Raw genomic sequence first — 55,440 nt, forward strand, 5'->3', positions numbered from 1 at the left:
AGACGTTGTCCGGGCTGCAGGCGGTGATGCCGCAGGGGTTGTTGTGGCCGAGGAAGAATTCGCCGGCGTCGAGGCCGGGCGGCTTGCGGATGGAGATGCGCCAGCAGCCCTGCCCGGTCGGCTGGGCGGGGCCCATGTGCGGGAAGGCGAGTTCGCGCACGGTCGAATAGACGCTGTCGGCCCCCGCCACGAGGTCGTAGCGGCCGTTCGTGCCATCGGAAAACGTCACGTCGACACCGCTCGCGTCGCTTGCGAGATGGTTGACCGTCAGGCCCAGACGGACGGGAATCTCCAGTTCGCGTACCCGTGCCTGCATGATCCGGTGGAGCACGGGGCGCATGATCCCGCCGGTTGCGGGCAGGCCTTCCTCGATCACCGGTTCGTCGAGATCGTGCAGGTGGGTTCCGTCATGGCGGAACAGCCGCGTCCGGTTGGTGATGGCGCCTGCCTTCTTGATCTGCTCTAGCAGGCCGAGCCGCCGATAGGCGCGCAAGGTCGGCCCGGTTATCGTGATGCCGGCGCCATAGACCCGCCATTCCGGATCGAGGTCGATCAGGTCCACCCGAACGCCCCGTTCCGCAAGGCTGATGGCCGTGGCCATGCCGCCGATTCCCCCGCCCACGACAAGTGCCGTGGCGATGCTGCTGATGCTCTCCCGTGTCATGCCACGAGAGGTAGCGAGGCCGCGTCGTCACACAAATCCGAACTGTGGATGCCTGCCCATCGATACAATCGGTGTGACCAACGCCGGCCGCTTGGCTAGCCCCGACGGCAAGAACAAACACATCGGGAGGAGCGCCATGCGCAATCGACTTTTCCATTCCTCGAGTCTGGCCGTGATGATGCTCGCCGTCTTCGGCGGCGCCATGCCCGCGCTCGCGCAGGAAGCTGCACCGGCGCAGGACAGTTCCGGCCTTGGCGACATCATCGTCACCGCCCAGCGCCGCGCCGAAACGCTCCAGGATGCGGGCATCGCCATCGATGCCGTGGGCGGAGATCGATTGCTGCAGCAGGGCATCACCCAGGCGGACGCGCTGAACAAGGCGGTGCCTGCGCTTACGGTGACCAACGGCGGCGGTTCGAACACCTCGATCTTCCTGCGCGGCGTCGGCAACATCACCAATTCGAGCTACAACGATCCGGCCGTCACGCCCAGTTATGACGGCGTTGTGCTGGGCCGCGCGGCGGGGGCGTTCGGTTCGGCATTCTACGACCTTGCCCGCGTGGAGGTGCTGAAGGGGCCGCAGGGCATCCTCTATGGCCGCAATGCCACCGGCGGTGCGGTGAACATCATACCCAACCGGCCCGAACTCGGCCGCAGTTCCGGCGGCTTCACCCTGACGGTGGGTAATTACGACGCCGTCGGCGCCGAGGGTTTCGCCAATCTCGCGCTGGGTGAAAATGCCGCGCTGCGCGTGGCGGCGACGCATCAGTACCATGACGGCTACAACCGCGACGGCAGCGACGATCTCGATCGCAGCGGCCTGCGCGCGCAATTCCTGTTCGAACCGACGGACCGGTTCAGCATCCGTCTTGGCGGCGATTACACGCATGTGGGCGGGGTGGGCGCGGGATCGAGCTACATCGGTTCGTTCACGCCGGGGGCGACCGGATTCACCTTCACGCCTGCCGGGTTCGACAGTTCGGAAGGGCTGAACACCGATGCCGCCAATGCCTACCGGCAGACCCAGCTCGGCGCTCCGGGCTTCGGGTTCCTCACGGCGATGAACCGCCAGCAGATGAACGACGCGACCTATTGGGGGCTCAACGCCGAAGTCACGCTGGACACCGGCATCGGAACGCTCACCGTCCTGCCTGCGTACCGCAACACCAAGGCCGAGAGCTTCTTCTACGGTCCCGCATTCAACACCGCCTACACGAATGAGAAGGACCGCCAGTTCAGCCTCGAAACGCGGCTGGCGGGCACGGTCGGCATGTTCGATTACGTGGTTGGCGGCTTCTTCTTCGACGAGAAGATCCGCAATACCGGAGAATACAACCAGGAATTCGTGCTGCCGATCCAGCACTACACGCACAAGACCCGGAGCCTGGCGGGCTTCGGCCAGCTTACCGCCAACCTGACCGACAGTTTCCGCCTGATCGGCGGTCTGCGCTATACGCGCGATCACAAGTCGATCGACGGGATCATCAACAACTTCATCGCCTTCTGCGGCGGCATCCCGGCGGTGACGCCGCCCGATTCCTTCGGGCAGGGTTGCGCGGTGCCGGGCAATATCCCGAACTTCCCGAATTTCACCTCTACCGGCGATACCGTGAACTGGCTGATCGCGAACGGTTATATCGCGCCGGGCAGCACGGATGCGGCGAGCGATCAGGTCTATCCGCTGCTCAGCGGCGCGGGCCTGATCCTCAAGACCTACTATCCGGTGGTCGATTCCGGCAACTTCAGCCGCGTGACGTGGAAGGTCGGAGCCGAGTTCGACCTGGCGAAGGATTCGCTGCTCTATGGTTCGGTCGAAACCGGCTACCGCGCGGGCGGCTTCCAGCTTTCCGAAGGCAATCCGACCTACAACCCGGAATTCATCACCGCCTATACCATCGGTTCGAAGAACCGTTTCCTCAACGACCACGTCCAGCTCAACGTCGAAGCCTTCTACTGGAAGTACAAGGACCAGCAGATCAACTACTTCACGGTCTCGCCGGATTCCGTGCTGATCAACACCATCGACAATGCCGGGCGCGCCGACATCAAGGGCTTCGACGTGGACCTGATGGTCAAGCCGATGCGCAACACCACGCTTTCGGCCAAGGTCCAGTATCTCGATACCGAATACAAGGAGCTGACGCTTACCACCGCCTCGCCGCGCAACAACATCAACTGTCCTTCTTCCGCCACCGGGGATTACCTGAGCGACGGGGTAACGCCGATCCTGGCGTTCAACTGTTCGGGCCGCCCGCTGCTGTTCTCGCCCAAGTGGACGGTCAACCTCGGCGCCGAACAGGTCGTGCCGCTGGGCGACGATTACGAACTGGTCGGCAGCGTCAACACTTCGTGGCGGTCCTCGCAATACGGCGCATTCGAGTATCTCGATTTCGAGAAGATCCGCGGTTACTGGCTGACCGACGCCAACCTGACGCTGCGCCTGTCGGACGGCGGGCTTTCGATCGGCGCCTTCGTCCAGAACATCGAGAACAAGCGCCGCGTCGCCACGCCGCAGTCCTCGCCCATCGGCTTCGCGGTGGCGCGCTACACCGCTCCGCGCACTTATGGCCTGCGCCTTTCGGGAACGTTCTGAGGCCGGGATGCTGCGCGGGGCCTGTGCTTGCCGTTACTCAAGGAGAATGCAGTGAAAGTCGTCGTCACCGGGGCAGGCGGGTTCGTGGGCCGGGAACTTGCCCGCCGCCTGCTGGAGGCCGGGCACGAGGTCTCCGGAATAGACAGCCACGCCGGCGGCATCCCGCCGGGCGTCCGGCCGGTGGAAGGCGACCTTGGCGATGCCGGGGTCCGCGCCGAAGCGCTGGGGCGGGGCTGCGACGCGCTCGTCCATCTGGCAACGGTGCCGGGCGGCGCGGCCGAGGCGGACCCGGGCGCCTCCCGCCGGATCAATATCGACGCGATGTACGACCTGCTGCAGGAAGCGGCGGCGCTCTCGCCGGGGTTGCGGGTGGTCTATGCCAGTTCCATCGCGGTGCTGGGCGATCCGCTGCCTGCCCATGTGGACGATGCCACGCCCTTGTCGCCGAAGATGATCTATGGCGGGCACAAGGCGATGATGGAACATGCGGCGGCCATGTTCTCCAACCGCGGCCTGATCGATGCGGTAACAGTGCGCCTGCCCGGCATCCTCGCGCGGCCCAAGGGGCCGTCAGGCATGAAATCGGCATTCATGTCCAACCTGTTCCATGCGCTGAAGGCGGGTGAGGCCTTCGTTTGCCCGGTCTCGGCCCAGGGCACGATCTGGGCGCAGTCGGTCGCGCGTTGTGCGGACAATTTCGTCCACGCCCTGACGCTGGACAGCGCGCTGCTGCCGCCGACCCGCGCCGTGACCCTGCCGGCGCTGCGCCTGACGATGGGCGCGCTTGCCGAAGAAGCGGCGCGCCAGTGCGGGGTTTCGCCCGATCTCGTGACTTACGCACCCGATGCGGCGCTGGAGGCGGCCTTCGCCGCGCAGCCAAGGCTGGCGACGCCGGCAGCGGAACATGCGGGTTTTGCGCATGATGGCGATCCTGCTAGACTGGTCGCCAGTGCCCTCGCGACTTTGGAATAACCACAAGCGAAGAGGGTGCGGGAGATGGCGATGCGTTTTGGAAGACTTGACCTCAACCTGCTGGTCGCGCTCGACGCGCTGCTGACCGAGAAGAGCGTATCGCTTGCTGCGGACCGGCTCTGCCTCTCGCAGTCGGCGACGTCCAGCGCGCTGGGCCGCCTGCGCGAATACTTCGCCGACGACCTGCTGGTGGTCAAGGGGCGAAACATGATCCTCACCACCCGTGCCGAGGAACTGATCGAACCGGTCCGCGCCGTGCTGGAGCAGATCCGCACCACCATTTCGGTGGCCCCGGCCTTCGATCCCTCCACCGCCGACCGGCAGGTGCGGATCATGGCCTCGGACTATTCCACGCAGGTCCTGTTGACCGAGGCGCTGGCGGAACTGGAACGCGATGCGCCGCAGATGCGCTTCGAGATCCAGCCGATGAACGATTTCCCGATCGAGGCGCTGGAACGCGGCTACATCGACTTGCTGCTGACGATCGATTACGCGATCTCGGCCGATCACCCCAGCCTGATCCTGTTCGAGGACGACTATGTCGTGGTCGGCTGGGACGGCAATCCGGCGATGCAGGGGGCGATGACGAAGGAGACCTATTTCGAGCTGGGCCATGTCACCGCCCGCTTCGGCAAGGCTCGCGTCCCCGCTTTCGACGACTGGTTCGTGCGCCGCCAGAAGCAGCAGCGGCGGGTAGAGGTGGTGGCGCCGACGTTCCTGTCGCTCCCCGGCCTCGTGGTGAACACCAACCGCATCGCCACGATGCACCGCCGCCTCGCCGAACAGGTGGTGCAGAACATGCCGCTCATCATGCGCGAGATCCCGTTCGACTTTCCGCCGATCCGCGAGGCGCTGCAATGGCACCTCTCGAACAGCAACGACCGCGCGCTGCGCTGGATCGTCGAGCGGCTGCAACTGATCGCGACGCGCAAGGTGGAGGAGCCGGGCAACGTGGTTCCGCTCACCGGCCCCCGGATCGACCGGGACGCGCTGGAAGTCGAGTACCGGATGAACCACCCGCAGCCGCCCCGCTAGGCGGCGTCCACGCCGCCTAAGGGGCGCCCGGCCCGGTTCAGCCGGTGAGGGCGCCCTCTGCCTCGGGTGCTTCGGCGGCGACATCGGCACGGCGCGGTTCCAGCACGATATGGCCGAGCGCGGTGTTGCTGACCGGAACGTGGTAGTGCCGGTGCAGCACGCCGGTGCCCCGGCCGAGCGCGCCGCGCATGATGAGCCACATGACCATCTCGATCCCCTCGCTGCCGGTCTCGCGCAAGTATTCGATGTGGGGGACATGCCGCAGGTGCTGGCTTTCGCCCACCAGCCCGTCGAGGAACATGTTGTCCCATTCGCGGTTGATGAGCCCCGCGCGCGGCCCCTGAAGCTGATGGCTCATGCCGCCGGTGCCCCAGACCTGCACGTCGAGATCCTCCGGGAAGCTCGCCACGGCGCGCGCGATCGCCTCGCCCAGCGCCCAGCAGCGGTTGCCCGAGGGCGGCGGATAAGTGACGACGTTGACCGCCAGCGGGATGACCTTGCAGGGCCACTTGTCCACTGCGCCGAACATCATCGTCAGCGGTACGGTGAGGCCGTGGTCCACGTCCATCTCGTTGATGATGGTCATGTCGAATTCGTCGAGGATCAGGCTCTGGGCGATGTGCCAGGCAAGGTCCGGGTGCCCTTCCACCACCGGCACCGGCCGCGGGCCGAAGCCTTCGTCGGCCGGCTGGTAGCTTTCGCCGCAGCCGATCGCGAACGTCGGGATCACCTTCATGTCGAAGGCGGAGGCATGATCGTTGTAGACCAGGATCACCACATCGGGCCGGGCCTCCTCGCGCATCCAGCGGCGCGTCCAGTCGAAGCCGTCGAAGGCGGGCTTGAAGATCGCATCGGCGGTGCGGCCGTGATCGTGCGCGAAGCCGAGCACGGGAATATGGCTGCAACCGATGCCGGCAGTAATGCGGGCCATCATGTGTTCTCCCTGATCGAGCGGACGCCGAGCGGCGAACGGCCGCCCGCCAGCATCATCGCCTGGTAATCCTCCACGCTCATCCCGGTCATCGTGCTGACTGCCTGGACGAAGCTCAGCCCGTCGGTCGAGAAGACCTTGGCGAGGAAATAAACGTTGCCGCCAAGGTCCAGCAGGCGGTTGTAGTCACGGTCGAGCACGCCCTGTTTCTGGGCCTCGGTCATCGGCCATTCGTCCAGATAGGCGCGCTCGTCTGCCTTGAAGCGTTCCCGGTTTCCCGGCTTCATCAGGCTCATCGCGAACTGGTTGAGATGATAGCCCCGCCGCGCGCGGCTGGCGGTGAAGACCCGGGTGCCGGGAATGTCGTCGAACTGCGCCAGATAGGCGTTGACGTCGGTAATCGCGGGCATGGTTTCCTCTCCTGCGTTCATGGGGCGCGGCGCACGGTCACTTCCACCCCGGCGAGACCGCGCGTGAGGGCGAAGGGCTTGTCGATGCTCACCCGCGCCTCGCGCACCGGCGCCCAGGCCAGGCACTGCTCGCCCAGACGGCGGGCGAACGTCTCGATCAGCGGAATGTGCACTTCGGCCAGCGTTTCGGCGGCGGCGGCGATGCGGCGATAGTCCACCGTCTCGCCGATGCCGTCCACCGCGCCGGCGTCCAGCGCGAGTTCGACGGTGATGACCAGCGGCTGGCGGCGGCCGACCTCGTCGGGATTGATGCCCACGTCCGCCAGCAGCGGCAGATCGCGCACGCGCACGGTGGTGAGCACTGCCGTTTCGGTGGTGGCGGTTCGGGCGGAAACACGGTCGATCGTGGCAATGTCATCCATGGAGTGTGTCCCTTGCGGCCTTGACGGTATTGGCGAGCAGGCAGGCGATGGTCATCGGCCCGACCCCGCCCGGCACCGGGGTGACGGCGCGGGCGTGTTCCAGTTCGTGGGTGGCGCAGTCCCCGACGATGCGGGTCTGGCCGTCGTGATCGGTGACGCGGGTAATGCCCACGTCGATCACCACCGCGCCCTCCTTCACCCAGTATCCGCGCACGAGGTGCGGGGCTCCGGCTGCAGCGACGATGATGTCCGCCTTGCGTGCCACATCGGGCAGGTTGCGCGTCTCGATATGGGTGACGGTGACGGTCGCCTCGCGTTCGAGCAGCAGCATGGCCACGGGTTTGCCGACAATGTTGGACTTGCCGATCACCACCGCTTCCAGCCCGCGATAGTCGTCTATCAGGCCGTCCAGCAGCTTCATGATCCCCAGCGGCGTACAGGGCACCAGCCCCCCGGTGCCGCTGGACAGGCGGCCGACGTTGACCGGGTGGAAGCCGTCCACATCCTTGCCCGGCGCAACCCGGTCCAGCACCAGCGAAGCGTCGATCCCGCGCGGCAGGGGAAGCTGGATCAGCACGCCGTGCACGGCCGGGTCGGCGTTGAGGCGGTCGATCAGGGCCAGCAGTTCCGCCTGCCCGGTCTCGGCGGGCAGGCGGTGCTCCAGCGAGCGGATCCCGGCGCGGGCACACTGGGCCACCTTGCGGCCGACATAGACCTCGCTGGCCGGATCGCTGCCGACCAGCACCACCGCAAGGGCAGGCGCCACGCCCCGTGCCTTGAGCTGTTCGACCGCCTGCGCCGTTTCGTGCAGCATGGCCTGCGCTATGGCGCGGCCGTCGATGCGCTCGGCCATCGGCTATCCCCGGAACACGACGGTGCGCGCGCCGTTGGCGAAGACGCGGTCGTCGAGGTGGAGCCGCACCGCTTCGGCCAGCACGCGGCGCTCGATATCGCGGCCCTTGCGCACCAGTTCCTCCGGCATGTCGGCGTGGGTCACGGTTTCCACGTCCTGATGGATGATCGGCCCTTCGTCGAGATCGGCGGTGACGTAGTGCGCGGTGGCCCCGATCATCTTCACGCCGCGGTCGAAAGCCTGGTGATAGGGCTTGGCGCCCTTGAAGCCGGGCAGGAACGAGTGGTGGATATTGATGCAGCGGCCGGACAGGAACGCGGCCAGATCGTCCGACAGGATCTGCATGTAGCGCGCAAGCACGATCAGTTCGGCGCCGGTCTCGTCCACCACCTGCTTGATGCGGGCTTCCTGCTCGGCCTTGGTGTTTTTGGTGATCGGGAAGTGATGGTAGGGCAGCCCGTTGATGAGCGAGGTGTGCAGCAGTTCGCGGGGATGGTTGGAAACGATGCCGACCACCTCCATGCTCAGTTCGCCGATGCGGTTGCGGTAGAGCAGGTCGCCCAGGCAATGGTCCCATTTCGAAACCAGCAGCAGCACCTTCTTCGGCGCGGCCTTGTCCCGCAGCGACCAGGTCATGCGGGCCTCGGCGGCGATCGGTGCGAATTCGGCCCGCAGGTCTTCGAGCGAGCGCCCGGCCCCGCGCTGGAATTCCACGCGCATGAAGAAGCCGCCGGAAAGCTGGTCGTGGAATTGCTGGGCATCGACGATATTGCAGCCGCGCGTCGCCAGGAATACCGCGACCTGGGCCACCAGCCCGGCCTTGTCTTCGCATTGCAGGCGCAGCGTGCAGATTTCGGAGGCATCCCCGCTTACGGGGCCGCGAAGCACTTCGGACAGGGTATCGGCCAGTAGGTCGGACACGGGGCAGGCTCCTCTCTCGTTCTTGTTTCGCCCGTTCCCGCTCAGTGGCGCCGGGCGTATTCGTTGATCCAGTCGACGGTCTTCTCCATGCCGCCGAAGGGATAGAAGTGCAGGCGGACCTTGCCGTGGGCCGGTGCCAGTCCGCGCTCCAGCGCATCGACGAGCTTGTCCGGTCCGGCCGATCCGATCAGTCTGGTGATCGAGATGCCGTATTTGGTCAGCACCGAAGCCGAGGCGCCCACGCCGCAGCGCGCGGCGAAGCGCATCAGTGTCTTGATCCCGGCGGGACCGGGCACGCCGAGCCGCACGGGCGCGTCAATGCCGCGCGCGCGCAGCCGGGTGAGCCAGTCGAGCACGGGCGCTGCATCGAAGGCGAACTGGGTGACGATGAGGGGCGCCATGCCGCGCGATTCGATTTCCGCGCATTTGCCGGAAAGCACCTGCCAGCACTCCTCCTCGGTCATGTTGGGATGCCCCTCCGGGTGCCCGCCGATGCCGATGGCGGTGATGCCGTTGCGTTCGAAAGCGCCGGTGGCGATCAGGGCGGAACTGTCGGTGAAGGGGCCTTCCGGCTCTGACGGGTCTCCGGCGATCACGAAGCAGCGTTTGACGCCGGCTTCCCGCGTCACCGCGGCCAGATAGCGTTCGAATTCCTCGGCCGAAGCGATCCGGCGGGCGGAGAAATGCGGCATCGGCTCGAAACCAAGTTCGCGCACCAGCCGCGCGGCGGCAATGCGGGATTCGAATTCCTCACCGGGCAGGAACGTCACCGCGATCGGCGTTTCGGGCGCAATCGCGGCGGCAGCCCCGCGCAGGGCCTCCACGTCCTTGGCGGTCATCTCCAGCGAGTACCCGTCGACCATGTTGAGTGCCGGCCGGGCCCAGTTGGGATGAATGATCGGGGTGGTCATTTTCGTTCTCCCCACTTCCTCTCGTTGGATTCGCTCTAGCGTGCCCAGATCGTTTCGTATAGATGAAAATTCATGGATGCGAATTCATTCTCCGAATCCGAAATGACGCCGCTGGTGATCCTGCCGGGGCTGCTCTGCGATGGCCGCATGTTCGGCGGCCAGCTTTCCGCCTTTCCTGCCAGCATGACCGTGAACGGATTCTACGGCGGGGCAGACAGCATCGAGGCGATGGCGGATTACGCCCTTGCCCGCATGCCCGGCCGCTGCGCGCTGCTGGGCCATTCGATGGGCGCGCGGGTTGCGCTGGAGGTTTCCCGCAAGGCGCCCGAGCGGGTCACGCGACTGGCGCTTGCGGATACGGGAATCCACCCGGTGCGGCCCGGCGAAAAGGAGAAGCGATACGCCCTTCGCGACCTTGGACGGCGGGAAGGCTTCGGGGCGCTCGTCGATGCGTGGCTGCCGCCGATGATCGGCCCTTCGCGGCGCGGTGATATCGGTTTCTATGCGTCTCTGCGTGCGATGTGCATGGGTTCTGGTCAGGTTGTGTTCGAGGCGCAGATCGAGGCGCTGCTCCATCGGCCTGAGGTGGGAGCCGTTCTGGCGGCCCTGGAATGCCCGGTTTCGCTGATGGTCGGGGACAGCGACGCGTGGTCCCCGGTCGATCAGCACCGCGAGATCGCCGAGGCACTCGGCGGTGCTCCGCTGACGATCGTGGCCGATGCCGGACACATGGCCCCGGCGGAACGGCCCGATGCCTTCAACGCCGCACTGCGCGGATGGCTGGCTCTCCAGCCGGCGTTAACAATTCAAAACAAAGCATAAACTACCTGAAAGGCATGATGGAATGACCGAAAAATCGCTCCAGCAACTGATCGACGAAAAGGGAGACATCGTCGATTTCCTGCGCAACCAGCAGACCGGACCCAACGTCTATCCCGGCGTTCCGGGTGAATACTCGAACTGGCGCGACGAACAACGGGCCTGGGCCGAAACGGCGATCCTGTTCAACCAGAGCTTCCACATGGTCGACCTCTTGGTCACCGGCCCACAGGCCTTTGAAATGCTGTCCTATCTGGCCCCGAACAGCTTCAAGGGCTTCGTGCCCAACCGCGCCAAGCAGTTCGCGCCGGTGACCCCGGAAGGCTACGTAATCGGCGACGTTATCCTGTTCTATCTCGCCGAAGATACCTTCGAACTGGTGGGCCGCGCACCCACGATCGAGTGGGTGGAATTCCACGCCGCCTCCGGCAAATGGGACGTGAAGGTCGAACGGGATGACCGCACCGCCGCCCGTCCGCTCGATCAGCAGGGCTACCGCCGCAACTACCGTTTCCAGCTTCAGGGGCCTAACGCCATGAAGGTGCTGGAACGCGCGATGGGGATCACGCCCCCCGATCTCAAGTTCTTCCACATGGCGCCGATCACGATCGCCGGCGCCGAAGTGCGCGCCTTGCGTCACGGCATGGCGGGCCAGCCCGGTTACGAGCTGTTCGGTCCGTGGAAAGACTATGACACCGTCCGGAATGCCCTGCTGGAAGCGGGCAAGGATTTCGGCCTGCTCCCCTCGGGCGGGCGGACCTACAGTTCCAACACGCTGGAATCAGGCTGGATTCCCTCGCCGCTGCCCGCCATCTACAGCGGGGAATCGCTGCGCGAATATCGGGAATGGCTCTCGGCGAGATCCTATGAAGGGATGACCTCGATCGGCGGCAGCTTCGTGTCCGACAATATCGAGGACTACTACCTCAACCCCTGGGAACTGGGTTACGGCATCATGGTCAAGTTCGACCATGACTTCATCGGCCGCGAAGCACTGGAGAAGATGAAGGACGCGCCCAAGCGCCGCAAGGTGACGCTGGCCCTCAACAACGAGGATGTGATGCGCGTCCAGAGCTCGATGCTGACCAAGGGCGGCGACCGTGCCAAGTACATGGACTATCCGAGCGCGGTCTACGCCATGCATCCCTATGACGCGGTGCTGGTAGACGGCAAGCAGGTCGGCCTTTCGACCTGGATCGGCTACACCCAGAACGAGGGGCGTTTCCTCTCGCTGGCGATGGTGGACGAATCCGTGGCGGAGCCGGGCACCGAAGTCGTCCTGCTCTGGGGCGAACCCGATGGCGGAACGCGCAAACCCACGGTGGAACGCCACGTCCAGACCGAAATCCGTGCGACGGTAGCATCCGTGCCCTATTCGGAAGTGGCCCGGGATTCCTATGCCGAAGGCTGGCGCACCAAGGCTGTTGCCTGATCCGGGATTCCGCGAAAAGTCGAAGGGCCGCCGGGAAACCGGCGGCCCTTTTCGCTTCAGCGGCTGAAACCGGAAACGATCGCCTCCAGCAGCGCGCAGGCTGCCGCCTCCACCCGGGCATCGTAGCGAACGGTGGGGATGGCAACCGAGAGGGAGCCGACCGGCTCCCCGTCCAGCATCAGGATCTTCCCGATGCCGCAGATGCCAGGGGTATATTCCTCGCGGGTGATGGCGATGCCGGATTCGCGCGCCTGGTCCAGCTCGCGGCGAAGCGCGCTTTCGTCCACCACGGTGCTTTCGGTGTAGCGCTCGCGCGGGGCCTCCTCGAAAAAGCGATCCAGCGCGGCGGGGCCGAGGGCGGCGAGCATGGCCTTCCCCGAGGCCAGGCAGTGCATCGGCGTGCGGGTTCCGACGCCGATCGAGTAGCGCAGGGTGTGCTCGGCGGTTTCGGTGATGACCGCTTCCATCTGCCAGTCGCGCTGGACGAAGTAGGACGAAGTCTCGTTGGAGCGCACGCGCAGGGAACGGACCAGTGGCCGCACCCTTTCGATAAGCGGCAGGCGCTGCGGCGCGGCGCGCAGCCGATCCAGCCCGGCGCCCGGCTGATAGAGGCGCCCAGATCGCGAGAGGTAATCGCGTTCGACCAGGGTGGCGAGGAGGTAGGACAGGCTGCTGACGGGAATGGCGAGGGCCTGCGCGATATCCTGCGCGACGACGCCTTCGGAATGCGCGACGACATATTCGATGATGTCCAGCGTACGCATGGCGGACTTCACCGTCGATGCCGTGCCGCCGCTTCCCGATGTTGCCCCTGTCGCCATAATTCCCTCAGAACGTGAGCAATCCGCGTCGTTCCGCGAATCGCCAGCCTTCTTCCGTGCGCACGAACCTGTCTAGGAACGAGCCGACTTTCGGCGGACCGTCACCGGTGAAGAGCAGCATTGCGCTCTCGCCCAGCGCCGTGTTTCCGTCAACCACCGTGATTTCGACGTTCGAGCAGACATGGCGGGTGGTGCGCGCCGGGCGGGCGCGGAATGCGGCGAGTATGGCCTCGCGCCCGGCGGCCCAGTCGTTGGGCGCGGTGGGACGGGCCATGCGGCCATCGGGTGCATAGAGCGCGGCTACGGCTTCCCAGTCGGCGGCATCGTTGCGATTGGCATAGCGGGCGATCAGGCGCGCGCAATCGTGCTCGATGGCGCGAATGGCGCCGGGCGAAAGCGCATGGCTCACAGGCGCGCTTCCGCGAGATCGGCACCTGCGCGCAGGGCGCGCAGCTTCTTCCAGGTCACGCCGGGGTCGATCTTGCCGTAACCTGCAAAAGTGCCAAAGCCGCAGTCCGTGCTCGCGATCACGCGGTCCTTGCCCAGGAAAGCGGCAAAGCGCTCTATCCTCTGGGCGATCAGTTCCGGATGCTCGACATAGTTGGAGCAGGTATCGATCAGGCCTGGCGCGAGGATCTTGGTGTCGGGCAGCCGGGCATCGCGCCATACCGTCCATTCGTGTTCATGCCGGGGGTTCGCGGCTTCGAACAGCACGGTGGCAGGGCGGGCCGCGATCACCGTGTCGATCACCTTGCCCAGCGCGATATCGTGGTCGTGCGGGCCTTCGTAATTGCCCCAGCAGACGTGCATGCGCATCCGCTCCGGCGCGATGTTCGCAGTGGCCGCGTTGAGCGCTTCGACATTGGCGGCGGCGGTGCGCAGGAAGGTCGCCTCATCCTGATCCTGATAACCGGTATGGCGCGACATCGCGAGGTCGGGGCAATCGAGTTGGAGATCGAACCCGGCGGCGACGATTGCCTCGTACTCGGGGCGCATCGCATCGACGAGGTCGGCAAGATAGGCCTCGTGGCTGGGGTAATGCCGATTGACCTGAAAAGCGGTGATGAGGCCCGGCGAGGCCGCGTTGAGAAAACCGCGCGCACCGTTCCCGTGGAGGTCCAGTGCGTGACGGAACCGGCGGATATCCGCGTGCAACGGCTTGAGTGTCCGCAGCCGCACCGGACCGATGCAGGAGGCGCGGGTGAATTCCTGACTGCCCATCATCGCCGAGAGCTTGCGCGCGAGATCGGGGTGTTCGGCAAGGTCGGCGGCGGCCCTGCGCTCGATATGACCGCCGAACCCTTCGAGGCGCTCGATCATGTAGGTGGAATAGCCCACCTTGCCCAGTTCGCCGTCGCTGAGGATGGAAACGCCGCTGTCGACCTGGCGGCGCACCGCATCGTTCACGGCAGCCTGCACGAGCCGGTCGAATTCGGCTGCATCGTAAGGCTCACCCTTGTCGCGGGAAAGTAGCAGGGGCGTCAACTCGTCACCGCGGGGCAGGCTTCCTACGTGTGTTGTCTCGATGGTCATGCGGCACATCCTCCCATGCGGCAAAGCGTGGCATGATTTCATGAATGTGTATAGATTCGCATTCGTGAAATTAAGATATGTGCTAACCCCGGCTTCCGGGGGCCTGAAGGCAAGGAGATGGAACGATCATGACGACTGGAGCCCGCGCGGCGATCTGCCGCGGCAACACCGCGCCTTTCACGATCGAGGATGTGGAACTGGACGCGTTGCGGGATGACGAACTGCGCGTGCGTGTCGTCGCTTGCGGGGTGTGCCATACTGACATGGCCGTGCGCGACGCACAGCTCCCCGTGCCGCTGCCGGTGGTGCTGGGGCACGAGGGGGCAGGCGTGGTCGAAGCGGTAGGCAGCGGGGTGACGGTGGCCAGACCGGGCGACCGTGTCATCATGAGCTTCAACAGCTGCGGCCATTGCCCGAGCTGTGCCATCGATGCGCCGACCTACTGCTACGAATTCTTTCCTTACAACTGGTCCGGCGCCCGCCCGGATGGCAGCGCCACCGTGTTTCTGGGCGGAGAGCGGATGAATGCCAATTTCTTCGGCCAGTCCGCCTTCGCGACCCACGCCATCGCGCATGAACGCAACGTGGTGAAAGTGCCGGAGACGATGGACGGCGTGGGGCTGGACGTACTTGCACCGCTTGGCTGCGGGCTGATGACCGGCGCAGGGGCGGTGCTGCGAGCGATGAAGGTTCGTGCAGGACTGCCGATTGCGGTCTGGGGTGCCGGTACGGTCGGCATGGCCGCGATCATGGCGGCGAAGATCGCCGGGGCCGATCCGATCATCGCCGTGGACCTTCATGACCAGCGCCTTGGCATGGCCCGCGAGCTTGGGGCCACCCACGTCATCAATGGTCGGGATGACGTGGCCGCGCGCATTCGCGAACTTTGTCCGAGCGGGCTGGGCTATGCTTTCGATACGACGGGCGTGAACAGGCTGATCCAGCTGGCATTTTCATTGCTTGCGCCGAAAGGTGTGGTCGGTGTCGTCGGCGCTTCGGACCCGGCGGACGAGGTGGTGTTCAATGAGGCCGCGTTGATGGGCGGAGGTCGCACCGTGATGGGGATACTCGGCGGCGACAGCGATCTCACCGGTTTCCTGCCGGAACTGATGGAATACTATCGGGAAGGTCGCTTCCCGTTCGACAGGCTCATCGGCCATTTCGATTTCGAGCAGATCAACGAAGCAATCGAGGCCAGCGAGAGCGGCCGCGTGATCAAGCCGGTGCTGCGGATTTCGCCGGAGTAGTCCGGCAAGGGAGGGGCGGCTGCAGCGGGCGCCCCTCCCGCCGGTTCAGGCCTGTTCGAGTTCCAGCGGAACGGCGCTTACGATGTGCGCCTGCGTATATTCCATGAGCCCGGCCAGCCCGTGCTCCGTGCCGAGCCCGGACTGCTTGGCGCCCCGGAATGGAATGTTCGGGTCGATCGCAAGGTGCTGGTTTACCCAGACGGTGCCGGCGTCGATCCGGCGCGCCACGTCCATCGCGCGAAGCTGGTCCGCGCCCCAGACGGTGCCGCCCAGGCCATAGGGGGAATCGTTGGCGCGGGCGATCACGTCCTCGATATCGTCGTACTTCAGTACCGGCAGCACCGGGCCGAACTGCTCTTCGCGCACCAGCGGTGCATCGTCGTCGAGATCGGCGATCACCGTGGGAGGGATGAAGAAGCCCTTCCGGTCCGGCACGTCGCCGCCCGCAACGACCCGGCCGCGCTGCTTGGCATCCTCGATCAGGTCGCGCACTTTCTCGAACTGCATCCGGTTCTGGATCGGTCCGATGGTAGAGCCTTGCTTGGCGCCGTCGTCGAGCACGGCCTGATCGGCGAGCTTGGCGATTTCGTCGCAGAATTCCTCGTACATTGCGCTGGGCACATAGGCGCGCTTGATGGCGACGCAGATCTGGCCGGCGTTGGCCATGGCGCCTGCATAGACTTTCTGTGCGGCGATCCGGGCCGGCACGTCGTCCAGCACGATGGCAGCGTCGTTGCCGCCCAGTTCCAGCGTCACGCGCTTCACGTTTTGCGCCGCGGAGGCCATGACTTTCTTCCCGGTCGCGGTCGATCCGGTGAAGGCCACCTTGGCGATGTCGGGATGTGCGGTGATCAGCGGGCCGAGCTCATTCTGGTCGCAGATCACGTTGAATACGCCGGCAGGCAGGATGTCCGCCGCGAGTTCGGCCAGCAGAAGCGTGGTGAGCGGCGTTGTCGGCGCCGGTTTGGAAACCATCGTGTTCCCCATGACAAGGCAGGGGCCAAGCTTGTTCGCCAGCAGGATCACCGGGAAATTCCACGGCGTGATCGAGGCGCAGACCCCCAGCGGCGTGCGATGCTCCACCACGGTACTGCCGTTTTCATTGCGAAGGGTCTGTTCGGGAAGGCGCATCGCCGCAAAGGCGCGCAGCGTGTAGATGCTTCCGCCGATCTCGTAAGTGGCCTGATCCAGCGGCTTGCCCTGTTCCGCCGTGAGCAGGCGGGCAAAGTCCTCGATGCGGGCCTCCATCGCGTCTGCCAGGCGGTTGATATAGCCGGCGCGTTCATCGGCGGAGAGAGCGGACCATCCCGGAAGCGCAGCCTTGGCGGCGGATACGGCCCGGTTCAGGATAGCCTCGTCAGCGCGCGGGCACTGGGCGAAGACGTCCTCGGTAGCCGGATTGACGACGTCGAATGTGGAAACGCCGTCGATCAGTTCACCGTTGACCAGCAGCTTGAAATCGGTTTTCACGATCACTCTCCTTGGTTGGCATCGTCCCGGCCGGGGCTTCTTGTCCCTCGCTGGCGGAGTCGATGCGCGCCTTGCAATGGCACGCATGAGTTTGTACGCTTGGGATACATAGAAAACAAGGCATCGAGCCAGCGGCTGAGGAGAGGTCATGAACGAGGGGGAAGAGCTTTCCGGGCAGATCGGATTCCAGATCCAGATGCTGCAATCCGTCGCTCACGAATCCGCAAGGCAGGCGCTTGAACCGCTGGATATCACGCCGGCGCGCGCCTCGGCCCTGCTGCTGGTCCGCGCCAATCCGGGATGCACCCAGACCGCGCTGGGAGAGGCGCTTAACGTGAACCGGTCGAGCGCGATGAAGATTGTCGATATCCTGGAAGGTCGAGGGGCCGTGCGCCGCGCGCCCAGCGCCGATCCGCGTGCACATTCCCTTGAACTGACAGAAGTAGGCCGAACTCTCGCGACCGAGATCGACCTTGTGTTCGAAAGGCATGAGCGGAAATTCTTCGGACCGCTCAGTGTCGCCGAGCGGAACATGCTGCTGTCGCTGCTGCAGCGCCTGCGCCAACAGGAACGGGTAGCCTGACGAACCACGCGACTTGCGCATATTGTATGCCTGAGATACAAACCGCGCAAGTCCGGCGATGACCGGATCGAGGATCGTCAGGCCGGGAGATCAAGGATGTCTGCGCAAGGTACCGCTGTGCTCGAACCGCTCGAACGGGCGGCCATGGAACGGCTTCTCAATCCACGCAGCGTTGCCATCGTCGGTGCGTCCGACCGGCCCGGAGCGCTGGGTGCTTCCGTTCTGAAGAACCTCGTCGACAGGGGGTTCTCGGGGGAGATCCACCTCGTCAATCCCAAGCGGGAGGAAATAGGCGGAAGGCGCTGCGTGCCGGATGTCGCCGCGTTGCCGGAAGACGTGGACGTGGCTGTTCTGGCAATCCCCCAGGCTGCCGTCCTCGATGCCGTGCGCGAACTGGCGCAGCGGCGATGTGGAGCAGCCGTGATCTTTTCGGCGGGGTTTGCCGAAGGCGGGCCTGAAGGACTTGCCCGGCAGGAGGAACTGGCTCGGATCGCCCGCGATTCAGGGATGGTGATCGAGGGGCCGAACTGTCTCGGCCTCGTCAATTTCGATGCCAATGTCGCGCTGACTTTCGTAGAATTGCCGGAGGCACGGGCGAGAGGGGACCGCAAGGTCGGCATCGTTTCGCAGTCTGGCGCCATGGCCGCGGTGCTCGCCACGACCATGATCGCCCGGGAGGTGCCGCTTTCCTGCTACATCTCTACCGGCAACGAAGCGGCGAGCGGGGTAGAGGACTACGTCGCGCATCTCGCCGAAGATCCGGCCATCGGCGTTATCGCCATGATCGTCGAGCAATTCCGCAAACCTGCCGCGTTTCTGGCGGCGGCGCGGGCAGCGCGGGAGCGGGGCAAGCTTGTCGTGCTTCTTCATCCGGGCTCCAGCGAAGCCGGGCGGGAAAGCGCGGCGACGCACACTGGCGCGATGGCGGGCGATCATGCGGTGATGCGGACCCTGGTCGAGCATGCGGGCGTGATCCTGGTCGATGGGCTGGAAGTGCTTGGAGACGTGACCGAGATTGCGATTCGCTGTCCGTCGCTACCTTCGGGAAGCGTGGGCATCGTTTCTGAATCCGGCGCCTTGAAAGCGATGATGCTGGATGGCGCCGAGGCGCTCGGACTGGAACTGCCCAAGCTTACCGATGCCGACAGCGCCGCTTTGCGCGAGGCTTTGCCTTCCTTCGTGCCGGTGAGCAATCCGCTCGACATTACGGCGCAGGGCCTGGTCGATCCCACGCTTTACAACCGGACGATTGCCGCCCTGGGCGAGGAGCGGCGGATCGAAACCATCCTCGTTCCGTTGATCCAGACCGACACGCATACCTCGCACGTCAAATTCTCCGCAGTGGCGAAAGCAATTGCGGAGCTCGGCGGGCGCAAGCCGCTGATCGTTGCCGGTGTGGATGAAGGCGGCGGTGTTCTGGGCGACGATGTGGCTGCCATTCGGGCGCTTGGCTCACCCTATTTCCCTACGCCCGAGCGCGCGCTCAAAGCGCTGGCCTGCCTGGCGTGGTATGGTGCGCGCTCTTCGGGCCTGACTGAAAGGACGGCGATTTCGATCGCCGCGCCGGCGGCGGGCGAAACCATTCCCGAATATCGTGCGAAGCAATTGCTGGCACCGCACGGCTTGACCTTTTCGAGAGGCGCGCTGGCAGGTTCCCTTGAAGCCGCGCAGGAGATTGCCGCCGGCATCGGATATCCGGTCGTTCTCAAGGCGCAGGCCGCAGCGCTCAGCCACAAGAGCGATGCGGGCGGCGTTGCGATCGGGATCGCCGATGCGGGGGCACTGGCTGCCGCATGGGGCAAGATGGAGGCCGACGTGCAGGCAGCGCGGCCGGGTCTTGTCCTTGATGGCATCCTGGTAGAGGCCATGGCGCCGCGCGGTGTAGAAATGATTGTCGGTGCTCGCCGCGATCCGGACTGGGGCGCCGTGATCCTCGTTGGGTTCGGCGGCGTTGCTGCCGAATTGCTTCATGACGCCGTGCTGCTGCCGCCTGACCTTTCGCGCGCCGAGATCAAGACCCGGATTCTTTCCCTGCGGATGGCGCCGTTGCTCCAGGGCTTTCGCGGCGCGCCCATAGCCGATGTCGATGCGCTGGCGGGTATGGTGGAAACGCTTGCCGTGTTGGTTCGCGGTACGCCCGGGATCGGGGAACTCGATCTCAATCCCGTTCTGGTTCTGCCGGAAGGAAAGGGTGTGATCGCGCTGGATGCGTTGATCTCCGGCTGAGATGAAGTTCTTCCATTGAACAAGAGGGGCGCCGCAAAATGGCAATGTCCCTCTTGTTCAAGTTTCAGGCATTTTCGCCGGTCCTCGACTTGTCATAGGCGGCCAAGGCCGGGCTTGTAGCTCTTTCCGTCGATAAACTGGCGGATGCCTTCCTTGGGGCCTTGGCTGGTATCGTGAAAACTGCAGGCCGCCTGCATGTGCAGAAGGTAATCTTCCGCTTCATCGTAAGTGAGAGTGCCCACACGGCGCACCGCGTCCTTGGCGAACTTGAGCGCCGCCGGGTTCTTGCCGAGCAACATCTTCGCCACTTCCGCGCATATCGCCAGGTCGCAGCCGAAAAGCGGGAAGAAGCCACCGCCGAAGCTCCATCCGTTGACCATGGGGATCGTCGGCTTCTGGTACCAGCGCCGACGCCGGAACCAGCGTAGCTTTCGCGCTGCGACTTGCGCACGCTGCGAAGGCCGTCCGCTTCGGTTTCGCGGAAGTATTCCTTGAGGTCCATCCCGGTGGACCGGGAACTGCCCTCCCTCCTCGCGGTGAGCCATTTTGCCTCAAACCTCGACGGTGCCGTTTATGAGTTTACGACCTAGGTGGCGCTGGATTCTTCCTCCGGCCGCAAGCGGCCGAGCAAGGCAACGATCACGATCATCGCAGTGAATCCCGTTGCCAGCACCAAGGTCAGCGGAAGCAGGGAAACGGGAGGCCACAACGTGACAGCGGCGCTCGCAAGGGCTGTTACCGCGAGCTGGATGGTGCCGAGCAGCCCGGCTGCGGCACCGATGCCGCTCCGCACGGAATCGAGGGCGCTGGTCGCCGCCGGGGTCAGGATCAGACCGGCAACCATGAACAGCAATATCGAATAAGCCTGAAACAGCGGTAGCGGGATGCCGTCGGATCCGGTGATGGCCACCAGTGTCGTTGCGCTAAGTGCGATGGCGCCAGCGCTTCCGGCCAGGCGAACGGCGCCGAACCGCTTGAGCAAGTGCGGCGCGGCTTGTGTCGCGATGATCGACATGCAGGCATTGAGTGCGAGCAGAATGCTGAACCACGTGGGATCGAGTTCGTAGATCCCTGAATAGATGAACGGCGCGGCGGTCACGAAGGCAAAGGGGATCGTGGTCGCGAGCCCTGCGACGATGGCCCAGCCGACGAAGCGCGGGGTCCGCAGCAGGCGGGCATGGACATGGGGCAGGGCGCGCCAGTCCGTCGTGCGCAGGGCCGGCGGCAAGGTTTCGGGGAGGAAGAGCATGACGCAGCCTGCGGCAATCATGCCGGCGGCGGCAAGCACGCCGAACAGTCCTCGCCATGAAACGAGATGGAGCAATGTGCTGCCCAGCAATGGAGCGAGCATCGGCGAAATACCGATGATAAGGAACGTGAAGGCCATCAGCCGGGCGGCATGGTGTCCGCGATGGAGGTCGCGAATGATGGCGCGCGCGCTGGACGTACCGGCGCAGGCTCCCATGCCCTGAAGAAAGCGCAACAGGACCAGTTGTTCGAGCGTGGCGGCGAAGGCGCAGGCGACCGAGGCGGCGATGAAGATACAGAGCCCGCCCATCAGCGGCGCGCGCCGTCCGAACCGATCGCCGAGCGAGCCGATCGGTATCTGCGCCACTGCCAGGCCGAGGAAGAATGCCGAGAGCGTTCGCTGCACCCCGGAATCGCTTGCGCTGAGGGCGCCTGCCATTGCGGGCATGGCGGGAAGATAGAGGTCTATCGCAAAAGGGCCGAGCGCGGAGAGGAAGCCGAGGGCAATCCCGAAACCCAGACTTGGCCCTCGCGCTTCTTCATGCGCGGATGTCGCGGAAGTTGAGTTCATGCGCGGGAACCGCGCGGTTCAAGACCGATGGCGTGACTCATAGTAACGAGTGTTATTATGAGTCACGCCATCAGGCAAGTCCGTCCACGAAGCCTAGGCTTCAGCGTCGTCGGGCTTCGTGCGTTCGAGGAACAGCGAGCGGCCTTCTTCGTCCGTGGCTTCAAGCGTATCGATCAAGGTGGTGAGAATATGATCGAACATGGCGACTTCGTGCGGGTGAAGCGCCGATAGCAGGTAGTCCGCCACTCTTTCGGTCTGCGGGCGCATGATCCGGTAGAGACGTTCGCCCTCCGGGGTAAGGGTCAGCCGTTTGCGGCGCCGGTTTTCCTCGTCGCGAACGACGAGAACGCGGCCGTGGCGCTCCAGCGCCGAAACCGCGCGGGATACGCTCATCGCATTGACGCCTGTCATTTCCGCCAGTTCATGGCTCGCCGATTGGGGGAACCGGCCGATCAGCATCAGCAGGCGAAACTCGTTCAGGCTGATCTTGTACTGGTGTTCCAGATTGACCGAGAACGGCGCCATGAGCCGGTTCGAGAGCTTGAGAAGCCGGTGGAGGGTTTCCGAACGCGTGCTCACCGGCATCGCCGCCGTAGCTTCGGACTCGTTGTCGATCTCGTTCGATTGTCTGGTTTCGCGCATTGACGGGATTTAGCGCAAGGGGTGCGATATCTGTCAAGATAATCACGTTTGTTACTGGGGAAGAGGGCGCCTACAGCCTCGCCGTTCGCCTCCTTGAAACGGTCTTTGCCCGGCAATCGGCTGACCGCGCGACAATTGCCGTGTTCGTGGCACGTGACGGGCATCAGGGAATCAGCGCGCATTGCACCCTCGTGAAATGGCCTTGTTCGACATGGTAATGGATGAACTGCCGCAGTTCCTGGACTTCGCCGGCACGGATCGGGAAGAACTGGAGCAACCCGTTCGCCTTCAGCGTTTCGGCATCGAGATCCCGGTGCGCCGCGATGCGGATCACGCCTTCGAGGGCGACGAGGTCTTCGCTCGCGGCAAAGCGCTCTATCGTAAGGGTCTCATCGACATAGCCGTGCAGGAAACCGTAGAAGCGCTTGAACGCCTCGCGCGATGAAAGTTCGACTCCGAAGAAGGCGAGCCGGGCACCGGGCGCGTAGAAATCATAGACTGCATCGTAATCCCTCGCGTTGAAGGCGGCCGCATATCTCTCGTAGTCGTCGCGGGTCATTGATCTCTCCACAAATGCGGACATCGTCTCGCATCTGCTTGCACAAGTAAATAACGATCGTTACGATGTGGCGTGGCGCGCGCTGAAGCGGGCGGATAACGGGGGAGTGGGCATGGCGGAGGCTGCGGCATGAACGTCAGATCGGCCGGGGAGGAAGCGAACCTGCGTCATGTCGCGGCCCTGTTCGACGAAGTGCTCAACGCGCTTGACGCCGATGCCGTCGATCGCTTCATCGCCCTTGACTATATCCAGCACAATCAGGGCGCTGGGCAGGGGCGCGAACCGCTGAAGGCGCTGCTGCGCGATATTCGCGCCCGGACACCCGCAGCCGTACACGATGTGAAGCGCATGTTCGCAGATGGGGATCACGTGATCGTCCACTATCACGTCCGGCGCTGGCCGGAGGATCGCGGATGGGCCGTGATCGACATCTTCCGCCTCGCGGGCGGGATGATAGTCGAACATTGGGACGTCGTTCAGGACGTGCCCGAAACGAGCCCCAATCCGATCGGACCTTTTTGACGATGGAGAGAGCGATGCGGTTCGCGGGCAGCAGGGTTGTCGTACTGGGTGGCAACAGCGGCATCGGCCTGGCCTGCGCCCAAGCTTTCGCAAGGGAGGGCGGCGCGGTTCGCCTCACCGGCCGGGACCGGGCAACGATAGAGGCCGCCGCCTCCGGAATCCCGGGCGCGCGTGGCAGCAGCGTCGATATTTCCGATCTGGCGGCGATGGAGCGGTTTTACGAGGAAATCGCCGCGGCAGACGAGAGGATCGACGTGCTTGTCGTCAACGCGGGCGTGGGCGGCTTCGCGCTCATCGAAGAACTCTCGCACGAGTATTGGGATCAGGTCCATGCGATCAACTTGCGCGGTTGCGTCTTCGCCATGCAGAAGGCGGTGCGGCTGATGGGCGATGGCGGGGCGATCGTCGTCACCGGGTCGATCGGCGGCCATGCCTTCGTGCCCGGCAATGTCGCATATGGAGCGGCGAAGGCCGGCTTGGCGCTCGCCATGCGTCAATTTGCCGGGGAGTATGTTTCGCGCGGCATTCGCGTCAACATGGTCAGCCCGGGGCCGGTGGAAACCCCGCTGCTTCACCGCAATCCCGGCATGAGCGCAGCGGCGGTGGACGTCCTGCGCGAGCAGATGATCGCGGCCGTGCCGATGAAGCGAATGGGCCGGCCCGAGGAAGTGGCCGCCGCTGTCCTCTTCCTGGCTTCCCGGGAAGCGAGTTTCATCACTGCCGCCAATCTCTTCGTGGATGGCGGCGCCCTGGAAATCGGATGAAGGAAGAGTCCAAGATGAGTGAAGGCCCCTTTTCCACCATCGACAACCCGCGCCTCGAATTCGCGATGGAAGTGCGCCTCACGTTCCCGCGCGTGCAGATGATCGCCAATACGCCGATGGGCGGAAACCGAAGCGCTGTCTACGTCGACGGCGGAACGTTCGAAGGACCGCTCCTGAAGGGCAAGGCGGTGCCGGGATCGGGCGGTGACTATGCCTATTTCAGGCCCGATGACGTGGCCGTATTCGATGCGCGCTACATGTTGGAGGAAGATGACGGCACCTTGATCCTTCTCAACAACCGCGGATTCCTGTGGGGCCGCAAGCCCGGCACGATGCAACGGCTGAGGGACTGGGCCTTCGAGGGCGGGCAGCCGGTCGAACAGCAGGAATACTATCTTCGCGGCAACCCTTCGTTCGAATGCCCGATCGGCAAGCACGACTGGCTGACCAGGCATGTGTTCATCGGCGTGGGCGAGCGCCGGGCCGACGGCAATCTTCTGCGCTACTATGCGCTGACCTGAAGGTCCTTTCGCGGTTCAGCGTGCGGCGCGTTCGGTCGATGTAAGGAGCTCGGCTCCAAGCCGATGGTAGCGCTCGCCGCGAGCAGCGCCCCGGCTTTTCAAAGCCGCGACGGCATCCCGTCGAGCAGGATCGTTTTGGTTTCGAGGAATGAGTGGAGGCCTTCGGCACCACCTTCGCGGCCAATGCCTGACTGCTTGAAGCCGCCGAACGGCAGTCCGAATTCCAGCCTCATGCCGTTCTGACCGAACCCGCCCGCGCGGATCCTGCGGCCGATCCGATAAGCAGCATCCACATCGCCGGTGAGAACCGAGCCATTGAGGCCGAAGCTGCTGTCATTGGCCAATTGAATGGCGTGTTCCTCGTCTTCGGCGGGGATCAGGCACAGCACCGGTCCAAAGATTTCCTCCTGCGCGATCCGGCTGGTGTTATCTACATTGGCGAAAAGCGTGGGTTCGAAGAAATAGCCCTTGTTCATCGACGTGGGGCGCTGTCCGCCCGTGACGAGATCCGCGCCTTCGCGGCCGAGTTCGACATAGCTTTCGACGCGTTCGAGCTGGCGTTTCATCGCAAGCGGGCCGAGCTGTGTATCGGGCGCATCGCTGCCGCCGATCTTCACGCCCTGCATGACACGGGCGATGGCCTCCGCCAATTCGTCATGGCGGTGGCGGGGAACGATGGCGCGGCTGAGCATGGCGCAGACCTGCCCGCTCATCACCGTGATCGTGTTGCCCAGGATTGCGGCGGCGGCCTCTATGGGAAAATCGTCGCGCACGATGGCGGCCGATTTTCCGCCCAGTTCCAGCGTGCAGCGAGCGACACGACCCGCACAGACTTCGCCGATGCGCCTGCCTGCAACGGTCGAACCGGTGAAGCTCACTTTGTCGACGCCGGGATTGTTCACGAGATGGTCCGATGCTTCCCGGTCGCCGCAGACCAGATTTATCACGCCGGCCGGAATGCCGGCGGCTTCGGCGGCTTCGGCCATGATATAGGCCTCAAGCGGCGTTTCGGGGGAGGGCTTCATTACCACCGTGCATCCGGCAACGAGCGCGTAGGCGACCTTGCTTGAAAGGGTGCCGTATGGCGCGTTCCACGGCGCGATGGCCACGGCCACGCCAACCGGTTCCTGCGCCACGATCGCGGTATCGACCTGCAGGCTGGGGCGCCGCGTGACGAACTCGAAACTTTCACCAAGCGAGGCGATGAACCTGAGGGTTGCCGTCGCGCCGCCGTGCATGATTGGGGCGAAGCTGGAAAGTCCGCCGACTTGCGCCGTCCATGCGCGGCAGAGTTCGGGTTCGCGCTTCGCCAGTTCGTCGGCCCAGCGGGCGACCATCCGGCCGCGCTCGGCCGGGGAAAGCTGCGGCCAGGGGCCGTTGTCGAACGCATCGCGCGCCGCGGCTACGGCGCGGTCCATGTCGGCCGCTACCGCCTCGGCCACCACGGCGACGACGTCCTCGCTGTTCGGCGAGACGATCTCGATCTGTCCCCCGGTGGAAGGCTCGACCCAGGAGCCGCCGATATAGAGCTTGTCGGGATGCCGCAGTTGCACGCCTTCGGGTGTCATTCTTCCGATCCTCTTCCGTGGCGCGCATCGTTTCGCATGGCGCCGTTTGATCTGATTAGACGTTAACGGATGTTATCGTGTCAATCCCGGACGGTGCAAGGCTCGCGCCGAAATCCCGCCTGCCGCGCCAGGCTGTGATCGCGGGTAGGTAATAGGCCCGGTACGGCCAGAGCAGGACGGCGTTGAACACCACGGTCAGGGTGCCGAAGATTGCCTCGATCGCGCCCCATTCCAGCGCGAAGTTCCAGTAGGCGATCACCGCCGTCAGCGGCACGGCTGCCACGGCGACCAGCGGCATCATCCGGTCCGCCAGAACGAGAACGGCGATAGCGATCTCGATCACCTTGATCCAGGCAAAGAGCCCGCTGTGGATCAGGGCCAGCGTGAACTCCTGCCCCAGCGGCGTATTGCCGAGCGGTTGCAGGTCAAACGGCGTGAAGTATTCGGCGCCGGAAAACAGATACCAGAGTCCGAAGATCCAGCGGCTTGCATGGTAGATTATCCGCATCACCCGGCCTCGACGTCAGAACGTGCGGCGCAGCGAGAGAAACCACTCGCGCGGGCGGCCGACGGCGCCGGAATTGACCCCGTAGTTCGAGACGTTCTCGCTCTTTCCGGTGTAGTAGAACCTGTCGAACAGGTTGGTGATACCGGTGGCGAGCTGCCAGCCCCTGTCCGGAGATTCGTAAGTCAGCCTCAGATTGAACAGGCTGCGGGCCGCCACCAGGTTGTAGGCATTGTTGACCGAGTTGAAGTAGAACGAAGACTGGTAGTTCCAGTCGAGCCTTGGCGTCAGCGAGCCGATCCCGAGGGCCGCCTCGTACTGGATGCCCGCGCTGGCCTGCCACGAAGGGTTGAACGGCGCCTTGAAGTCCTTCTCGACCAGCGTGGTGGCATCGACGCGGGTGTACCGGAAATGGAGGTAGCCTACCGAACCGTCGATGGTCAGTCCGTTCACCGGCTGGGCGAAAAGTTCGGCTTCCACGCCCCAGACCCTGGCATCTCCCGCATTGGCCGGTTGCGAGCAGGTGGTGCTGACGCTTTCCGGACAGACGAAGCGGTTGATCTGGATGTCTTTGTAGTCATTGTAGAATGCGGTTCCGTTGAAGCGGATACGGCGGCCGAGGAGGTCAGACTTGAAGCCGGCTTCATAGGCGGTAAGGGTTTCTGGCTTGAAGGAGACGATCTGGTCCGGCGTATAGGGGCGCGGATTGATGCCGCCGCCCTTGTAGCCGGTCGCGACCTGCGCATAGGCCATCAGCGCCGGGCTGAAGCGGTAGTTCACGCCGAGGCGGTAATCGACCCGGCTCCCCTTGAACGAACCGACCTTGCCGTCGAGGCCGACCAGCAGGAAGTTCTCTGTCAGGAACGCGCCGCTTGGAAGCGACCCGTCGATGTTGCTGCGGTGGAATTCGTATGTCTTCCTGTCATCGGTGTAGCGAATGCCGCCGATCACGTTGAGATCGGGTGTCAGGTGGAACTCGCTATGCGCGAAGGCGGATATGCTGCGGTTGGTGACCGGGTCGTTTTCCAGGAAATTGAACAGGACGCTGGGGATCAGCACGCGGCCCGAGATCCGGTCGTCGGCATCGTAGTAGTACCCGCCGACAGTGAAATCGACGAGTGAGCCGACGCGGCCCGACAGGCGCAGTTCCTGCGTGAACTGGCGGTGCTCGTAGTCGAACTCCTGCACGAGGATCGATAGCGGCGACCCGTCGAGGTCGATGCCGGTCTGGCCGGTGGCCTTGCGGTATGCGGTGATCGACTTGAGGCTGAGATCGTCGGAAAGCTGCCAGTCGAGAGTTCCGGCGATACCCCAGCTCCTGGCGGAACTGTCGGGGCTGGTGTCGAAGCTGCCGGGCTCTACCTGGTAACTGGTGCCGAATGCGGTGGTGTAGTTGCCGCCTGCAGCGTAATTGGCATAACTCGAATAGGAATGGGCGCCGGTCAGGAACCGGCTGTCGAACGGGATACCGCCGGCCGGATCGTCGGCCACGTAACTGCGCACCCCCGGATTGTTTGCATAAAGCAGCTTGGTGGCCACCTGTTCGGACTTGTTGAGGGCATAGTCTCCCACCAGGTTCACTTCGATCGGCGAACCTTCCGGCGCGTAGCGCAGGGCGAGCCGAGTGCCCTGCACGTCGATCCCGCCTTCGGTGCCGGTCTTGCAATTGCCGCCCGAACTGGTTGCCGGGATTCCGGAATTCGGAAAGACGCAGCCATAGTCGAGCAGGTCCAGATATCCGTCGGTGTGCCGCGATACGCCGGAGATACGCGCATAGAAGCCGTCGGCGATGGTGAAGCCGGCGCTGCCGCGAAGGTCTATGCGCCCGAAGCTGCCGGTCGTGGCTTCCACGAAACCGCCGCCCTGTTCATCCGGCTTGCGGCTGAACAGCTTGACCGAGCCGCCGATCGAATTCTTGCCCGAGAGGGTGCCTTGCGGGCCGCGCAGCACTTCCACTCGGTCCAGATCGTTGAGGTCCAGGATCGCGCCGAAAGTCGTGCCGTAATAGACATCGTCGATATAGATGCCGACGCCGGGCTCCAGCGCGAAACTGGAATCGCTTTGGCCGATGCCCCGGATGAAAGCCTGAACCGCGCTGCCGTTTAGCCCGGTTGCCGCTGAAAGGTTGACGTTGGGTGCAACCGCCGTGAGGTCGGTGACGCTTGCCACGTTCTTGGCGGCGAGTTCTGCCCCGGTCGTTGCCGTGATCGCGATCGGGGTGTCCTGAAGACGCTGCGCGCGGAACTGGGCGGTGACGATGATCTCGGGCGTTGATACTACGGCCGCCTCGCTGCCGGCCGGCCCTGTCCTTGCCGTCTGTGCGTGGGCGAGGGGCGGGGTCGCAGCGGTGGCGACCAGGCCTGCGGCAAGTGCGGCCCAGGTCGTCCCGCACCTGTAAGAACCGGTACTGGCGCGTGGCATAGTTCCATTCTCCCCTCTCGCCCTCGGGATGGACGCCAGACTGCGGCGCGCCGCGTCCCCTTGGCCGCAGCCCGGCTTCTCCCGATCGGGCTTTGTTTTCGTTGTCGGCCGCTTTGGTGGGCCGTTCAGATGCGGCAGATTCGCCGGTATCGAGCGGTGCTGCCAGTCAAAATAGTAACGATCGTTATGAACATGTCAACTCGGTTTGCCTTGGGCCAGTTGCTCGGCCGAAACCCAGGCGCCATGGACCTGAGCCCGCATCGGCACCGGCATGGGGACGCGGGCAACCGGGCCTTTCGCGATGTCTGCGCCATCGACGATCCAGAGTTCGGAGGCGAAGCTGTCCGGCCCGGTCCGGCTGTCCACCACGGTCAGCAGCCAGCCGTCCTTGCCCGGCGCGCTCGCAGGAACGTGCACCGGTTCGTTTATCGCCATTTCGGGGCCGAGCGGCATCGCATCGACCCTGCCGTTGCCGGGCTCTATCCGCAGCATCATGTTGAAGGCGGCGCCGACCGGCCCGCCCGGCAGCGGCGGCCCGCCTTGCGGATTGACGGTCAGGTACCAGGCCGAGCGATAGGGGCGTCCCTGATCGGCATCCCGCAAGCGGGGCATGTCTCCGGGAGGGCCGATCACGCGGGATTCGAACGTGTCTCCGGGCTTTGTCAGGTCGAAGGTCCAGCGGGTGAGTCCGCCCTGGATTTCGTGCTGGGCGCGGTGCACGCCGCCCGCCTCGCGCATGAAGGCGAAGGCATTGGTGTCGGTCAGGCAGATGTCGAGATGGACCAGATCGCCATCGTCGAAAGCGTTCACGAGGTGGAATGCGGAAACGCCCCTGGGGCCCTTGAACCAGCGCATTTCGTCCACCTTGCCGTAGCGCGGCATGATGGCGACCCAGCTTTCCAGATCCTGCCGGTGCGCCCAGTGCGGGCCTCCGGCCCTGAGGCGATCGAGGTCGGCCGTGGTCGGGAAGATCGGGAACACCGCATGGCGCTCGGTTATGGCGAAGTCGTGGATGGTGGAGCAGTAGGGCTGCTGGAACCACTGTTCGGAAACGAGTTTGCCGTCCCGATCGGCGATGCAATAGGCGACATCGGTGCTGCACAGGCCGCCGGCTTCGTAGCCGAAGAAGAACAGTTCGCCGGTTTCGGGATCGAGGCGGGGGTGCGCGGTGAAGGTTTCGGACTTCAGCGCGCCGTAATAGTCCCAGCGTCCACGGGTTTCGAGGGTTTCGGGATCGATCTCGTAAGCGAGGCCGTCCTCCTTGGTCATGAACAGACGGCCCGCGTGCCAGACCGGCGTGGTATTGGCGACGGTGCGGTCGATACCGGCTGCCTCGGGCGTATCGGTGAAGGGATTGCGGTACTGGCCGAAGATCGCACGGCGCGCGGCCTTTTCGGCCTTGTAGCGGGCAGTTTCGACATAGCGTATCGCATAATCGACCTTGCCGTCCCGGATGGTGAATTTCCCGATCATGCCGTCGCCCGAAAGCGCGATGTCATCGCCGAACAACGGCGCATGGGCGGGGTCCGGCACGGCGCGGAAGAAGGCGCCATCGATGTCAGCGGGAATTTCGCCGATCACGTCGAGATTGCGGGCCGACCACTCGATGCCGATGGGCTTGTTGAGCCCGGTGAAATGAATGGTATCCGGGAATTGGGCCATGGTTCGATCCTCTCCGGTTGTCAGGTCTTCGGTCATGCGCTGCGTTTCAGCGCGGCGAGGATATGGTCCGCGCCCTTGTCCCCCACCATGATCGCGGTGGCATTGGTGTTGCCCGCCGGCAGCGTCGGAAATACCGAGGCATCGGCCACCCAGAGCCCGTCCACGCCGCGCACCGCCAGATCCGGGTCGACAACGGCCATCGCATCGCCGGCCGCGCCGATCCGGGCTGTGCCCACGGGGTGATAGAGCGGGATAGAGGCGAGCTTTACATAGTCCCGCAGCGCCTCGGCACTATCGAGCGCGGCTCCGGGCCGGACCTCGCCGGTGATGGATCCGGCTATTGGCGATGCGGCCATGATCCGGCGTGCGATGCCGATGCCTTCCACGATCTGGTCGATGTCGTCCTCGCTGCCGAGTTGGCGATGTTCTATCGCCGGAGGGGCAAGCGGATCGTTGGACCGCAGGGATATGCGCCCGCGATGCGAGGGCCGCATGAGGCCGACAAGGGTCGAGACGGCGGCATCCTTGCGCAGCATCAGCCGTCCGCTTTCGTCGAAATCGAAGGCGAAGGCGGCAAAGGAGATTTGCAGGTTCGGCGCGGGCAGGCCTTCCCGGCTGCGGACGAACGCCTGTGCATGGCCGATCGGGGTGGTGAGCGCGCCCCGGCGTGCCAGCACATAGCGGAGCACCTGCCAGGCGCCACGCAGGCCCTGCGCATCGGTGTTGAGCGTGCGTGCCGAGACCGTGTTGACGAGGTGCGTGCCGACATGGTCCTGCAAGTTGCGGCCCACGCCCGGCAGGTCCTGCTTCACCGGCAGGCCCATGTCGCGCAAATGCTCCTGCGGGCCGAGGCCGGAAAGCATGAGCAGGCGCGGCGTGTTCATCGATCCCGCGCTGAGCACCACGCCGCCGCGCGCGTGGAGGGTGAAGTCCTGGCCGTCCCGCCGGATTTTCACGCCGACCGCACGGCCGTTTTCCACCAGCACGCGCAGGACCTGGCACCGGGTTTCCACGCGAAGCCTGCCGCCGTGATTTCGCCCTTCGAGATAGCCGCGCGCGGCCGAGCAGCGCTGGCCGCCACGCTGCGACACCTGTACGCGGTCCACGCCTTCGGCATCTTCGCCGTTAAGGTCGCGCGAACGCGGGATGCCGGCTTCCCCTGCCGCCTCGATCCACCGTTCGGTGATTGGATAGCGCGCCCGCACTTCGCTGACGCCGATCGGCCCGCCAGTGCCGCGCCATGCATCGGCACCGCGTTCGTTGTCCTCCAGCCTGCGGAAATAGGGCAGGACGCTGGCATAGTCCCAGCCGCGAGCGCCGCATTCGGCCCAGTGGTCGTAATCCCAGCGGTGCCCGCGTATGAACATCATGCCGTTCAGCGCGCTGCCGCCGCCGAGCATCTTTCCCGCCGGCCACACGTCCACGCGCCCGCCCAGCGAAGGGTCCGGCTCCACCTTGTAGCACCAGTCGAAATCGGGGTTCTGCACCAGCGAACTGGTAAGCGCGGGCACGCGCGACTTGAGGATGCGGTCGCTGCCGCCCGCTTCCACGAGCACGGTACGAATGCCGGCTTCGGCAAGCCGCCCGGCCATCGCCGCCCCGGCAGAACCGCCGCCCACGACGATGATGTCTGTCTCGTCCATCGCGCGGTTCCTCAATAGTTGGACAGGACGGTGAGGCTGGGCGCATCGAGCGGCTTGCCTTCCGCCCTGAGGTTCAGTTCGCGGCTGCGGACCTTGCCCTGTTCGTCGATCAGGTAGGCGTGGATGGCCTTGGCATCCTCCTTCGAGATCACGTCGTCCCAGCGGGGCATCCCGGCCGGAACGAACAGCCCTTCGAGCACGATACGGTCGAAGGCCGCGTGCGTTTCAGGCGCCATCCGGCGCAAGTCCGGCACGGGCGCGCGGAGCTGGTTGGAATGGCACATCGAACAGTTTCCGAAGAACACCGCCTGCCCGCGAGCGATCACTGCCGGGGTCACGCCGGGCGCCTGGGGTGGCGGCGGCGGAGCCACTTCCAGGGCCGGCAGCGGATCGGGTCTGGTCACCGCGCCGCCGTCCAGCCTGAACACCAGCAGCCGGTTCGCGTTTCCATACCTGTAGGCGGCCGAATAGCGCGGCACATAGCTCCAGCCCCCGCCGCCGAAGCCGGTCGCCACGGCAACATACTGCACGCCCTTGACCCGGTAGGTCATCGGTGCGGCCATGATCGAGCTGCCGGTGTCGATGGACTTGAGCACTTTGCCGCTGTCTGCATCCCGGGCCACGAACCGCCCACCTATGGAGCCGTGGAAGACCAGCCCGGTGGTGGTCGCCAACATGCCGGGGCGGTCCTGCCAACCTTCGGTGTCCACGGTCCAGCGGGCCTTCCCGGTCAGCGGATCGATGGCGCGGATCTGCGCGCTGTAGGGCTGCTTCTCCACCCACTTCCACTCGGGAAGGGCGCGAACCTGATCCTGCATCGGCTTGGGGAGCGTGGGCAGCAATGCCTTGAGATCGGCGGTGAACAGCAGCGCGGTTTCGACGTTGAGCGCTTTGGGCCGCCGTGCGTCGCCCTTGTCCAGCGGCGGTGTCGCGAACATCAGGTTGCCCATGTCCAGCACCGAGGCGAAGTAGAGCCCGCGCCCGGGATCGTAAGCGGCAGGATACCAGTTGCGCGCGCCCGGAGAGGCGGGGAAGACGATCTTCGGACCCTGCCAGTAGGCGGAGCCTTCCGGCGTCTTGTCAGGCCGGCCGGTCTTGAGGTCGTAGCCCTTGGCCCAGCTCGTGCGGACCAGGGCGTTGACGGCGAGCGGCTTGCCGGTTTCCCGGTCGATCACGAAGAGGAAGCCGTTCTTCGGCGAATGGATCACGACCGGGCGCCGCCTGCCGTCGATGTCCAGATCGGTGAACAGCATCGGCTGGGTGGCAGTGAAGTCCCAGGCGTCGCCCGGTGTCTCCTGATAGTGCCATTTCACCCGTCCGGTCTTGCGGTCGAGCGCGACGAGCGAGGACAAGTAGAGGTTGTCGCCCCCGCCGGGGGACCGCCGCATGATGTTGTAGGGGCCGCCGTTGCCCACGCCGATGATGACAGTGTCGAACCGCGCATCATAGTTGATGGCATCCCACACGGAGCCGCCGCCGCCGATGTCCCAGCGGCTGTCCGGCGACCATGTCTTTGCGGCCTTGTCCAGCGCGGCATTCTCCTGTGGGCCGAGCCGGGGATCGTGGGGCACGGTGAAGAAGCGCCAGGCCTGTTTGCCGGTTGCGAGATCATAGGCGGTAACGTAGCCGCGCACGTCGTACTCGGCACCGGCATTGCCGATGATCACGAGGTTGCCCGCCACTTCCGGCGCGCCGGTAATGGTATAGCCGCGCGAGCGGTCGGTGATCGTGTCGACTTTCCATGCGACTTTGCCGGTCTTCGCGTCGAGCGCGTAGAGCCAGCCGTCCAGCGTGCCGACCATGACCTTGCCGCCGGCCACCGCGACACCGCGATTGGCCTGGTCGCAGCAGGCGGACCGGTTGGCCTGCATGTCCACCTCGGGTTCGAACGACCAGAGCGGCGTTCCGTTCGCCGCGTCCAGTGCATAGACGCGGCCCAGGTTGCCGCTGGTGTACATGATCCCGTCGATCACCACCGGCGTCGCTTCCTGCACGCGGTTGGTGCCGAGATCGTGGGACCACGCCAGGCCCAGGCGCGAGACGTTGCCCTTGTCGATCTCGGTAAGGGCGGAGAAGTGCGTGGCCTCGGCATTGCCCTTGGGGGAAGGCCAGTCGTCCCCCGTGCCGGCGGCGGGTTTGGCGCCGGAACAGGCTGCGAGCAGCGTGGCGGGAACCAGTACAAGTGAAAGGCGGATCATTGCGGCCATGCTCCCCGGTGCTGCAGCATCACGTCGCGGAGCGAGCGGGGCGGACGGCCTGAGAGACGCTCGACGTGATCGGTGCAGCGCGCGAAGAACCCTTCACGGATCGCGGTGCCGAACGTCACCATGTCGTCGCTGGACCATGGGATCGGGCCATCGGGAACGATATCGGAGGCATGGCGCGGCACGCCCAGGGAATCGAAGTAGGCGAACATCGCCTCGTCATCGACGTGCTCGACTGTGATGGGCTTGCCGGCGATCCCGCTTGCCATCGCGAGCGCTTCGGGGATGGAGAGCAGCTCGGGACCGGTGAGGGTATAGGCGCGGTTCCCGTGCCCGTCCTGCGTCAGCACGCCGACGGCGGATGCCACGCAATCGTCCCGGCTCACGAAGCCGACCTTTCCATCGGCACAGTTGTCCGGCTTGTGGCCGGCCGCGAGCGCTGGAATGACCATGGCGAGGGCGATGGCCTCGGAATACTGGCTGTCTCGCAGATGGGTCCACTGCGCGCCGGACGCCTCGACGATCTCTTCCGTGGCACGGTGATCGTGCCGGACGATGGCGGGATTGCCGGGCGCGTCGGCAGAAATCAGCGAGGTGTAGACGATGTGACGCACCCCGGCCTGAACTGCCGCGTCCACCGCATGGCGATGCTGGCCCACGCGCGTGCCGACGCGCGCGGTGCTGATGAGCAGCATCCTTTCGCCGTCCGCCATGGCATGGGGCAGGGAGGTGGGATCGTCGAAGTCCGCCGCGCGGACCTGCGCACCTGCCTCGGCAAGGGACTTGAGCTTCTCCGGCGTCCTGGTCAGGAATATGAGGTCTTCCGGCGCGCAGCGTTCGAGCAGCAGCCCGGCCGCGGCCTTGCCGAAGGCGCCCGAAGCGCCGGTAACGATGATCTTGCCCACGTGTCCCTCTCGCTCGCGCCCCGATTCCCGTGAGGTCGCTTGCGAACAATAGTAACGAGTGTTACGGTGTGGTCAAGGCACACAAATCAGGGAGAGAATGACATTGCCGCTGCTGCCGATTGAAGACCGACTGGCGCTTCAGGACCTGATCGCCGATTATAGCTGGGCGCTCGACACAGGCGACGTCGAGGCGCTGGTTTCCTGCTTCACGCCGGATGCCCGGATGGTGGAGGAGGTCTTCGAGGACCCCGATATCTGGGAAGGGCACGAAGGCATTCGCGGGATTGCGGAGCATTACCGCAACGCGCCGGGGTTTCCGGGGCGGCAGCATCACGTCACCCAGATCCAGTACCGCCCCCAGGACGACGGCTCCGTGAAGATGCGCGCCTTTGCCTTCGTGACCGAGTGCGAAGGCGAGCCGCCCTATGTCCTGCGCTTCACCGGCTGGTATGACGATCATGCGGTGCGCTGCGAGGACGGGCGCTGGCGCTTTCATCGGCGCACGGTGCGGCTGTGGGATGGGGAAGTGCTGCGCAACTTCCCGGGGCGCGGCGAATGGGTCGCCCGCAAGCGGCCGGAATCCCTTGTTATCAGGCCGTTGGCCGCAAAACCCAGCTGAAGGCGGGCTCCGGGCGGGGTACAGGCCGGAGCGGCGATGGCCCTGACGCTGTGCCCAGCGCCAGCTCCGCGAAGGCTTCGGGCCAGCAGGGACCGGCGGCGCGGGCGAGCGAGGCCAGCGTTTCTGCCGCCACGGAACAGCGCGTTCTTGGCCGGCGAGCTTCCCGGTGCTGGATCGAGGCCAGTTCCTCGTATCCCGCCTCGCCTGCCACTTCGGCAAACAGCATGTGGTCCGCATGGCGGGTCAGGCCGAATACGCGGGCGGGGCGCCGGGCCAGCAACTGGCGGACGAGGCGCACCCGTTCGCCATGCAGCGCCACCGAATGGGTGCCCAGCGCTGCCGCATGGGCGGCGAAGCGGCGGCCGCTCGCCATCGTGTCGTCGTGAACCAGCAGCACGGCGCCTCCTGCGGGCCGTCCCGCCAGCACGGTGCCGAGCACCGCCAGCGGCGCTGCCGCGGCTGCACCGCCGATCAGGCGGCGGCGGGTAATCCCGGCCGTCACTGCGCTTTCCCCCCATTTGCATCACCCTTGGCGAGGTAGCCTGCGATCAGCCCCATCTGCTCGTCGCTCACTTCGCCGCGCGGGATCGCCGGCATGTTGCCGATGCCGATGCGCGCGGCCTGCACCACGAAATCTGCGCTGAGATCCTTGCGCTTTTCCAGAGCCGGTTCGTCCACCCGCCGCGCGAGCAGCCCGGTGCCCATGCCGACCGGGCCGTGGCACATCGCGCATTTCTCGATGAAGAGCCGCTCGCCCGGGCCGGCATCCGGCCGCGATGCCAGCGTTACCGGCGGGGGCATGGGCGGCGGTCCCTTGACGGCAGGCCCGGCGGAGGCGCCGTCCTTCGTGCCGCCGCAACCGGCGAGCAGGGAGAGCGCGAGCAGGGGGGGCAGTGCCTTCCTCATGCCGCTGCCTCCGCCGCTTTCGCGGGCCGGATGCCGCTCTTGCCCGGCGCGATGATGCCCATGGGATCGAGCGCCGTCTTCACGCGCTCGTTCAGCCGCAGCAGCGCGTGGTCGTTGAAATCGTAGGTTCCGGCAACAAGGTCCATATAGTCCAGATGCGTGCGATATTCGCCGTAACCCTGCGCTCTCGCGTCGGCGATGAGCTGGCGCAGGAAGGGATCGACCTTGCGCATCATCGCCTCGTCGTCCTTGTTCAGGAGCACGGCGTTGACGTTGATGAGGTGGCGTTCTCCGAAGGCGAAGCTGGCCTGATAGTCCATGCCGTGTTCGCGGTAGCGCGCGTAAGTCCGCTTGAACTGCGCCATGGCGGCGCTGCCCGATTGTGGCAGCACCGGGGAGAAGCCTAGATGCCCGCCCCGGCCGCCGTGCCAGTTGGCGTTCTGCATCGGGAAAGTGACCGGCGTGCCCGTCCAGCCCGAGGCTTCCAGCGGTGCCCCGCGCTTCCATTCGGCAGGCCGCAGGCTCATCGGCCTGAGGCGCTGCATCTCCTGCTCCAGCACGGCATAGGCGGCCTTGTTCACGCTTTCGCGGCCATAGAGCCGTAGGCTCACGCCCCACCAGCCGACCTTGTACTTGTCGCGGATCGCCTGGATCACGCTGTCGCTGATCGCGCCGGGGTCCTTCGTCCACTGGTCGCGCGTGGTCAGTACGGCGGCGGCGCGCAGCCAGTTGCCGATGGTGGGCGATTGCTGGAGCAGCCCCTCGCGCCGCAGCGGGGCGATCGCGTCGATCAGCGGGCCTAGGTCTTCCGGGCGGTCGAACTCCACGTCCATGCCCATCAGCGATTCCGGCTCCGGCATCAGCCAGAGCCCCATCTTGGTGACGACGCCGAAGTTGGACTGGACGAAGAGCTGGTCCCAGGCCGGGCCGAAGCCGTAGCGATAGAGCTGCCATGTCGGCGAACCGTCCATCGCGCCCATGCCGGTGCGCAGCAGGGTGCCGTCCGCCAGCACCACTTCCATGCCGCAGATCTTGCTCGTGTTCTCGCCATATGGCGTATAGCCGACCCCGCGGTCGAGCGCGTTGCCGACCACCGAACCCCACGAATTTCCGGGCGTGGACAGCCAGTGCTTCATGCCGCGCGCCTGAAGGAAATCGTAGAGATCGTAGAAGCCTACGCCCGGTTCCAGCAGGACGGTTCCGTTGGCCTCGTCGTATTCGATCCTCTTCATGCGGGAGAGATCGAGGATCACCGACCCGGCAAGCACCGGCGCGCTGCCGCCATAGCCCAGGTTCTTGCCCCGGCTGATCGGCCAGAGCGGGATGCGGTGCTCGCGGGCGATCCGCATCACCGCCTGTATCTCCTCGACCGTGGCGGGGGCTACCGCACCTGCAGGATGGTGCAAGGCGTCGTCTACCGCGAACTTGTCCTGATAGGCCGCGATGTCGGTTTCATCGAAGTAGACGTGAGCGGCACCTAGAGCGGACTGAAAGGCACCTAGCGCCTGCCTGGCACGCGCGGGATCGAGCGCGGGAAGGGGCAGGCTCATGGCAGCCTCGCCCACCGCGAAACACTGTCGCGAACCCCGCAGCCACCCTTCCCGTAGCCGCCGTTCATACGGGCACGCGGCGCGCGCACGCTCTCTTCGCCCTTCGAATCCATCTCGCTCCACCGCCCTTTGCAGGCTTGTAATTCATAACGATCGTTATCGTTTCAGATGGAGTCGCGCTTGTCAACGCAGGGATGGAATGCCATTCGCGCAGGGCTCCGTGTCCAGGCGGCATGGACAGGTTTCAGAAGGTTGCCTTTTCAGTCGCTCGATCGAAAGCCGCACTTACGGACACGCCAACGTTCCAGGCATTATTGCTGCCTCGCGCTGGTCATGGCATGTCGTCATGATGATCGAGCGCTATGAACCTCCCTCGGAATTTCTGAAATCGGTCATAGCTGAGCAAGTGCCGCTGGCCGATGGACCGTTTGCTGCTGCGAACCTTGAGAGGCTCATAGAACTCACTCGTGACCCTGATCGCGCAAATCGCGATTGGGCCGTCTTGCTTCTAAGCCAAGAGGGCAGAGGCACATCCGCCGTGCGAGATGCGTTATTTCGTGCCGCATCAGACCCGGACGATTGCGTCAGAGGCGAAGCGATATTGGGGCTTGCCGGTCTTGATCCCATTACCGCGCTCCCATTCTTACAAGCGGAACTCAGAAGGGAATCAATTACGATCCCTGCGCTGGCAGCAGCCAGCATTTGTGCGGACCCTTCATTGATCCCTGATCTGAAAGTATGGGCGGAGCCTTCCGACCAGCCTTACGCAGACAAGCTGGCTGCGGAAGCGCTGGCAGCCTGTGAGCGGGCCGTTCGCTAGCCCGCAATTTTGGTCATTCCGGTCGTGTGCTGGCCTTCCCGAACCGGAACGACCGGATTTCACGATTTTAATCTGAAACTTGCCGTTCGGCGAACGCCCCACAGCGGACTTTCGCGCCTCAGTTTCAGAACTTACAAATCTGACGTCTTCATCAGACCGTTAATCGTCTTCCTCGACCCAAAAAGCAAAAGCTACGGTCTTGCCGAAACCGATAATGCCTCCGTCCTCCAGAACATCAATCGGAGGTAACGGCTCTTCATTTCCTTGGAAGATCAGTCGATGCCTAGATCGATCCCAACCGCTACCTAAACGCACCAACTCATAATGTTTGAAGCGACGTGTTTGCTGCCAAGTTCCTTTGCTGAAAAACTGAGCATCTGGCCCCAATGATGCAAGGGCCTCAGTAACTTCTTCCAAGAGTCCGTTTGGTATCGGACATTCGCCGTGAAGAAGTGATTGGGTTGCAAAAAGCGTCAGCCAAATCGGAGCATCCTCGATGGAAACAGCATGGAAATCCGCTTCTCGACCGCTCGCATCTAATCCGACGTTCGATATAATCGCAGCGATCAACGAATCGTTTTCCAGAGGCTTGGTCCCGACCCACACGCGGCATAATCCCCCCATCGACCGCTCCGCTAAACGTTCTAAAGCGGCTTTGAGCCGGGGTATCGAGCTGTCCTCCATGTCCAGTCACAAGCATTGCAACAAGCAACCTGTCAATGTCCGCGTGAGCCCGACATGCGCCCGTAAGCTGTCATTCTGCATTCCACCCATTCCTGACATAAAGGCCATCTTCCGCAGTTCCTGATAGCTGCCGGTCGGTCGCCACGGGATGTGTCTCGCCGCCTAGCCGTGAATGCGCTCCAGCAGGCTGATCAGGGTCTCGACTTCGGCTTCGGAGAACCGCCGCTTCAGCCAGGCCTCGTGCGCGCGCACGGCCTGGCGGGCCTGCTCCAGCATCTCGGCACCGGCGGGCTGGAGGTGCAGCGCCAGCTTGCGCCGGTCCCCCGGAATGGGTTCGCGCCGCAGCAGGTCGCGCGCGGCGAGGCGGTTGATGATCTCCGTCGTCGTCGCCCGGTCCATCTGGAGGTGCTGCGAGAGATCGGTCTGCGAAAGACCCGGCCAGTCAGCCACCAGCCAGAGCACCGAGACCTGCTTCTGGGTCAGGCCGAGTTCGGAAAAGGTTTCGGTGAAGTGCCGATAGACCGCGCCATGCGCCAGCCGGATATGGAATCCCAGGACCGAATCGAGGTCGCCACGACCCACTTCGGCAACCGCGATCGCGGCGTCTGCGCTGTCTCTGTTCTTGCCCACGGGCGCGATGCTAGCCGCGTTCCCGGTCCGCGCCAAGCGGATTGCGGGCGGAAGTCTGTCTCCTCGCGATATTGTTCGTGGCACGAACATTTCGCTTGTCCGCACCTGCCCCCAGCGTTACTTTTCATGGACGCACGCGGCAGCGCCGTGGCGGGACAATGGGAGATTCGTGATGGCCGGCAACCTTGAACAGGTTCTGCAAAAGGCAGGAAATACCGTGGAAATGCTGCGGAATTCGCAGCTTGGCGCCTATGTCTATCCGGTCGTGGCGCCGGAATTCTCGAACTGGCGCTCGGAACAATGGGCCTGGCAGCACGGCGCCGTCCTGTTCGACCAGTCGCACCACATGGTGAACCTCTACATTCGCGGCAAGGACGCGATGAAGCTACTGTCCGATACGATGATCAACTCGTCCAAGGGGTGGGAGGTCAACAAGGCGAAGCAGTACGTGCCCACCACGCCCTATGGCCACGTCATCGGTGACGGCATCATCTTCTGGCAGGCGCCGGAGGAGTTCTGCTACGTCGGCCGTGCGCCCGCCTCGAACTGGCTGCGCTATCAGGCGGAGCAGGGCTACGACGTCCAACTCGAACTCGACGACCGTTCGCCGATGCGGCCGATGGGCAAGCCGGTCACGCGTTCGGTCTGGCGTTTCCAGATCCAGGGACCGAAAGCCTGGGACGTGATCGAGAAGCTGAACGGCGGCCCGCTGGAGAAGCTGCGCTTCTTCAACATGAGCACCATGAACATTGCCGGAAAGACCATCCGCACCTTGCGCCACGGCATGTCCGGCGCGCCGGGCCTTGAAATCTGGGGCCCTTACGAAGAGCAGGAGGAAGTGCGCGCCGCGATCCTGGAGGCGGGCAAGGAATTCGGCCTGATCGCCTGCGGCAGCCGAGCCTATCCTTCCAACACGCTGGAATCCGGCTGGATTCCCTCGCCGCTTCCGGCCATCTACACGGGCGAAAAGCTCAAGGGATTCCGCGAATGGCTGGGCGCCGACAGCTACGAGGCGACCGGTTCGATCGGCGGCAGCTTCGTGTCGGACAATATCGAGGACTATTACCTCAACCCCTGGGAACTGGGCTATGGGCCGTTCGTGAAGTTCGACCATGACTTCCACGGCCGCGAAGCGCTGGAAGCGCTCGACCCGGCAAGGCAGCGCAAGAAGGTGACGCTGGCCTGGCACCCGGAGGACATGGCGAAGATCATGGCCTCGCTGTTCGATCCGGACGGCGAGCAGTACAAGTTCTTCGACGTGCCGCTGGCGAACTATGCCTCGTCCAACTACGACCGCGTGACCGACGCGGATGGGCGCACCATCGGCCTCTCGATGTTCACCGGCTATTCCTACAACGAGAAGCAGGCGCTTTCGCTTGCCACGGTCGAGCCCGACGTGCCGGTCGGCAGCGAAGTGCGCGTGGTCTGGGGCGAGGAGAACGGCGGCACCCGCAAGTCCACGGTAGAGCCGCACAAGCAGCTTTCGGTGCGCGCGATCGTCTCGCCGGTGCCCTATTCGCGCGTGGCCCGCGAAACCTATCAGGACGGCTGGCGCACCCAGCGCGCCGACGCCTGATCCCGAAAAGGCGGCCGGGCCCTTCAAGCCCGGCCGTTCCTTCAGAACCAGTAAGCGATCGCGCGCATCTCGATCGAGGCGCGGGGCGGGGTTTCCGGCGGGGTCAGCGGGTTGTCGAATGCGACGTGCGGGACGCAGTTGGCGCGGGCGGGGTCGGTGTCGTGGGTCTTGAACACGATGACTTCGCGCGGCGTCATGTCGCTGAACCAGCACCAGCGGTGCCCCGGCGAATGGGCGAGCACCAGTCCTTCGAAGGACCACACATCCACGCCGTCGCGGTCGAAAATGGCGTCTGCGGGCAGCAGGTCTCCGGGGGCGAGGCTGCGCGCGTCGCACAGGGCCAGCGGCACGTCCTGCGGCGGGCCGGAGGTGGCGCGCCAGATGTTGTAATGTGCCGATCGGCGCGGCGCCGCGTTTCCTTCCGGCAGCGAACGGGCGGAAAAGGCGCGCGCGGTCTCTCCCGAGATATCGACATGGGCAAAGCGCGCCGGGCGCGAATTGTCGAGCCGGCCGGAAAGGTTGGAGCGTTCCGCGAATCGGCGCACGCCCGGCGCGGTCACCACCACCAGGTCGGCGCCTGTCAGGCCGGTCAGCAAGTCCACGATTTCCTGCGGATGATGCGCTTTCACCTCTTCGTCGCGGGCGAAATCGGCGATCGAACTAACATGTGAAACAATTTGGAACCCTTCCGAATCCAGGGAAGGTTTTGTGTTCCTCAGATCACTTAGCGACATGCGCCGCGGTGCGAGGACGATGGTGTCGCGTGACGAGTCGTTGGCGCGGTAGGCCATGCGATGGCCGGTTCTCGCGACATAGGCAATTTCTGCATCCATCCCTGTTTTCCGCCTTTTACGTGGTTAAGAAATGGCCAAAATCGGCCCTTCGGTGATTTTGCCATGGTCTTGTCGAAGGGCCTTGATCGGCCGCGATCCGGCAATTTCGATATCAGACACGACAACCCTCTTGCCATCCCAATATTGTATGCCATACAAACAACATATCGCCGGTAAGGGCGGTCAGGAAGCGCAAGGCACGAACAAAGTGTCGGCGCTGGTTCGGGAGAGGGACCAAGATGCACATCACCAAGACGGCACGCCTGCGGCGCGCTCTTCTTCTTTCGGTTTCATGCGGCGCGGCCCTTGCAGGCGCACCGGCCCTGGCGGAGGAAAAGGCCGCGGCGCAGGATCAGGCAGGGGCGCCGCCACAGGCCGGTGAGCAGGCCGATGACGCCCGGACGCCGACGATGCCCGAGATCATCGTCACCGCGCAGTTCCGCGCGCAGAAGCTTCAGGACACTCCGCTGTCGATCACCGCGGTGGACGCCGCACTGCTCGAAGCGCGCAACCAGACCGACGTTTCGCAGATCGCCGCACAGGCGCCGAACGTGCAGCTTACGGAAATGGGCGGGGCCTTCGGTTCCTCGATGGCGGTCTATGTGCGCGGCATCGGCCAGTATGACTTCAACCCCGCCTACGAGCCGGGCGTGGGCATGTACGTGGACGATGTCTACTATGCCACGCTGACCGGCAACATCATGGACCTGCTCGATCTGGAGCGCGTGGAAATCCTGCGCGGGCCGCAGGGCACGCTGACCGGGCGCAACTCGATCGGCGGCGCCATCAAGATGTTCTCGGCCCGGCCCACGGCCGACGATTCCGGCAAGTTCGACGTCGTCTACGGCGCACGCCAGCGCGTGGACCTGCGCGGCAGCGTGAACTTCGGGCTGACCGACACGCTGTTCGCCCGCGTTGCCGGGGTCTACAAGCACCAGGACGGCTACGTCGACCAGATCGACTACGGCTGCGCCAATCCGGACAATGCGCTGGGCATTGCCGGCAATCCCTCCACCCCGGACAACTGCGTCGTCGACAAGCTTGGCGAGCGTAACTACGGCGGCCTGCGCGGCTCCTTGCGGTTCAACCCGAGTGACAGTTTCGACTGGACCGTGACCGGCGACTACACTTACGAAAAGCGCACCGCCGCGGCAGGCGTGCTGACCCAGAACGACACCACCAAGACCGACGGGGTGGACTTCGTCTGCGGCCGGTTCTGCACGTACGCAAGCTGGTATCTGCCCGCGGGCGGACAGGCGGCGCAGGCCTATTACATGCCCAATACCGTGAAGTTCACCGGCTGGGGCGTGTCGAGCGACATGTCGATCGACCTCAATGACGATCTCAACGTCAAGTCGATCACCGCCTACCGCGAATATCGCCAGATGTACGGGACGGACGACGACTATACGCCCAACCCGAACATCGGCGGCGGCGGCTTCAATGACCTGACCTTCCGGTTCTTCAGCCAGGAGCTGCGCCTGAACGCGAAGTTCGGCGATTTTGCCGACCTGACCGTGGGCGGCTACTACAGCGACCAGAAGTCGGTCTACTTCACCCGCCAGGACATCCGCTACATCGGCCACGGCAATCCCGTGTTGTTCCTGCAGTTCCAGGGTGACGACCCGATCCGGGCGAACAGCAAGGCGGTGTTCGGCACCGTGATCCTGCATCCCACGCCCGACCTCAACGTGACCGGCGGCATCCGCTACACCAAGGAGCACAAGGACTACACCTTCGTGCGCAAGGCCTGGAACGGCGGCCCGCTCACCGATATCTTCGGCGTCGGCGCGCTGGACGGGACGGTGGCGAACTACGACGGTGATCGCGTGGACTACCGCATCTCGGTGGACTACCGCTTCAGCCCGCAGACGCTGGCCTATGCGACTGTCAGCACCGGCTTCAAGGGCGGCGGCGTGACGGCGCGCCCCTTCACCCAGGCGCAGGCGGTCAACGGCACGTTCACGCCCGAGACGCTTACCGCTTATGAAATCGGCGTAAAGAACGACCTGTTCGGGCGGCGGCTGCGCCTCAATCTTGCGGCGTTCTACAACGATTACAAGAACATCCAGCTTCCGCTGGCGGACTGCGCGATCCTTGACGGGTTCGAGCCGGGCACCGATCCCTATCCTTGCGCGGCGATCGGCAATGCCGGTGACGGCAAGATGTACGGCGCCGAACTGGAACTGGGCGCCAACCCGTTCGACGGGCTGGACATCGACGCCTCGCTGAGCTGGATCGATGGAGAATGGAAGCGCATCGGCCCGCAAGTGGGCAATTCGATCCGCATCGGCGATCCGATCACCACGCCCAACTGGCGCGGCAGCTTCGGCATCCAGTACCGCGCCGACCTTGGCAAGAACGGCTCGATCACGCCGCGCTTCGACCTTGCCTATACCGGCAAGCAGAGCCTCGGCCGCCTGCCGGGCAGCGCGACGCTGGACTACAACCCTTCGCGCGTGATCGGCAATGCCCGCCTCACCTGGCGCAACGAGGATGACGACCTGTCGATCTCGTTCGAAGTCCAGAACCTGTTCGACAAGTACTACCTCCTGCCGATCCGCTTCGCGGCGCTCTATGCCTCTGCGGGAACCACTTATTCGAACGTAGGCCGCCCGCGCGAATGGGCGGTGAGCGTGCAGAAGAAGTTCTGACGGGGGAGTGACGGGGCCGGTCGCCGGAAGAGGGCGACCGGCCCCGTCCCTTCGCCGCAATGAAAACAGTGCAAGGGAGACGGGCCGGATGGCAGGCGTGACACTTTACCACTGGGAGCCCAATGCCAATTCGGGCAAGCCCATGCTGGCCTTGATGGAGAAGGGCGTCCCCTTCGACAGCCACTACATCGACATGCTGCAGTTCGATCAGCATCGGCCGGAATATCTCGCGATCAATCCGCAAGGCACGATCCCGGCGATGACTCACGGTTCGCGCGTGCTGGTGGAAAGCACCGCGATCATGGAATACGTCAACGAGGCGTTCGCCGGGCCCGCGCTGATGCCGCAAGGCGCGCAGGATCGCTGGCGGGTGCGCTGGTGGATGAAGTTCATGGACCAGTGGCTGGCGCCCAGCTTTTCCATGATCGGATGGAGCGTCTTCGTCGGCCCGATGGTGCGCCGGCGCGATCCGGCCGAACTGGAAGCCGCGATCGAGCGTATTCCCCTGCCGGAACGGCGGGTCTCGTGGCGGAAAGCGATCCACGGCACGTTCTCGGAGGCGGAAATGGCGGAAAGCCAGCGCCGCGTCGCGCTGGGCATCGAACTGCTGGAGGCGGAACTGGGCAAGCGGGAATGGCTGGCGAGCGACACCTACAGCCTGGCCGACATCAACGGCTTCAACCTTGCCTATGCGATCCCCCTGTCGCAGCCGGCACTTTCCAATGACGAAAAGACGCCGAACCTGCTGCGCTGGCTGCGCGCGGTCTATGCCCGCCCGGCGGTGAAGCAGTGCTGGGCGCTGGGGCGGACCGACATGGTCAAGCGGGTGGCCATTCTCGAACAGGAGCGGATCTGATGGCGATGGTGCTCTATCACGGCGCGGCGAACGGTCCTTCGCTGGCGGTGCTTGCGGCTCTGGCGGAATCGGGGGTGGCAGTGGAACGCCGCCCGATCGACCTGCTCGCGGGGGAACGCCATGACCTGCCCGGCGTCGACGAGCCGCTTGCGCGAGATATGGGGATCGAGGGCGAAGGCCCGGTGCTGCTGGTGGACGGGGAGGCCATGACCGAGTCCGTGTTCCTTGCCCAGTTCTTCGACGAGCTTTCCGACGTGTCCTCGCTCCAGCCCGCCGATCCTTTTGCGCACTGGGAAATGATGATGTGGTGCCGCCAGATCACCGAGCGCCTGTCTCCGGCGGCGGCGCTGCTGGGCAATCTCGCGTTCTCGCGCGGGCGGCTGGCGGCGATGGCGGATGCCGATTTCGGCGCCATGGCGGACCGCATCGTCAGCGCCGACTTGCGCGCGCGCTGGGAAGTCCTGCGTGACGGCGCCGTCGATCCGGCACAAGTGGAGGACAGCCGCGCCAAGGTGTCGCAGGCGGTGGAACGCTGCGAGGGCAAGCTGGCGGATGGCCGCGAATGGCTGATGGGCGCCTTGACCATTGCCGATTTCGAGACGTTCGCCTGGCTCGCCGGGATGGAGCAGATCGTGCCCGAGGCTTTCGCCGACAAGCCGCTGACCGCCGCCTGGCTGTCGCGCGTTCGTGCCCGTCCCAGTGTTACGGCGGCGCTGGCGGATGCGGGCGGTGATTCCACCCGCTTCTGGGCGCCGGGGCCGGAGATCAATCGCTGGGGGTGAAGCAGGCCCCCGAAAATCTCGCAGTTGCACAAGCCGGTCCGAAACGAGGCCGGGAAACGGGAAGAGTGAGAGAATGGTTGCGAAGCGTTCGAAGGTCTGGCTCGCGGTATCGGCGGGGGCATGTCTGGTGCTGGCGGGGTGCGGCAGCGGCGGGGCGGAAGGCCCCGCTGCCGCGACCGCGCGGACCGGCGACGTTACCGGCGCCCTGATCGTCAAGGCGCCGGACAGCGAGTGGCTCTCCTATGGGCGCACTTACGACGAACAGCGTTTCTCGCCGCTTTCCGACATCAACCGGGATAATGTGAAGGGCCTTGGCCTCGCCTGGTTTTCCGATCTCGATACCGCGCGCGGGCAGGAATCGACGCCGCTGGTGATAGACGGCAGGATCTACATCACCACCGCCTGGTCCAAGGTAAGGGCCTACGATGCCGCCACCGGCAAGGAACTGTGGGCCTACGATCCCGAAGTCCCGGGCGACAGCGGGGTGAAGGGGTGCTGCGATGTCGTGAACCGGGGGCTCGGCGCCTGGGGGGACAAGCTCTATCTCGGCACGTTCGACGGCCGCCTGATCGCGCTTGACCGCGATAGCGGCAAGCCGGTGTGGAGCAAGGTCACGGTGGACCAGTCCAAGCCCTATACCATCACCGGCGCGCCGCGGGTGATCGATGGCAAGGTGATCGTGGGCAACGGCGGCGCCGAGATGGGCGTGCGCGGTTATATCACCGCCTACGACGCGGAGACCGGCAAGCAGCTCTGGCGGTTCTACACCGTGCCCGACGCGCCGGGCAGGAATGCCGAGCCCTATCTGAAGGCTGCCGAGAAGACCTGGCACGGAGAATACTGGAAGCAGGGCGGCGGCGGTACCGTGTGGGATTCGATGGCCTACGATCCCGAACTGGACCTGCTCTACATCGGCGTGGGCAATGGCAGCCCCTGGAACCAGGGCATCCGTTCGCAGGGCAAGGGGGACAACCTCTACCTCTCGTCCATCGTGGCGATCCGGCCGAAGACCGGGGAATATGTCTGGCACTTCCAGACTACGCCGGGCGAAACCTGGGACTTCACGGCCACCCAGCACATCATGCTGGCCGATCTCCAGATCGGCGGCAAGACCCGCAAGGTGCTGATGCAGGCGCCCAAGAACGGGTTCTTCTACGTGATCGACCGGCAGACCGGCGAATTCATCTCCGGCAAGAACTTCGTGCCGGTGAACTGGGCTTCCGGGCTCGATCCCCGGACGGGGCGGCCGATCGAGAATCCCGAGGCACGCTATTACAGGACCGGCAAGCCGTGGGTCGGATCGCCCGGCGCGGGCGGGGCGCATTCGTGGCATCCGATGGCATGGGATCCGAAGGAGAAGCTGGTCTTCATCCCGGCGCAGATCGCCGCCTTCCCCTATTTCCCGGACAGGAACTGGAAGCACCAGGCCAAGGGCTTCAATACCGGCGTGGACATGGCGGCGGCCTCGATGCCCGCCGATGCGAAAATTCGCGAGGCGGCGGCGAAGGCCACCAAGGGCGTGCTGATCGCCTGGGACCCGGTGGCGCAGAAGGAGCGCTGGCGCGTGACCTTCCCCAGCGCCAACAACGGCGGATTGCTGGCGACCGGCGGCGGGCTGGTGTTCCAGGGCAACATGACGAGCGAGATGGCCGCCTATGCCACCGATACGGGCGCGAAGCTGTGGTCCTGGCCGGTGCAGACCGGGGTGGTCGCGCCGCCGATCACTTACAAGGTGGGCGGCACGCAGTACGTGGCGGTGGTGGCCGGCTGGGGCGGCATCTGGGCGCTGGCGCCGGGCGGGGTGATATCGCAATCGGGTGGTCCGGTGCACAATATCAGCCGGTTGCTGGTCTTCAGGCTGGGCGGCACGGCCACGCTGCCGCCCGCGCCGAAGCTGGAGGAACTGCCGCTCGATCCGCCCGCTTTCACCGGCACGCCGGAGCAGGTGGCGGCCGGTTCCTATCACTATGGTCGCTATTGCGGCACCTGCCACGGGGATGCGGCGGTGGGCGGCGGATTGCTGCCGGACCTGCGCCGCTCGGCCCTTGTCGGCGACAAGGCCGCATTCCAGACGGTGGTGCATGACGGGGCGCTGAAGAGCAACGGCATGGTCGGCTGGTCCGACGTGATGTCGGCCGAAGAGATCGAGGCGATCCGCCAATACGTGATCCACCGCGCCAACGAGGACAAGGCGCTGGAGAAAGCGGGCGGCAAGTGATCGACATCGCCGGGCTGGCGGGCATCGATGTTCACGTCCACGCGGAAGTCTCGTGCCACGATCCGGAGGACCCGGTCATGGCGCAGTTCTTCGATGCCGCCTCCGCCTATTTCAAGGCTCCGCGCGAACGGCCGAAGATGCCGGAGATCGCCGAGATCTACCGCGCGCAGAACATCGCCTTCTGCCTCTTCACCGTGGATGCCGAAAGCGGCATGGGGGCCAGGCGCGTGTCGAACTACGAAGTGGCGGAATTCGCCGCCGCCCATGCCGATATCTGCATCCCCTTCGCCTCGATAGACCCGCGCAAGGGCAGGCTGGGCGCGCGGGAGGCGCGCGACCTGATCGAGAACCACGGCGTGCGCGGCTTCAAGTTCCACCATATCGTGCAGGACTGCCACCCCGCAGATCGTGTGGGCTATCCGATCTACGAGGTGATCGCCGGCCATGGCCTGCCCGCGATCTTCCATACCGGCCATTCCGGCATGGGCACCGGGATGCGCGGCGGCGGCGGGCTGCGGCTCAAGTACGGGCGGCCCATGCTGGTGGACGACGTGGCGGTCGATTTTCCGGACATGAAGATCATCCTGGCTCATCCGAGCTGGCCGTGGGTGGATGAAAGCCTGTCGATGGCGCTTCACAAGGAGAACGTCTTCATCGACCTTTCCGGCTGGAGCCCCCGTTATTTCCCGCCGCAGATCGTGCGCTATGCCAATGGCCAGCTGGCGGGGAAGATGATGTTCGGTTCCGACTTCCCGCTGATCCGGCCGGAAAAGTGGATCGAGGCGGCGCGCGGCATCGGTTTCAGGGATGACGTGATGCCCGGCATCATGAAGGGCAATGCCGCAAGGGTGCTGGGGCTGGCGTGAAAGGGATCGGGATGGATTTCACGGATCGCCACGTCGTCATCACCGGCGCATCCAGCGGCATCGGCCGGGCCACGGCGGAGCATGTCGCGGCGCTGGGCGGGCGGGTCACGCTGCTGGCGCGGCGGGCGGACCGGCTGGCGGAACTGGCCGCGACTCTGGGTGCGGATGCCCGCTGGCAGGCTGTGGACGTGGCCAACGGTCCTGCGCTTGACGCCGCGCTCGATGCGGCGATCGCAGGGGGAGGGCCGATCGACGGCCTGTTCCTCAATGCCGGAACCGGGGGCACTTTCGCGCCGGTGGAAGACTATGCGGAAGCGGATTTCGCGCAGGTCATGGCCGTGAACCTCACTGCGCCGTTTCGGGCTGTCGCCCGGGCATTGCGGGCCATGAAGGCGCGGCGGCGCGGGGCGATACTGGTGACCGGCAGCCTCGCCAGCGAGCGTGGCATGGCGAACAACGTCGCCTATGTCGCGTCCAAGCACGCGGTCCTGGGGCTGGCGCGCGCCGTCGCGCTGGAGGCGGCGCCTTTCGGGGTGCGCTGCAATTGCGTGGTGCCGGGGTTCATCGAGACGGAAATGTTCGCCGCGCTTCCGGGCGAGGCGCTGGAAGCGCTTGCCGGCAAGGTGCCGCAGGGACGAACCGGCAGCGCAGAGGAACTGGCGGCGGTGGCGGCGTTCCTGCTTTCGGACGCGGCCTCGCATGTCACCGGGCAGAGCATCGCGGTGGACGGCGGGGTGCTGGGAACGTTGAGGGTGTGATCGTCGCCCCGGATCAGGCCGGGGCGACGAACAATTTCTGGCTCAATCGTCGAAGAAATTCAGTTCCAGCAGCACTCCGTCCGGGTCATGCACGAAGATCTGCCGCAGCCCGATCGAGTGGATCACGTTGCTTTCGTACCGCAGCCCGCGATCCTCGATCCGGTCGCGGATTTCCTCGAAGCCTTCGCAGCGCAGGGCGATGTGATGCAGCGCGCCGGTGGGGCCGCCGAACATCTCGCGGTCCATGGCGCGCGGTGCGTCGCGGCTGTTGAGGTGGAGGATCGGCCGCTCGTCGTTGTCGTAGATCCAGCGCGCGGTCTGGCGGGTGAGCGGCGGCGGCGGGGCGTAGCTCTCCAGCGAGAGCACTTCGCGGTAGAACGCCTCGCTGCGATCGAGATCGGCGACCACCACGTTGTAATGGTCAAGCGCGACGACGCGGGCGCGGACGCGCGTGTCGAAGGCCATGAAAGGGCTGTTCATGCCGCCTGCTCCTCTTTCTTCTCGCCGCCGGGAACGCCGTGAGCAACGCGCCGTCCGTAGTCGGGATCGTCCTCCGGCCGGGCCAGCGAACCCATGACGCGGGCGTGGATGTCCTCCAGCGTGCCGCGGAATTCGGCATAGGGCAGGATATAGAGCCGGTTCTCGCGCACGCCGTCGAGGACATGGGCGGCAAGCGTTTCGGGCTCCATGCCCACTTCGATCACTTTCTTGAGATGGCCGAACATTTCCGGCCCGGCCTGATAGTAGCCGGTATCGGAAAGGTGGGCGGGGCGGGTCAGCAGGGCCTCGTGGATATTGGTGTTCACCGCGCCCGGGCACAGCAGCGAGACGCCGATGCCGGTGCCTTCGAGGTCGAGCGCCAGCGACTCGGTCAGCCCGCGCACCGCCATCTTGGTGGTGCAGTAGATGCCGGTGCCCTTGAGCGCCACGAAGGCGGACATCGATGCGGTGTTGACGATGTGCCCGCCGTTTCCGCGTTCGATCATGCGCGGCAGGAAAGTGCGCACGCCGTTGATGACGCCGCGCAGGTTGACGTCGATCTGCCAGTCCCAGTCATCGAAGGTGGCGTCCTGGATGGCGCCGAAGTGAGAGACGCCGGCGGTGTTGAACAGCAGTTCCACCGGACCCAGCCGGGCCTCCACCGCATCGGCGGCGCGGCGATATGCCTCGCGGTCGGTAATGTCGAGATGGACCGGCATGACCTGCGCGCCGGTGCCGGCGAAGAAGGCCATGGCCTCGTCGAGATGGTCCTGCCGGATGTCGGCGATGGCGACCTTGCAGCCCGCCTTCGCGAAGACCTTGGCCTGGCCGAGCGCGACGCCCGAGCCGCCGCCGGTGATGAATGCCGTGCGTCCTGCCACTTCTGTCATCTTGTCTCTCCCTCGATAGCGATTTTTCGCTCTTGTCTACGCGTAGGCGTGGTTCTCCAGTCCGAGCAGGTCGCGCGTTTCGCCCGCGCTCGACACTTCGGCGCCCATGCGCTCGATCAGTTCGACGGCCCAGTTGACGTGGGCGGCGTTGTCGGGCGCCATGCGGCCCTTGCGCAGGAAGATGGTATCCTCGAACCCGACGCGGACATGGCCGCCCAGCAGGACGGACTGCGCCGCCATCGGATAGGAATGGCGGCTCACGCCGAAGCCGGTGAACGCCGCGCCGCGCGGGATCTGGTTGGCGGAATAGAGCATCGCCTCGGGCGTGGCCGGAAGGCCGTACTTGGTGCCCAGAACGAAGGAGAACGGCACGTTCTTCGGGATCGCGCCCTTGGCCATGAGATCGTCCGCGAAGACGAAATCGCCCGCCTCGAAGCATTCGATTTCCGGCAGCACGCCCGCTTCCTGGATCATGTGACCCATGCGGGTGATCATCGGATCGAGGTTGATGGCAACCCCGCCCCAGAGTTGCATCGTGCAGATGTCGAGCGTGCACATGTCGGGCCTGAGGTCGAGGATGTGCTCCAGCCGGCGCTCGGCAGTGAACATCAGCGTGCCTTCGCCGCAGACCGAGGGGTCCTCGTCGCTCTGCATCCAGGTGCAGCCCGGCCCGGTGGTGACGTTGAGGATGACCTCGCGGTTCTTTTCCCGAATCAGGCCCACCACCTCGCGGTAGTCCTCCAGCGCCTGCGAAGGCTCGCCGGTCTGGCCGTCGCGGACGTGGACGTGGATGATCGAGGCACCGGCCGCGGCCGCCGCCAGCGCTTCCGCCGCGACGTGATCCGGGCGGAACGGGAAGTTGGGATGGCTGGGCATCGGCGAACTGCCAGTCACCGCGCAAGTAATGTAGACTTTCTGCGCCAATCTCGCTCTCCTCGCCTTGTGTCTTTTCTTGATATGGGCGAGATCGCAAATTCGAAGTGGTCGGAACAGGCCAGCACATATCCTATCACGTCAGGTAACTGGTTCAGGGCGTGACCGGAGGGAGATAGAGCACCGATGTCGCATCGTGAGGAGCTTTCGCTTTTTCTGAAATCTGCGCGCGGACGGCTGATGCCCAGCGAAGTGGGCCTGCCCAATGGCGAGCGCCGACGCGCCAAGGGCCTGCGCCGCGAGGAAGTCGCCGCGCTCGCGGGGATGAGCGTCACCTGGTACACCTGGTTCGAGCAGGGGCGCGAAATCCAGCTCTCCGCCCCGATGATCGAGCGGCTGGGGCGCACCTTGCGGCTTTCCGATACCGAGCGGGAATATCTCTTCGCGCTGGCGCAGCACCGCCCGCCGCCGCTGGTCTCCCGGCTGGACGAGGATATCCGCCCCGGCACGCAGCACTTGCTGGACAGCCTCTCGATCCCGGCGCTGGTGATCGTCGAGGACTGGACGGTGGTGGGCTGGAACCGGCTCGTCTCGGTGGCTTTCCGCGATTACGCACCGCTCGCGCGGAGCGAGCGGAACCTGTTCAAGATCCTCATGCTCAACGAGCGCTATCAGGGCGATCCCGAATTCTTCCGCGAAATGGGCCAGCGCCTGACCGCGCGCTTCAAGTGGGATTACAGCCAGACCGCGCAGCCCGAGATATTCGACGAGATCATCGCCGAACTCACCGAACGTTCGGCGCTGTTCCGCGAAAGCTGGGCGCGCAGCGAGATCCGTTCCCATTTCGAGGGGATCAATTCCAGCTTCTTCCCCGAGATCGGCGAAATCTGGTTCCGCCATACCTCCTACGCCATCGAGGAAGTGCCCAGCCAGCGCCTGATCGTATTCGCGCCCAACGAGGAACGCGATGCCATGCTGCTGGAGCGGCTGCGCGCGCTCAGGCCGGAGCTTGGCCCTCTCGAAGCGGCCGTGCGGTGATGCGCGCGCCCGCTTCGGCGGGCAGCCGGGCGAACAGGGGAACCGCGCCCATGCCGATCAGGGCAAGTGCCACCAGGGCCAGGCGATAGGGTCCTTCCGTGCTGTCCGGCGTGAATATCCGCAGGTTCAGGAACAAGGCTCCCAGCGAGATGCCGATGGCGGCCGAAAGTGCGTTGCCGATGCTGTTGAGCACGATGGCGCCGGGCAGTTCCTCCTGCGCCACGTCCGCGAAGGCGAGCGAGACCATGCCGGTGAAGGGCACGGACCGCGCCATGCCCACCAGCAGCATCGCGGCGGCCATCAGCCATGGCGACATCTGCGCCGTGAAGGCGGCGATGGCCGCGAGCGAGGCCATCATCATCGCGGTGCCCGCCGAAAGCGCCATGCGAAAGCCGCTCGCCCGGATCACGCGGCCCACCACCGGCTTGAGCGCGAGATCGCCGAGGTTGTTGGCCAGCAGCAGGAGCCCGGCAAGTCCGGGGGACATGCCGAACGCGAGCTGGAAATAGAGCGGCAGGACCAGCGCCTGGCCCATGTGGGGGATGCGCATCAACATGCCCGCACCGAACGCGATCGAGCGGAAGGTCGTGTGGCGCAGGGCGGTGAGCGGCACCAGTCCGTCCGGCCTTGCGCGCAGATAGCGGAAGGCGAGCAGCGCCGCGGCGCTGCCGCAGGCGATCATCGCGGCGGGAAGCAATGCCGCGCCGGGATGGGCGCCGAGCCGGTCGAAGCCGTAGATCAGCAGGGCCAGCGCTATCGCGACCAGCGCGAAGCCCAGCGGGTCGAACGGGGCGGGCCGGGGCGCGATGCGGGGGATCAGCTTGCGGGT

52 protein-coding genes and 1 pseudogene (2 of these 53 only partly in view) are annotated in these 55,440 nt (G+C 65.1%); 21 read left to right on the forward strand and 32 right to left on the reverse strand.

Translation table 11 applies throughout. From position 1 onward, the window contains the following. A protein-coding gene (locus tag ACXJ16_RS24865) for an FAD-dependent monooxygenase (protein WP_185999248.1) crosses the window boundary here: on the reverse strand, positions 1 to 664 show its 5' portion. Its footprint begins 476 nt before the window's first position; 664 of the gene's 1,140 nt are visible here — the first part of the coding sequence; the start codon lies at positions 662 to 664; its stop codon lies off the left edge, out of view. 136 nt (positions 665 to 800) lie between these two features. Here ACXJ16_RS24865 and ACXJ16_RS24870 point away from each other — a divergent pair, with 136 nt between their 5' ends. From ACXJ16_RS24870 to ACXJ16_RS24880, 3 genes are read left to right on the forward strand one after another with little or no spacing between them, the layout of a single operon-like run. Continuing rightward, positions 801 to 3,257 (forward strand): TonB-dependent receptor, encoded by a 2,457-nt coding sequence (locus ACXJ16_RS24870; RefSeq protein ID WP_054438044.1) that lies wholly within the window; start codon positions 801 to 803, stop codon positions 3,255 to 3,257. A 51-nt stretch (positions 3,258 to 3,308) separates the two neighbouring features. After that, positions 3,309 to 4,229, forward strand: a complete 921-nt coding sequence (locus ACXJ16_RS24875; protein ID WP_054438042.1) for an NAD-dependent epimerase/dehydratase family protein — start codon at positions 3,309 to 3,311, stop codon at positions 4,227 to 4,229. Between the two features lie 30 nt (positions 4,230 to 4,259). Beyond that, complete coding sequence (locus ACXJ16_RS24880; RefSeq protein ID WP_054438143.1) at positions 4,260 to 5,264, forward strand: LysR family transcriptional regulator; 1,005 nt, start codon at positions 4,260 to 4,262, stop codon at positions 5,262 to 5,264. A 37-nt stretch (positions 5,265 to 5,301) separates the two neighbouring features. Here ACXJ16_RS24880 and ACXJ16_RS24885 read toward each other — a convergent pair whose 3' ends face one another. The 6 genes from ACXJ16_RS24885 to ACXJ16_RS24910 all read right to left on the reverse strand — a co-directional run bounded on the left by ACXJ16_RS24885 (position 5,302) and on the right by ACXJ16_RS24910 (position 9,712). Beyond that, positions 5,302 to 6,195, reverse strand: a complete 894-nt coding sequence (locus ACXJ16_RS24885; protein ID WP_185999250.1) for a class III extradiol dioxygenase subunit beta — start codon at positions 6,193 to 6,195, stop codon at positions 5,302 to 5,304. After that, positions 6,195 to 6,605 carry a protocatechuate 4,5-dioxygenase subunit alpha gene (ligA, locus tag ACXJ16_RS24890; RefSeq protein ID WP_054438141.1) on the reverse strand — a complete coding sequence of 137 codons (411 nt, stop codon included), beginning with the start codon at positions 6,603 to 6,605 and terminating at the stop codon, positions 6,195 to 6,197. Before ligA ends, ACXJ16_RS24885 begins: the two co-directional genes overlap by 1 nt. 17 nt (positions 6,606 to 6,622) lie before the next feature. Then, entirely contained in the window at positions 6,623 to 7,027 is a 405-nt protein-coding gene (locus ACXJ16_RS24895) for a dihydroneopterin aldolase (protein ID WP_185999251.1), read from the reverse strand. Continuing rightward, complete coding sequence (locus tag ACXJ16_RS24900; protein ID WP_185999252.1) at positions 7,020 to 7,880, reverse strand: bifunctional 5,10-methylenetetrahydrofolate dehydrogenase/5,10-methenyltetrahydrofolate cyclohydrolase; 861 nt, start codon at positions 7,878 to 7,880, stop codon at positions 7,020 to 7,022. Before ACXJ16_RS24900 ends, ACXJ16_RS24895 begins: the two co-directional genes overlap by 8 nt. A 3-nt stretch (positions 7,881 to 7,883) precedes the next feature. Continuing rightward, positions 7,884 to 8,768 carry a formyltetrahydrofolate deformylase gene (gene purU, locus ACXJ16_RS24905; RefSeq protein WP_186000071.1) on the reverse strand — a complete coding sequence of 295 codons (885 nt, stop codon included), beginning with the start codon at positions 8,766 to 8,768 and terminating at the stop codon, positions 7,884 to 7,886. A gap of 74 nt (positions 8,769 to 8,842) precedes the next feature. Beyond that, the gene (locus ACXJ16_RS24910; protein ID WP_132469757.1) at positions 8,843 to 9,712 is read right to left on the reverse strand and encodes a methylenetetrahydrofolate reductase; all 870 of its coding nucleotides are present in this window, start codon (positions 9,710 to 9,712) and stop codon (positions 8,843 to 8,845) included. Between the two features lie 72 nt (positions 9,713 to 9,784). Between ACXJ16_RS24910 and ACXJ16_RS24915 the strand changes: the two genes are divergently transcribed. After that, a complete protein-coding gene (locus ACXJ16_RS24915) occupies positions 9,785 to 10,534 on the forward strand; it encodes an alpha/beta fold hydrolase (protein WP_185999253.1) in 750 nt (249 codons plus the stop codon). Positions 10,535 to 10,556: 22 nt separating this feature from the next. Next, positions 10,557 to 11,963 (forward strand): syringate O-demethylase, encoded by a 1,407-nt coding sequence (desA, locus tag ACXJ16_RS24920; RefSeq protein WP_185999254.1) that lies wholly within the window; start codon positions 10,557 to 10,559, stop codon positions 11,961 to 11,963. A 56-nt stretch (positions 11,964 to 12,019) separates the two neighbouring features. Here the strand turns inward: desA and ACXJ16_RS24925 are convergent, their stop codons facing one another. Genes ACXJ16_RS24925 through ACXJ16_RS24935 form a run of 3 tightly spaced genes read right to left on the reverse strand, consistent with a single transcriptional unit; the run spans position 12,020 to position 14,317 of the window. Continuing rightward, on the reverse strand, positions 12,020 to 12,784 hold the full coding sequence (locus tag ACXJ16_RS24925; protein ID WP_292636506.1) for an IclR family transcriptional regulator: 765 nt from the start codon (positions 12,782 to 12,784) through the stop codon (positions 12,020 to 12,022). Between the two features lie 7 nt (positions 12,785 to 12,791). Next, positions 12,792 to 13,193, reverse strand: a complete 402-nt coding sequence (locus ACXJ16_RS24930) for a nuclear transport factor 2 family protein (RefSeq protein WP_463922455.1) — start codon at positions 13,191 to 13,193, stop codon at positions 12,792 to 12,794. Next, positions 13,190 to 14,317 (reverse strand): cobalamin-independent methionine synthase II family protein, encoded by a 1,128-nt coding sequence (locus ACXJ16_RS24935; RefSeq protein ID WP_185999257.1) that lies wholly within the window; start codon positions 14,315 to 14,317, stop codon positions 13,190 to 13,192. The genes ACXJ16_RS24930 and ACXJ16_RS24935 overlap by 4 nt, the downstream gene beginning before the upstream one ends. A gap of 128 nt (positions 14,318 to 14,445) precedes the next feature. Between ACXJ16_RS24935 and ACXJ16_RS24940 the strand changes: the two genes are divergently transcribed. After that, the gene (locus ACXJ16_RS24940) at positions 14,446 to 15,564 is read left to right on the forward strand and encodes an NAD(P)-dependent alcohol dehydrogenase (protein ID WP_054438033.1); all 1,119 of its coding nucleotides are present in this window, start codon (positions 14,446 to 14,448) and stop codon (positions 15,562 to 15,564) included. Positions 15,565 to 15,609: 45 nt separating this feature from the next. Here the strand turns inward: ACXJ16_RS24940 and ACXJ16_RS24945 are convergent, their stop codons facing one another. Further along, positions 15,610 to 17,034, reverse strand: a complete 1,425-nt coding sequence (locus tag ACXJ16_RS24945; RefSeq protein ID WP_185999258.1) for an aldehyde dehydrogenase family protein — start codon at positions 17,032 to 17,034, stop codon at positions 15,610 to 15,612. A gap of 148 nt (positions 17,035 to 17,182) precedes the next feature. On the opposite strand from ACXJ16_RS24945, the gene ACXJ16_RS24950 reads away from it, so the two are divergent. Together ACXJ16_RS24950 and ACXJ16_RS24955 are read left to right on the forward strand one after the other, a co-directional pair. Beyond that, positions 17,183 to 17,617, forward strand: coding sequence for a MarR family winged helix-turn-helix transcriptional regulator (locus ACXJ16_RS24950; protein WP_054438031.1), 435 nt, complete (start codon positions 17,183 to 17,185; stop codon positions 17,615 to 17,617). Between the two features lie 96 nt (positions 17,618 to 17,713). Further along, on the forward strand, positions 17,714 to 19,843 hold the full coding sequence (locus tag ACXJ16_RS24955) for an acetate--CoA ligase family protein (RefSeq protein WP_185999259.1): 2,130 nt from the start codon (positions 17,714 to 17,716) through the stop codon (positions 19,841 to 19,843). A gap of 92 nt (positions 19,844 to 19,935) precedes the next feature. Here ACXJ16_RS24955 and ACXJ16_RS24960 read toward each other — a convergent pair. From ACXJ16_RS24960 to ACXJ16_RS24975, 4 genes and pseudogenes are all read right to left on the reverse strand, one after another. Next, positions 19,936 to 20,369 (reverse strand): annotated as a pseudogene (locus tag ACXJ16_RS24960) (enoyl-CoA hydratase-related protein); the annotation flags it as partial. A 60-nt stretch (positions 20,370 to 20,429) separates the two neighbouring features. Beyond that, on the reverse strand, positions 20,430 to 21,662 hold the full coding sequence (locus ACXJ16_RS24965; protein WP_454798629.1) for a multidrug effflux MFS transporter: 1,233 nt from the start codon (positions 21,660 to 21,662) through the stop codon (positions 20,430 to 20,432). 93 nt (positions 21,663 to 21,755) lie between these two features. Beyond that, positions 21,756 to 22,304: a MarR family winged helix-turn-helix transcriptional regulator gene (locus ACXJ16_RS24970; RefSeq protein ID WP_185999261.1), complete on the reverse strand. Its 549-nt coding sequence runs from the start codon at positions 22,302 to 22,304 to the stop codon at positions 21,756 to 21,758. A 163-nt stretch (positions 22,305 to 22,467) separates the two neighbouring features. Then, complete coding sequence (locus tag ACXJ16_RS24975; protein WP_185999262.1) at positions 22,468 to 22,863, reverse strand: nuclear transport factor 2 family protein; 396 nt, start codon at positions 22,861 to 22,863, stop codon at positions 22,468 to 22,470. A gap of 129 nt (positions 22,864 to 22,992) precedes the next feature. On the opposite strand from ACXJ16_RS24975, the gene ACXJ16_RS24980 reads away from it, so the two are divergent. From ACXJ16_RS24980 to ACXJ16_RS24990, 3 genes are read left to right on the forward strand one after another with little or no spacing between them, the layout of a single operon-like run. After that, on the forward strand, positions 22,993 to 23,385 hold the full coding sequence (locus ACXJ16_RS24980; protein ID WP_054438019.1) for a nuclear transport factor 2 family protein: 393 nt from the start codon (positions 22,993 to 22,995) through the stop codon (positions 23,383 to 23,385). 14 nt (positions 23,386 to 23,399) lie between these two features. Beyond that, positions 23,400 to 24,149 carry an SDR family NAD(P)-dependent oxidoreductase gene (locus tag ACXJ16_RS24985; protein ID WP_185999263.1) on the forward strand — a complete coding sequence of 250 codons (750 nt, stop codon included), beginning with the start codon at positions 23,400 to 23,402 and terminating at the stop codon, positions 24,147 to 24,149. Positions 24,150 to 24,163: 14 nt separating this feature from the next. After that, the gene (locus ACXJ16_RS24990) at positions 24,164 to 24,670 is read left to right on the forward strand and encodes a DUF3237 domain-containing protein (protein WP_054438018.1); all 507 of its coding nucleotides are present in this window, start codon (positions 24,164 to 24,166) and stop codon (positions 24,668 to 24,670) included. Positions 24,671 to 24,768: 98 nt separating this feature from the next. Here the strand turns inward: ACXJ16_RS24990 and ACXJ16_RS24995 are convergent, their stop codons facing one another. From ACXJ16_RS24995 to ACXJ16_RS25025, 7 genes are all read right to left on the reverse strand, one after another. After that, positions 24,769 to 26,238, reverse strand: a complete 1,470-nt coding sequence (locus ACXJ16_RS24995) for an aldehyde dehydrogenase (protein WP_185999264.1) — start codon at positions 26,236 to 26,238, stop codon at positions 24,769 to 24,771. A gap of 55 nt (positions 26,239 to 26,293) precedes the next feature. Next, the gene (locus ACXJ16_RS25000) at positions 26,294 to 26,746 is read right to left on the reverse strand and encodes a hypothetical protein (protein ID WP_185999265.1); all 453 of its coding nucleotides are present in this window, start codon (positions 26,744 to 26,746) and stop codon (positions 26,294 to 26,296) included. Between the two features lie 15 nt (positions 26,747 to 26,761). After that, entirely contained in the window at positions 26,762 to 29,164 is a 2,403-nt protein-coding gene (locus ACXJ16_RS25005) for a TonB-dependent receptor (protein WP_443478521.1), read from the reverse strand. 195 nt (positions 29,165 to 29,359) lie between these two features. Beyond that, positions 29,360 to 30,826, reverse strand: a complete 1,467-nt coding sequence (gene nov2, locus ACXJ16_RS25010; RefSeq protein ID WP_185999267.1) for a lignostilbene-alpha,beta-dioxygenase NOV2 — start codon at positions 30,824 to 30,826, stop codon at positions 29,360 to 29,362. A gap of 32 nt (positions 30,827 to 30,858) precedes the next feature. After that, positions 30,859 to 32,469, reverse strand: coding sequence for a GMC family oxidoreductase (locus tag ACXJ16_RS25015; protein ID WP_185999268.1), 1,611 nt, complete (start codon positions 32,467 to 32,469; stop codon positions 30,859 to 30,861). Positions 32,470 to 32,480: 11 nt separating this feature from the next. Beyond that, positions 32,481 to 34,667, reverse strand: coding sequence for a PQQ-dependent dehydrogenase, methanol/ethanol family (locus ACXJ16_RS25020; protein ID WP_185999269.1), 2,187 nt, complete (start codon positions 34,665 to 34,667; stop codon positions 32,481 to 32,483). After that, a complete protein-coding gene (locus ACXJ16_RS25025; RefSeq protein ID WP_185999270.1) occupies positions 34,664 to 35,578 on the reverse strand; it encodes an NAD(P)H-binding protein in 915 nt (304 codons plus the stop codon). The genes ACXJ16_RS25020 and ACXJ16_RS25025 overlap by 4 nt, the downstream gene beginning before the upstream one ends. A 97-nt stretch (positions 35,579 to 35,675) precedes the next feature. Here ACXJ16_RS25025 and ACXJ16_RS25030 point away from each other — a divergent pair, with 97 nt between their 5' ends. Further along, complete coding sequence (locus ACXJ16_RS25030) at positions 35,676 to 36,197, forward strand: nuclear transport factor 2 family protein (RefSeq protein WP_185999271.1); 522 nt, start codon at positions 35,676 to 35,678, stop codon at positions 36,195 to 36,197. On the opposite strand, the gene ACXJ16_RS25035 is transcribed toward ACXJ16_RS25030, so the two are convergent. From ACXJ16_RS25035 to ACXJ16_RS25045, 3 genes are read right to left on the reverse strand one after another with little or no spacing between them, the layout of a single operon-like run. Beyond that, entirely contained in the window at positions 36,169 to 36,699 is a 531-nt protein-coding gene (locus tag ACXJ16_RS25035; RefSeq protein ID WP_185999272.1) for a hypothetical protein, read from the reverse strand. The genes ACXJ16_RS25030 and ACXJ16_RS25035 overlap by 29 nt on opposite strands. Then, complete coding sequence (locus ACXJ16_RS25040) at positions 36,696 to 37,103, reverse strand: c-type cytochrome (protein WP_132469762.1); 408 nt, start codon at positions 37,101 to 37,103, stop codon at positions 36,696 to 36,698. The genes ACXJ16_RS25035 and ACXJ16_RS25040 overlap by 4 nt, the downstream gene beginning before the upstream one ends. Then, entirely contained in the window at positions 37,100 to 38,653 is a 1,554-nt protein-coding gene (locus ACXJ16_RS25045; RefSeq protein ID WP_132469763.1) for an FAD-binding oxidoreductase, read from the reverse strand. Before ACXJ16_RS25045 ends, ACXJ16_RS25040 begins: the two co-directional genes overlap by 4 nt. Before the next feature lie 199 nt (positions 38,654 to 38,852). Between ACXJ16_RS25045 and ACXJ16_RS25050 the strand changes: the two genes are divergently transcribed. Continuing rightward, positions 38,853 to 39,473: a HEAT repeat domain-containing protein gene (locus ACXJ16_RS25050; RefSeq protein WP_292636510.1), complete on the forward strand. Its 621-nt coding sequence runs from the start codon at positions 38,853 to 38,855 to the stop codon at positions 39,471 to 39,473. Positions 39,474 to 39,632: 159 nt separating this feature from the next. On the opposite strand, the gene ACXJ16_RS25055 is transcribed toward ACXJ16_RS25050, so the two are convergent. Next, the gene (locus ACXJ16_RS25055; protein WP_185999273.1) at positions 39,633 to 40,157 is read right to left on the reverse strand and encodes a hypothetical protein; all 525 of its coding nucleotides are present in this window, start codon (positions 40,155 to 40,157) and stop codon (positions 39,633 to 39,635) included. A 162-nt stretch (positions 40,158 to 40,319) separates the two neighbouring features. After that, entirely contained in the window at positions 40,320 to 40,787 is a 468-nt protein-coding gene (locus tag ACXJ16_RS25060; protein ID WP_231635696.1) for a Saro_0803 family transcriptional regulator, read from the reverse strand. 172 nt (positions 40,788 to 40,959) lie between these two features. On the opposite strand from ACXJ16_RS25060, the gene ligM reads away from it, so the two are divergent. Continuing rightward, a complete protein-coding gene (gene ligM, locus ACXJ16_RS25065; RefSeq protein ID WP_463922458.1) occupies positions 40,960 to 42,363 on the forward strand; it encodes a vanillate/3-O-methylgallate O-demethylase in 1,404 nt (467 codons plus the stop codon). Between the two features lie 41 nt (positions 42,364 to 42,404). Here ligM and ACXJ16_RS25070 read toward each other — a convergent pair whose 3' ends face one another. Then, complete coding sequence (locus ACXJ16_RS25070) at positions 42,405 to 43,196, reverse strand: CmcJ/NvfI family oxidoreductase (RefSeq protein WP_185999274.1); 792 nt, start codon at positions 43,194 to 43,196, stop codon at positions 42,405 to 42,407. A gap of 239 nt (positions 43,197 to 43,435) precedes the next feature. Between ACXJ16_RS25070 and ACXJ16_RS25075 the strand changes: the two genes are divergently transcribed. The 6 genes from ACXJ16_RS25075 (at position 43,436) to ACXJ16_RS25100 (ending at position 51,330) form a co-directional block, all read left to right on the forward strand. Next, a complete protein-coding gene (locus ACXJ16_RS25075) occupies positions 43,436 to 45,850 on the forward strand; it encodes a TonB-dependent receptor (protein ID WP_185999275.1) in 2,415 nt (804 codons plus the stop codon). Between the two features lie 88 nt (positions 45,851 to 45,938). Next, positions 45,939 to 46,706, forward strand: a complete 768-nt coding sequence (locus ACXJ16_RS25080) for a glutathione S-transferase family protein (protein WP_185999276.1) — start codon at positions 45,939 to 45,941, stop codon at positions 46,704 to 46,706. Beyond that, positions 46,706 to 47,488, forward strand: coding sequence for a glutathione S-transferase family protein (locus tag ACXJ16_RS25085; protein ID WP_185999277.1), 783 nt, complete (start codon positions 46,706 to 46,708; stop codon positions 47,486 to 47,488). Before ACXJ16_RS25080 ends, ACXJ16_RS25085 begins: the two co-directional genes overlap by 1 nt. Positions 47,489 to 47,561: 73 nt before the next feature. Further along, on the forward strand, positions 47,562 to 49,706 hold the full coding sequence (locus ACXJ16_RS25090) for a PQQ-dependent dehydrogenase, methanol/ethanol family (RefSeq protein ID WP_463922459.1): 2,145 nt from the start codon (positions 47,562 to 47,564) through the stop codon (positions 49,704 to 49,706). Continuing rightward, the gene (locus ACXJ16_RS25095) at positions 49,706 to 50,572 is read left to right on the forward strand and encodes an amidohydrolase family protein (protein ID WP_132469541.1); all 867 of its coding nucleotides are present in this window, start codon (positions 49,706 to 49,708) and stop codon (positions 50,570 to 50,572) included. The genes ACXJ16_RS25090 and ACXJ16_RS25095 overlap by 1 nt, the downstream gene beginning before the upstream one ends. 11 nt (positions 50,573 to 50,583) lie before the next feature. Beyond that, positions 50,584 to 51,330, forward strand: coding sequence for an SDR family NAD(P)-dependent oxidoreductase (locus ACXJ16_RS25100; RefSeq protein ID WP_463922460.1), 747 nt, complete (start codon positions 50,584 to 50,586; stop codon positions 51,328 to 51,330). Between the two features lie 42 nt (positions 51,331 to 51,372). Here the strand turns inward: ACXJ16_RS25100 and ACXJ16_RS25105 are convergent, their stop codons facing one another. The 3 genes from ACXJ16_RS25105 to ACXJ16_RS25115 are packed head-to-tail and all read right to left on the reverse strand — an operon-like array spanning position 51,373 to position 53,624. After that, the gene (locus ACXJ16_RS25105) at positions 51,373 to 51,810 is read right to left on the reverse strand and encodes a VOC family protein (RefSeq protein WP_231635700.1); all 438 of its coding nucleotides are present in this window, start codon (positions 51,808 to 51,810) and stop codon (positions 51,373 to 51,375) included. Further along, positions 51,807 to 52,700, reverse strand: a complete 894-nt coding sequence (locus ACXJ16_RS25110) for an SDR family NAD(P)-dependent oxidoreductase (RefSeq protein WP_463922461.1) — start codon at positions 52,698 to 52,700, stop codon at positions 51,807 to 51,809. The genes ACXJ16_RS25105 and ACXJ16_RS25110 overlap by 4 nt, the downstream gene beginning before the upstream one ends. A 36-nt stretch (positions 52,701 to 52,736) precedes the next feature. Next, positions 52,737 to 53,624 carry a beta-keto acid cleavage family enzyme gene (locus tag ACXJ16_RS25115; protein ID WP_082370213.1) on the reverse strand — a complete coding sequence of 296 codons (888 nt, stop codon included), beginning with the start codon at positions 53,622 to 53,624 and terminating at the stop codon, positions 52,737 to 52,739. 189 nt (positions 53,625 to 53,813) lie between these two features. On the opposite strand from ACXJ16_RS25115, the gene ACXJ16_RS25120 reads away from it, so the two are divergent. Then, entirely contained in the window at positions 53,814 to 54,611 is a 798-nt protein-coding gene (locus tag ACXJ16_RS25120; RefSeq protein WP_231635701.1) for a helix-turn-helix transcriptional regulator, read from the forward strand. Here ACXJ16_RS25120 and ACXJ16_RS25125 read toward each other — a convergent pair. Then, positions 54,571 to 55,440 carry the 3' portion of an MFS transporter gene (locus ACXJ16_RS25125; RefSeq protein WP_132469534.1) on the reverse strand. Its footprint extends 552 nt past the window's final position, so only the last 870 of its 1,422 coding nucleotides appear in the window; its start codon lies beyond the right edge, outside the window; the stop codon is at positions 54,571 to 54,573. The genes ACXJ16_RS25120 and ACXJ16_RS25125 overlap by 41 nt on opposite strands.

The sequence above is a fragment of the Novosphingobium sp. TK71 genome, assembly GCF_055361505.1.

Excerpts from the sequence above, each read along its gene's own strand:
- ACXJ16_RS25055 (WP_185999273.1), bottom strand. The coding sequence starts at position 40,157 with ATGGAGGACAGCTCGATACCCCGGCTCAAAGCCGCTTTAGAACGTTTA.
- ACXJ16_RS25110 (WP_463922461.1), bottom strand. The coding sequence starts at position 52,700 with ATGACAGAAGTGGCAGGACGCACGGCATTCATCACCGGCGGCGGCTCG.
- ACXJ16_RS25045 (WP_132469763.1), bottom strand. The coding sequence starts at position 38,653 with ATGAGCCTGCCCCTTCCCGCGCTCGATCCCGCGCGTGCCAGGCAGGCG.
- ACXJ16_RS25020 (WP_185999269.1), bottom strand. The coding sequence starts at position 34,667 with ATGATCCGCCTTTCACTTGTACTGGTTCCCGCCACGCTGCTCGCAGCC.
- ACXJ16_RS24975 (WP_185999262.1), bottom strand. The coding sequence starts at position 22,863 with ATGACCCGCGACGACTACGAGAGATATGCGGCCGCCTTCAACGCGAGG.
- ACXJ16_RS25100 (WP_463922460.1), top strand. The coding sequence starts at position 50,584 with ATGGATTTCACGGATCGCCACGTCGTCATCACCGGCGCATCCAGCGGC.
- ACXJ16_RS25000 (WP_185999265.1), bottom strand. The coding sequence starts at position 26,746 with ATGCGGATAATCTACCATGCAAGCCGCTGGATCTTCGGACTCTGGTAT.
- ACXJ16_RS24895 (WP_185999251.1), bottom strand. The coding sequence starts at position 7,027 with ATGGATGACATTGCCACGATCGACCGTGTTTCCGCCCGAACCGCCACC.
- ACXJ16_RS24910 (WP_132469757.1), bottom strand. The coding sequence starts at position 9,712 with ATGACCACCCCGATCATTCATCCCAACTGGGCCCGGCCGGCACTCAAC.
- ACXJ16_RS25085 (WP_185999277.1), top strand. The coding sequence starts at position 46,706 with ATGGCGATGGTGCTCTATCACGGCGCGGCGAACGGTCCTTCGCTGGCG.
- ACXJ16_RS25120 (WP_231635701.1), top strand. The coding sequence starts at position 53,814 with ATGCCCAGCGAAGTGGGCCTGCCCAATGGCGAGCGCCGACGCGCCAAG.
- ACXJ16_RS24990 (WP_054438018.1), top strand. The coding sequence starts at position 24,164 with ATGAGTGAAGGCCCCTTTTCCACCATCGACAACCCGCGCCTCGAATTC.
- ACXJ16_RS24935 (WP_185999257.1), bottom strand. The coding sequence starts at position 14,317 with ATGACCATCGAGACAACACACGTAGGAAGCCTGCCCCGCGGTGACGAG.
- ACXJ16_RS25075 (WP_185999275.1), top strand. The coding sequence starts at position 43,436 with ATGCACATCACCAAGACGGCACGCCTGCGGCGCGCTCTTCTTCTTTCG.
- ACXJ16_RS25080 (WP_185999276.1), top strand. The coding sequence starts at position 45,939 with ATGGCAGGCGTGACACTTTACCACTGGGAGCCCAATGCCAATTCGGGC.
- ACXJ16_RS24940 (WP_054438033.1), top strand. The coding sequence starts at position 14,446 with ATGACGACTGGAGCCCGCGCGGCGATCTGCCGCGGCAACACCGCGCCT.
- ACXJ16_RS25070 (WP_185999274.1), bottom strand. The coding sequence starts at position 43,196 with ATGGATGCAGAAATTGCCTATGTCGCGAGAACCGGCCATCGCATGGCC.
- ACXJ16_RS24885 (WP_185999250.1), bottom strand. The coding sequence starts at position 6,195 with ATGGCCCGCATTACTGCCGGCATCGGTTGCAGCCATATTCCCGTGCTC.
- ACXJ16_RS24915 (WP_185999253.1), top strand. The coding sequence starts at position 9,785 with ATGGATGCGAATTCATTCTCCGAATCCGAAATGACGCCGCTGGTGATC.
- ACXJ16_RS24925 (WP_292636506.1), bottom strand. The coding sequence starts at position 12,784 with ATGGCGACAGGGGCAACATCGGGAAGCGGCGGCACGGCATCGACGGTG.
- ACXJ16_RS24970 (WP_185999261.1), bottom strand. The coding sequence starts at position 22,304 with ATGCGCGAAACCAGACAATCGAACGAGATCGACAACGAGTCCGAAGCT.
- ACXJ16_RS24950 (WP_054438031.1), top strand. The coding sequence starts at position 17,183 with ATGAACGAGGGGGAAGAGCTTTCCGGGCAGATCGGATTCCAGATCCAG.
- ACXJ16_RS24995 (WP_185999264.1), bottom strand. The coding sequence starts at position 26,238 with ATGACACCCGAAGGCGTGCAACTGCGGCATCCCGACAAGCTCTATATC.
- ACXJ16_RS25040 (WP_132469762.1), bottom strand. The coding sequence starts at position 37,103 with ATGAGGAAGGCACTGCCCCCCCTGCTCGCGCTCTCCCTGCTCGCCGGT.
- ACXJ16_RS25090 (WP_463922459.1), top strand. The coding sequence starts at position 47,562 with ATGGTTGCGAAGCGTTCGAAGGTCTGGCTCGCGGTATCGGCGGGGGCA.
- ACXJ16_RS24980 (WP_054438019.1), top strand. The coding sequence starts at position 22,993 with ATGAACGTCAGATCGGCCGGGGAGGAAGCGAACCTGCGTCATGTCGCG.
- ligA (WP_054438141.1), bottom strand. The coding sequence starts at position 6,605 with ATGCCCGCGATTACCGACGTCAACGCCTATCTGGCGCAGTTCGACGAC.
- ACXJ16_RS24965 (WP_454798629.1), bottom strand. The coding sequence starts at position 21,662 with ATGAACTCAACTTCCGCGACATCCGCGCATGAAGAAGCGCGAGGGCCA.
- ACXJ16_RS25005 (WP_443478521.1), bottom strand. The coding sequence starts at position 29,164 with ATGCCACGCGCCAGTACCGGTTCTTACAGGTGCGGGACGACCTGGGCC.
- ACXJ16_RS25105 (WP_231635700.1), bottom strand. The coding sequence starts at position 51,810 with ATGAACAGCCCTTTCATGGCCTTCGACACGCGCGTCCGCGCCCGCGTC.
- ACXJ16_RS25030 (WP_185999271.1), top strand. The coding sequence starts at position 35,676 with ATGACATTGCCGCTGCTGCCGATTGAAGACCGACTGGCGCTTCAGGAC.
- ACXJ16_RS24985 (WP_185999263.1), top strand. The coding sequence starts at position 23,400 with ATGCGGTTCGCGGGCAGCAGGGTTGTCGTACTGGGTGGCAACAGCGGC.
- ACXJ16_RS24870 (WP_054438044.1), top strand. The coding sequence starts at position 801 with ATGCGCAATCGACTTTTCCATTCCTCGAGTCTGGCCGTGATGATGCTC.
- ACXJ16_RS25015 (WP_185999268.1), bottom strand. The coding sequence starts at position 32,469 with ATGGACGAGACAGACATCATCGTCGTGGGCGGCGGTTCTGCCGGGGCG.
- ligM (WP_463922458.1), top strand. The coding sequence starts at position 40,960 with ATGGCCGGCAACCTTGAACAGGTTCTGCAAAAGGCAGGAAATACCGTG.
- ACXJ16_RS24880 (WP_054438143.1), top strand. The coding sequence starts at position 4,260 with ATGCGTTTTGGAAGACTTGACCTCAACCTGCTGGTCGCGCTCGACGCG.
- nov2 (WP_185999267.1), bottom strand. The coding sequence starts at position 30,826 with ATGGCCCAATTCCCGGATACCATTCATTTCACCGGGCTCAACAAGCCC.
- ACXJ16_RS24955 (WP_185999259.1), top strand. The coding sequence starts at position 17,714 with ATGTCTGCGCAAGGTACCGCTGTGCTCGAACCGCTCGAACGGGCGGCC.
- ACXJ16_RS24900 (WP_185999252.1), bottom strand. The coding sequence starts at position 7,880 with ATGGCCGAGCGCATCGACGGCCGCGCCATAGCGCAGGCCATGCTGCAC.
- ACXJ16_RS25050 (WP_292636510.1), top strand. The coding sequence starts at position 38,853 with ATGCCATTCGCGCAGGGCTCCGTGTCCAGGCGGCATGGACAGGTTTCA.
- desA (WP_185999254.1), top strand. The coding sequence starts at position 10,557 with ATGACCGAAAAATCGCTCCAGCAACTGATCGACGAAAAGGGAGACATC.